This window comes from Povalibacter sp., assembly GCF_036520495.1.
GTDB lineage: Bacteria > Pseudomonadota > Gammaproteobacteria > Steroidobacterales > Steroidobacteraceae > Steroidobacter.
In genome coordinates, this window is record NZ_DATDJO010000024.1 from 1 (window position 1) to 56,806 (window position 56,806).

A 56,806-nucleotide genomic window follows, 5' to 3' on the forward strand; every position below is an offset into this window, starting at 1 on the left:
TCTATCGTTGCTGGCAGACCCGGATGCCTTACGATGAATCGACCTACCTCATCGCGCTGCAACGCCGCGGCTCACCGTTGCTCAAACAGCTTGGAGCAACCCAGTGAATACTTGACGGAACAGCTCAGGGCGTGAAGCGGAAGTTCAAGGTCGCTGCTGGGACGACTCCTCTGCAGGGCCGCTGTCGCTCAGTTCGTAGAGCGATGGACGGACAGTCGTAGCTGCGTCACGATTATGTGACCTTGGGTGGTCGTTGAGGCGCGAACTCAGGTGCGAGCTAGAAGTCGTCGCAGGTATGATCCGACCGATTGCAGAGAACTCACGGGAGAGGAACGAACATCGCATTGGAAAGGACGTGTCGCACGGACGCTCCTCCGCAGCCCAATTGGATGGCTGAAAGTCCCCTCGGGTAACATAGGGGAAGCCGTGCGGTTGCCAATGTCGAGCCACGCTGCCCAAGTATCATTTGGCGAATCAAAACAAAGGTCGGGAGCCCAGGGGATGGAACAAGAATATCTAATGAAGTTTCTTGAAATTGGAGCCATCGATCTCAAAGGCGATGACACTAAGCTCAACAAGCTTCGGTCTACGGCCAACGACCTATCAGCCGCTCTACGCGAGGCGCCCTCAAAGACCGCCAGTTTCACAATGGTGGCGGCCGACCCCAACATCCCAGCTGCGGACCCTACGGTAGATGAGGCAATGACCTTCCTCCGCAAGCAATGGGAGACTGTTGCAAACGCCTTTAGTGGGCGTCCCGTGGGCATCTTGCGGGCCATCCTTCTGGACGCGATCGTGCAGGCTGCCCGTTCGGATGATGCAATCGCCGTAGCCTTCGTCAACACGGCACGCAATGCCCTGGCCCACGCCGAAACTTCCGACGAAGCCGAGATTTGGCGCGAAGCTGTAAGTGAAATAGAGACGAAGGTCGATGCGCGTGCTGAGGCAGAGTGGGCCACTCCTGAGATGATTACGGTCGACCCGTTGCAGTACACACCACCAGCCCCAGTGTCTACGGCCTCCAAGGCACCCACTGTTGATCGGAGTGCGCTCCAGGCAATAGTCCATTCCGCTGCTGGGCCTTGGGGACCCAACAACCCTAATCGTTATCAGCCCCACGGCAATCCCCAGGCGTGGTCGCAAGACTTTGCCGACAAGATGAGCGTCGCTATCGCAGACACGTTGGATGGGATGGCCAAGAAGCTTGCGCCAGCTCCCATCGACCTCTCCGGTCCACTGTCTACGCTTGCGAAGGCCGTCACCGCTCACGTCGACCGCGCACTAGCCAGCTTCAGCGGCGCGACGGCAGGTCTGGAGCGCCGTACGAACCTGCTCTGGTGGAAGGAGGCGCTGTATTCCCCGAGTGCTCATGCGAGTTATCTTGACCTGCCGCCATTCGAAGCGTCTGCTTTGATGGCGCTCGATCTTCACGAACAGGTGCCAACCTACTCACCTGCGAGCGTGTCGGCCTTCCTTCGAGAGGCCATCCGCTGTCTTCCACCTGGAGAAGGTGAGCAAGACGAGGGCGAGCGTGACGTCGCTAGCCTTGTGCGCGACGCTAGGACAGCCGCGGTCATGCAACCTTTCCGTGTGCTGGCGGCTCGATACGCGCCTGTCCCAGTTGGTCGAGGTCCGCTGCTGTCATTGATTGGGCACCCGCAGAATTTAGGCGCAGTCGAGGCGACAACGCTGCGTGCCCTCGGCGGCGTTGAGGTGTCCACCAAAATGACGCCATCCGACTGGGGGACACATCTCTTCCGTGAGCTGCAGAGCGCACGCGCCACCATCGAAGCACCAACCAAGCGGGCCAAGAAAAAGTAAGGTGCCCATGGACAGATGCCCCCAACCCAACTGTTTCGCTGACGACAACACTACCTGCACGCTGGGCCACATCCGGCTCGATATGTGCCCTGAGTGGAAGCGCGTCAGCAAGGGCGAGGTAACCGCATCTTCTGACTCCGACCAGATGCTGCTCCCATGGGGCGGCTTAGCGATGGGGGAGTCTGACCTCAACTTCGTCAGCGGCAAAGTCAAGCCCATCACCGTCGGTATCGTCGGCCCGGAAAGCGCAGGTAAGACAACCATCCTGGGTGCGCTCTACCTGCTGCTGGGTCGAGGGGCACTAACTACTGGCGCCAATTTCTTCAGTAACTCATACACGTTGGCAGGTTGGGAGGCAGTGGCGACCTGTATGCGCTGGAAGCCGGGCCAGCCTCCAAGTTTTCCGCCGCACACTCCCAGCGGAGCGGCTCGAGCACCAGGCATGCTCCACCTTGGCTTTCGCCGTGAGGATGGGTCGCTACGCAACCTTCTCTTTGCCGATGCGCCCGGAGAATGGTTTCAGAAGTGGGCGATCAACGAGCAGGCGCTTGATGCGGAAGGGGCACGTTGGATTGCACGGCATGCGGACGTCACGCTACTGATTGCTGACCGTCAAGCCCTTGCAGGACCAAAGATGGGGGCCGCTCGAAACGACTTTCAGCTGCTAGCTCAGCGCGCGATGGCTGAGAGTCGCGGACGGCGCCTAGCACTGGTCTGGACGAAGGGGGATGTAGATGTAGCCCCAACCATTGAGGCACAGATTAGAAAGGCGGTGGCGTCAGTTTTATCAAGCACCCCGGAGTTCACAGTCAGCGTATATCCCCGTGGCACGGTCGATGCCGCAGAAGGCTTTCGCGAGCTATTTGGCTGGGTTCTTGGCACCAAGCGTGTGGGGGTGGATTTGCCCATGACAAAAGCGTTTAGGCACGATCCGCTCTTTCGATTCGGTAGGAGATAGTTGGTGGCCGCGCAACACACCATCTTGTTAGTCGGTGAATCGAACGTCGGGAAGACTCACTATGGGGCCCAGTTGCTAAAGCGGCTCATGGTCAAAGAGTGTGCGCTCAAGATGTCTGGAGCTCCGACGAACCTGGACGCGTTCACTAAAGCTCTAAGTTGCCTGACTGAGGGAAGGTCGACTGACCATACACCGGCCACCACCTACCTGGAGAGTGTCTGGCCCATTACGGATGAAGCTAGCCGCAATGCCGAACTGGTTTGGCCGGACTATGGAGGCGAACAGGTCCGCAACCTCGTGATCCAGCGCCGGATTCCCACCGCTTGGCGCGAGCGCGTGCTCGAAGCCACTGACTGGGTCTTGCTCATAAGACTGCATTCGCTTCGATCTGAAGATGACCTGTTCTCGCGTCCCCTGCAATCGTTCGCTGCAGCTGAATCTCAGGCAGAGGCAGCCGCATACGAGCCGTCAGATCAAGCAAGGACAGTCGAGCTCCTTCAAATGCTGCTATATCTGGCGCAGCTCCATCTGGACTGGCCCCTTCGCAAGCCAAGCTTGACCATCTTGCTGAGCTGCTGGGATGAGCTCGAAACGACGGAGCTGCCAGCTGACCTCCTGGCATCTAGGCTGCCGATGCTGTGGGCATTCGTGCGCAGCAATTGGATCTCGCCCACTGTCATTGGGTTGTCCGCCCTTGAACGCGCGCTCAGCAAGACGGATGCGGATCAGGAGTATGTAACTCGTGGCCCCGAAGAGTTCGGCTACGTGGTGCTGCCCAACGGGGTAAAAAGCACCGACATTACCCTGCCGATCCAACGCTTGATGGCCGACGGGAGCCCGAGCTGAGCCCATGCGAGTCGAGCAGGCCGTCTACGGCGAGGTCCCAGGGCGCGGCCACGGACTCAGAGTATCGAGTCAGAATGCGACCATAGCCGCTGCTATCGCATCAAAACTCGACTTGCCAGATGCGGTGCCGCCAGGTGTGCAGGCTTGGTCGCCGTTCGTTCGCGGCTTTCCCATCGAGGACCACTACGTTCTCGCTCGCACATTTCTGGATCCGAGCGCGTCGCGCGGAGGCATGGTACTTACTCACGCGCTAATCATGGGCTTGGACGATATGTGCGATGTTGGCAGCTTGGCCGCGTTGTTTGGGTCACTAGCACCCTCGGTCACAGACTGCCCGGGTTCGCTGGCAACGCTGGAGCTTGACATCGGCGACAGCATCCACGCGCCTGCCCCTGACCTAGTCGGTACGGCCAACGCCCTATTCGCCCAAGGGCGAATGCCTGTTGTCCGACTGGGAGTCGAGGGATTTGAGCGCCTCGTCGATTCACTGTGGAGGAATCTCTGGCCGGCCTTGAGGCGAACTTTCGCGTTTCGGTTGAGCTTCGGTCCGAACGACATCGTAGAGCAGCCCATACCGGCGCTTGTATGCACGCCCGAGCAGCTCCAAGCGCGCTGGACGAAGTACCGCATAGTGAAGCCGGACGATCACACCCCAGATTCGGAGTCTGTGGGGTTTCTCTGCGGCCAGCGCGACGTGCAACCAATCCTGACTTTCGCTAAGGATCTAGGTCTTGCAGTTCATACGCTCAAGGAACTGGACAGGATTGAACGGTTGCACACCCTTCTCTGTGTCGGCAAAAGCTTCGATGATTTACTAGCTGCCATGCGCTTGGCAGACAGCCTCTCAAGTCAGCCGATGCTCGGCGCGAGTATCAAAGACAAGCTGATCAGTCAGTTCACAGCCCTGATTCCGGTTGTAGGCTGCAAGCAATTACTCGCGATGAGGAATCTGGCGCTCTCTGGTTTTGCCAGCACACGGTCGCTGTGGTCGGCAGTTGAGCTCCTGGTCAGCAACCTCAGCTTTGAGGCAGCAGACGATAGTGAGTTGATGAATATTGTCGCGGCGTCAGTTGATGAGGATCTCGCATTGGCTCCGTGGCGCGCTGCGGTTACGGCCGGCATATGCACCGCCGCTAGTCGAGACAGGGCAAACCTTTCCCAAGCAATCTGGAGATGGGCAGAGCGCAGCCAAGTTGCGTTCGCCGCAGCCATTGGCCTTCTACCGCCTGAAGCGGCAGTTGAGCAGCGACTGGCGCTGGAAGTGCCCCGAAAGCTTCACGCTACCGCTCCCGCAGACTTACTCCCGTCGCTGCTGAACAAGCGCTGGCTGACTGCATACGGCGCCGTATTGGCGGCAACGCTGCCTCCCCTCGATGCCGCAGGTCAGCAGCTCAAGGTGGATAAGGATCAAAGTCACCGCGCCGGTTTGCGATCGGCCCTTCGCTACGCGAGTCCTGCCGAGACGTTGGGATGCGCACTCGCGCATAAGGATCTGCGCTTGGTCGGAGGGTGCGCGGATCTGGCCGTCGCCCATCCCGATATCCTGTCTAACATCCGGTGCGACGACGTCATCGAGCAAAAGGTGTGGGGTGTAGCGATTGGCAAGAGCTTGTCCCTATGGAACGCACCAGACAACGCCATCGGTGCACGAGACACCGTGCTAGCTCAACTCGCCGAGGGGCGGCCCGTCGACACTGGCCTAGTCGAGGCGCTGGCGCAGACACCCTTGGCAGACCTCAGCGCCTCCCCAGAGCGGCCGCGGTTGTGGTCGCTTCTGCCCAGTTCGCAGCTTGACCACTACCTGCAGGCAACAGCGGTCGGGTGGCTAAGTGTCGCTGCGAAAGGTGGGGTGGTGACTCCCCCAGAAGCCGCACTTGAGCGCGCAATCATATCGAGTTCGAGCTTGCAGTCCGTGCTTGAACGATCATCGGTGCCGGTTGGTGCGCGTCTAGCAGTCATCAGTGCTCTCCCGTCGTTCCTCGAAGCGCCGTTTATCGCATGGCTGAAGAACCTCTTAAGCAGCGTCCACGTGCTTTCTCACGTGGATTCTGAACAACTAGGAACGCTTGTGGCGTCTCGACGTTGGGAGCGCGCGGCCAAACATCTTTCGGAATGGCTTGCCGACCATCGTTCAGATCTCATGCCGGGGTTGCGCAGGTGTGCCGACTTGCTTGGCTTCTATGTCCGTTGGAAGCTTGGAATCTCGAAACCAAGCGCTGGAGAGAAATGGAGCGCGTTCGAGAATGAGGTTCGTGAACTCTATCCGAGCGGTCCGGACGGCGGCGAACTCTGGTCGCGCGCCGGTGGCAAGAATTCCGACCTACCCGGATCGTTTCACAATGGGGCAGCACGTTGGCACACAGCATTGAATTCAATCCGTCATGGCGGTCGTCCGACCATGCCTGAACTCATTGCTGTGATGCGCCGAGACTTCCCTGGGAACGAGAACCTGCGCCTATATGCCAGCGACACTGACATCGTCGGCTGGCGTTGAGGTCCCCACTATCTATTTTTGTAAACATGAACCCAACTGGCTACCCACAAGGCCACGCTCTCCTTATCGGCGTGGCGAACTATCAGCACGTCTCTACTCTACCCGGTGCGATCCTGAACGACGTCAACGATGTCGCGGCAACGCTCTCGTCGCCAAAGTACTGTGCGTATGATCCAGCCAACGTAGTCACTCTCCTAGACGCGAACGCCACACGGGAAGCTGTGTTGAAGGGTCTAGATGAACTGGCCGCCCGAGCGGGTCTTGATGATACGGCCTGCGTGTTCTTCTCCGGCCACGGTGGCGTCGTGGGCAACCCAGGTAACGAGGGCAGCGTGCTGGTGACCGTGGATACCAACCTCGCTGACATTGAGAAAACATCCATTAGCTCGGATGAGCTTGCTACAGCACTTGCGCAGATTAAGGTGAAGCGACTGCTCGTCTTCATCGATGCCTGTCATGCTGGGGGTGCGGCAATCTCGAAGAGACTGACCGATGGAAAAGGCCACGAGCTTAAGTCTGGCTATAGCAGTAACACCTTCGCGAAGCTGGCAGTCGGGAGTGGACGTGCGCTGATGGCATCGTGCCGTGCTGACGAGGAGTCAGCCGTACTTACGGGCGAAAGGAATAGCGTTTTCACGACTGCACTGCTGGCGGGTTTGCGCGGAGCCGCCGACAAGAGCGCCAGCGGCTTCATCAAGGTCTTTGACCTGTTTAACTACGTCTCAGAAGAGGTACCTAAGCTGAACCCAAACGACCAGCATCCAATTTTTAAGGCTGACAACCTTGAAGTGAATTTTGCTGTCGCGCTGAGTCATGGAGGGAAGAAGTCACCGTACAGTCCCGGGACCGCGCCGAAGGCGGACGAGAAGGATTCTTGGTCTGTGTTAGAGGAGGTTCTGGTCGAGATCTACCCATCCGGACCGCGGGACCAGGAGGTGTGGAGCCGCGCCGGTGGTGACCTATCCCGTCTCCCGTTTCATCCCACTGGTCAGGCTGCTTGGCATGCAGCGATTCGCACGCTGAAACAGGGTGGCGGAGGCAGGGGTATTAGCTTCGGGAGCTTGGTTAGGACGGCGAAGGAAGATTTTTCGAACCATCCACAGTTGGCGATGTTGCACGCGCCTTGAGCGCGGCCGTTGGGCATGTCGACTGACGCTAGAGGATCTGGCATAGCCTGAAGCAGTCATTCGCGGCGGTCCGGTTTGCGACTGCTTCTGGCCGAAAGCGGCCGCGATCAGTCCCGACATCCGCTCACCCCCCCCATTCGCCGCCCTACTCACCTCCACCGCCTTCGTAAACGCCTTCACCCCCATCGCCTCAAATACCTCGCTCGGGTAGTAAGCAACGTCGCCCTTGATGACTAGCGCCACCTTGCGGATGTCGGAGATGTTCTGCGTGGGCTCGCCGTCGACGAGGATCAGGTCCGAGCGCCGTCCGGGTGTGATGGCGCCGCGGTCGTCGAGCACGCGTGAATAACGCGCGCCATTCCAGGTGGCGATCTGCAGGGCCTGCGCCGGCGTGAGACCGGCCTCGACGTACAACTCCAGCTCCCGCTGCAGCGTGAATCCGGGGATGTCGTCGGTGCCGGCGACCAGCGGCACGCCGGCGCGATACATGCGGCCGGTGAAGTCGATCATGGCGGCGTATGACTTTTCGTAGCGCGCCAGTGTCTTGTCATCCGGAATTTTCATCTGTGCGGCCAGGAAGCCGCGCCGCACGCTCGGTGGCACATGGTCCGCGACCGCCGCGAACTCCTGCGACATGACGCCGTCGACCTGGCGGATGAAATTGAATGTGGCGAGCGTCGGGTCGACGACGATCTTGCGCTCCACCAGCAGGTCGATGAACTGCTTCACTTCGGGCGATTCGAAATCCATGCTGCCGACCTTCTCGGCCGGCAGATGGAACCGCTCCAGCGTGCGCGTGTCGGTCTTGTCGGTCACCAGGAAGTTCAACAGCACCTGGTTGATGTGCTGGATCTCATCGTAGCCGTCGATCACCACGTCGCGTGCGCGCAGAAAGGCCGGCACGTGGCCGCTGACGCGCATGCCTTTCGTGTGCGCGTACTCGGTGGTGGCGGGCAGGATCTCCTTGGGGAACGAGTTGTAGATCTTGATCTGCGGGAAGCCGTTCTCGTGGTACCAGTCCACGGCCTGCTTCGCATCGTCCAGGGTCTTGATCACGAAGCCCATGCGCGAGGCATTGGGACTCTCGCCTTCGATGAATCCGGCGGCGGTGATGCGCGGCATGAGCAGCGTGCCCGCCTGCTCCTGCTTCATCAGTTCAACCAGCGTGTCCTTGTCATTGCCCATGTCGCGCACGGACGTAATGCCGGTGCCGATGTGCAACCCGCCATCCCAGGGGCTGGCGTGCACGTGCATGTCGAACAGGCCTGGCAACAGCACGCGGTTGGCAGCATCGATAGTACGACCTGCCTGACGCGTCGACGTCCCGGCGGGGCTCACCTCGATGACACGTCCAGCCTCGATGAAAACGTCGCTGGGCGTGCCCAGCACAGCCTTTTCGCTGTCGAACACGCAGGCGTTGCGGATCAGCGTGCTTCCGGGCAACGCATGCGAGAGCCGCTTGTTGAAGTCCACCAGCAGCTCTTTCTCGGCGGCGATCTGCCGCTGCTCCATCTCCGCGCCGCTGCCCTGCCAGCCTTCTTCGATGATCTGAATGAAGCCCGGATAGATGAATGCAAACAGCCGCGGCGAATCACCGCTGGTGGCCCACACCGAGGTGGGCGTGAAGCCGACGCCGGTGAGCGCCAGCAATTGCACGGTCTGCCTCTGCGCGCCGCGAGTCACTTCCATCTCGATCAGTTTGCGCGAGGTCAGGGTGCCGCTGGGGATCAACGGCAGCCTGCCGTCCGGACGTTTCGCGAGGGCAGACAGAGCCACCGAGAAGTTGTCGGGGCTGCCACCCAGGGGCGAATACATCGCGGTGCCCGTCACCGGTTGCTCACCCTTGTCGGAGGTCGACTTCCAGCGCGCGTTGTCGCCGCTGTGCGTGAAGGACTCATCCACGAGCGAGCCGAACGTGGACACACCTTTGACCTTGTAAGTCCTGTACGTGCCATCCGGCGCCAGTGTGTATTCCTCTTTCAGCTCCGGACCACGCCCGTTGTCCTTGAAGAAGTACTCGACCTTGTACCTGTCACCGCTGCGGGTCGTGACGAGGTGACCGGCTTTGTCCTTGCCGCTGTTGACCAGTGCGATGTAGCGGGTGCTGTCCTGTGCATGCGCAACGCCGAAAAAGGCGAGCGCAAAGGCTGCCGCGAGAATGTGCTTCATGGGTTTGCGGACCTCGAAGGAATCAGGCGATGACGCGATAGTACGCATCACTCCTGGTCTTCGATACCGGCCCACTTGAGTGCGTCGACCCGCTCTCCAAAGGAAAGGTACTGAACGATCCTGCCATTGCGAAACACGAAACCATCGGCAAATCGTCCACCCACCCAATCGGTCGAATCTTTCAGGCGGACCCGCGCATGGAGGTACACGACCACCTTGTCTCCATTCTCCAGATACTTCTCTGGCTGGCACGTCCCCTCGGCCCAGGTCGCACGTCCTTTCGCGACGTGCTCTCGCACTTCCGTGATACCGCGATAGGTGCCGGCTGTTGGAAAGTCCTCGGGCTCGATGCGCACAATCTGCGGATCAAAATAGTCTGTGATGGCCTGCATGTCATTGCGATTGACTGCAGCAAAGAATCCTTCGAGCGCTGCAGTTTCGTTGCTCATCGGCCTCACTCCGGTTTCCAGAATATTTGCAGTGCCAGCATCAGCGCGTCTCGCGTCAGATCTTTCTGGCCAGCGCCTCCAGTTGCCGCGCAGTCTGCGTCCAGCCGGGCTCGAAGCCCATCTCCTTGTGCTGCTTCAGCGTCTCTTCATTCCAGTGACGGGCGACCGCGCGATATCTCGTCTTGCCATTGCCAAGATCCTCGAACGTGACTTCCGCGATCATGAACGGGCCCGACGGTTTGAAGTCCGGCGTCACCGCATCGGTAGTGACGATCTTCCTGTTCGGTACGACCTCGAGATAGATGCCGCTGTTCGGATATTCGTGTCCGTCCGGCGAAGCCATGACGAAGCTCATGCGGCCGCCGGCGCGCGGATCGATGTCGACGCTCTTGATGGTCCACGGCTCGGGAGCGAACCACTTCTGCAGCAGCTTCGGGTCGGTGTAGCAGCGGAAGAGCTTTTCTGCGGGTGCGTCGAGAGTGAGATCGATGGCGAGTTCGTGGGTCATTACCGTTTCCTTTGTCTGCGTGACTTGATGCTGTGACCATTGACAGCACCTGACACAATGACGCCGGACACCGGTCCATTCCGACATCACTGCATATCGATATCGGAGTAGTTGCAGATGCCCTGGACCAGAGCGACCTAACGTGCTGTCCTGCAGCGCTTGGAAGTCGCATTCCGGAATCATCTGGCGCACGGGCAGGTACGACTGCCGGCCTGTCCGCGCGGCCCCGGATTGTGAAGAGCCTGCGTCCGCCTGCTATCCTGAGCGCCCCGTTCCCGATTTACTTTCCACATGCTCTTCGGCATCGACAGACTCCTCGCAGAGGCTGCATTACGCGAACCGCTCAAGGGCCGGCGTATCGCGCTGCTGGCGCATCCGGCCTCGGTCACGCACGACCTGACCCATTCGATCGACGCGCTCGCAGCAGTGAAAGACCTGCAGCTGACGGCCGCCTTCGGGCCGCAACACGGCCTGCGCGGCGACAAGCAGGACAACATGATGGAGTCACCGGACTTCACCGACCCGGTGCATGGCATTCCCGTCTTCAGTCTCTATGGCGAGGTGCGCAAGCCGACACCGGCCATGATGAGCACCTTCGATGTGCTGCTGGTCGATCTGCAGGACCTCGGCTGTCGCATCTATACGTTCATCACGACCCTGCGCTACGTACTCGAAGCAGCGGCCGAGCATCACAAGTCCGTGTGGATCCTGGATCGACCCAATCCGGTCGGCCGGCCAATCGAGGGACTGACGCTGCGCGCGGGGTGGGAAAGCTTCGTCGGCGCAGGTCCCATGCCGATGCGGCACGGGCTTACGCTCGGCGAACTGGCGCAATGGTTCGTCACCACCCTGAAGCTACAGGTCGACTACAAGGTCATCACGATGCGCGAATGGCAGCCTGCGCTCGCGCCGGGTTACGGCTGGCCGCTGGGACAACGCACCTGGATCAACCCGAGCCCGAACGCGCCGAATCTGTGGATGGCCCGGTGCTACGCGGGCACGGTGATGCTGGAAGGCGCGACGTTGTCGGAGGGGCGCGGCACGACCCGGCCGCTCGAGCTCTTCGGTGCACCGGATCTCGATATCGCCGCGCTCGTGAAAGAGATGCAACGCCTCGCACCGCAATGGCTGCAAGGCTGCAAACTGCGACCGTGTTGGTTCGAGCCCACGTTCCACAAGCATGTCGGCAAACTCTGTGCGGGTCTGCAGATCCACGTCGAAGACGCGGATTACTCACACGAACAGTTCAAGCCCTGGCGCCTGCAATCCCTCGCGTTCAAGGCCCTGCGCAACCTGCGTCCCGACTACCCGCTGTGGCGCGATTTTCCCTACGAGTACGAAACGCGACTGGCCATCGACGTGATCAACGGCAGCCCGCTGCTGCGTGAATGGGTCGATGACCGCAGCGCAACGCCGGCCGATCTGGATTCACTCGCCATCAAGGACGAACAGGCCTGGCGCGAAGAGCGCGCGGGATACCTCCTCTACGATTGATTCGAACTCCCAGGTCTCGAGCGGCGACGTACTGGACTTCAGGACGATCACCGGGCGACACGGCGACGGCGCATGATGGTCGAGCGTCATTGACCAGGTCGTTGATCCTGATCGAGCCGATCGCGATCACGACAGGGCACGTGGTCGACCATGGACTACTCCAGCGGCGAACTGATCTTTTACTTTCTGGTTGCCTCCGCACTGTCCGTGCTTGGCGCGTGGCTGCTGGCATGGCGCTTTCGCGCCGCGATGCGCTTACTGATGAGCCGCGCCGTTCCCGCACGGACCACGGCTCGCCCTGAGCCGCCTCCATTCACGCCGCAGCCTGCGCCGATCGACGTGAGCGCAGCAGACAATCGTCGGGCCGGATGGCGTCTGGCGACATTGCTGATCGGACTGTCGATTCTGATCGCGATCAGCAGCGCGGCGTTACAGCTCGCTCTCATGCGGGAAAACCTCCTCACGCCGGCGCGCACGTTGACGCTGGCGTTCGTCTTTCTCTGGCCGGTGATTCCGGCCCTGGCGCAGATGTGGCGCTGGTCACGTCTGCGCACGATCGGCGTGCTGATGTTGTGGTGCCTGGTTGCGTTCGCGGTGATCCTCTGGCGCCAGGTCGAACCACAGCCAGGCCAGGCAATGGTTTTCCTCGCCTCCGAAATCGGCCCGACGATCTTGTTGGTCGCGTTGCTGTGCATGGGTAACGTCACGCGCGCCATCGCACCGTTGATCCTGCTGCCGCTGTTCATACTGGTCTGGGCGCTGTTCGCCGGTGTCGACGCCCTCGAACTGTTCATCACCGAATATTCGTCGCGGCTGTCGGCGTGGGCTTCGCTGTTCGATTCATTGAGCAGCACCCTGCTGCAGTTATTGCTCGTGGTGGTCTTCCTCGCCGTGCCTTGTCTGCTGGTGTGGTGGCCCGTGAAATGGTTGTCGCGCCGGCTTGCCGCCGCCTATACCCGCCAGTGGCTGTCCGAACTGATGATCCTGTTCGCCGCGCTGTGGGGAATTGCGCTGTTTGCCAGGATGCTCGGGTGGGTGACGACCCTGGGCTTCGGCGCTGTCGTGATGCTGGCGCCGCTGCTGTGGATTCCCGTCGTGATGCTGCTCCTGCGTCGCCTGCGACGCTCCGGTGGGCGAGCGCCGACGCTGCTGGTGTTGCGGGTGTTTCAGCGCGATCGGGCGATGCGCGCGCTGTTCGACAACGTGATCGAACACTGGCGCCTCTCCGGCAACACCGTGCTGATCGCCGGCACCGACCTGCTCGATCGCACACTCGATGCCGACGATATTTTCACCTTCCTCGATGGCCGGCTGGCCGAACGCTTCATCTCGAGCGTCGAGCAGATTCCCGCCCGCCTCGCTCAGTTCGAGCTCGAGCCCGACGCCGAAGGCCGCTACCGGATCAACGAGTGTTACTGCCACGACACCACCTGGCGCGAAACCCTCGCCGCGCTGCTCGAACGCAGCGACGTGGTGCTCATGGATCTGCGCAGCTTCCAGCGCCGCAACGAAGGCTGCAGCTTCGAACTCGGTGAACTGGCCCGTGCGCCGGGACTGTCGCGGGTGGTTCTGCTGACCGATGCGCAGACCGATCTGTCGGCGGCGCAGCAAACAGTCGCTGCGGCGCCGGCCGGCCGCTTCGTCTGGCTCGATGCAACACACATGAATCGGGAGCGACGTCGCGAGGTGTTGAACGCGCTGTTCGGGACCACCGGCGCGCGGCCGGCTATTCCGCTGGCACCGGCGAATGTCGACTGCGCAGCGGCAGCTCGGGAATGAAGGCCATGATCAGCACGCCGAGCACCACGATCCATAGCGCGCGGCTGAACATGTCGGTGATCGACAGTGAGAATGCTTCCTTCGTGCCGTCGCGGATCTGCGCTACCAGCGTGGTCGAGTACGCCGCAACGGCCGTCCTGACCGTTGCGAGCGCCTGGCGGATGGCAGCATCCACCTGCGCATCCTCCTGCGCCAGGATCGACGCACGAAACAACGGAATCACGCCCTGCATCGCATCCGCACTGCCCAGCGCGCGCTCCGGCAGGTTCGCCAGATGCGTCTTCAGCGACGCTGGCAGATCGTCATCGGCCAGCAACGCATCGCGACCCGCCTTGCCGTCGAGTAGACGCGCTGCCACGTGATCGGCCTGACTCTCGAGCCGCTCGTGCACGCGCGCACGGATGCCGCCATCGCGCAGCGCCCCCTTGAGCGATTCGGGTAACTGCGGATCGCCGAGCACCTCGTCCACCGCTGCCGAGTCGCCTGTATAAGCGCGCTCGATGACGAGATAGCGCTCCTGCAGCGCCCGATCCACGCTTGCCCGTATGCGTGCCTCGTCCATCGCCTGGCTCTGTGCCTGGCTCAGATCGACATCGTGCATGGCCGTACCCGGCATCAGCGGCAGATGCCGGGGCAATTCGTCGTGCAGGCTGTGGCTCAGGAACGTGCCGAAGATGGCGACGCCGACGGTCGCACCGATCTGCCGACTGAACTGACTCATGCTCGAGGCGACGCCGAGTTCGGTCATCGGCACCGCGTTCTGGATGACCAGGCTGAAAAGGTTCTGCGTCGGTCCGAGCCCGATGCCGGTGATGGCAAGACGCCACGCTAGGTCGCCCGAGGTGGTGTGGGGGCCGATCTGCGTCAGCAGGATCACACCGACGATGAGCACGAGACCGCCACCGATCATGAAAGGCTTGTAGCGGCCGGTCCGCGACACCAGCCGGCCGGACAGCGTGCTGCTGACGATCATGCCCGCCATCATCGGCAGCATGGCGACGCCGCTCTGCGTGGCGCTGATGCCCTGCACGACCTGCATGTACAGCGGCATGAACAGGACGACGCCGAGAAACGCCATGCTGACGACGAACGCGGCCAGCGTGGCGATGCTGAACGTACGCAGCTTGAAGAGATGCAGCGGCACGATCGCATCCTGGGTGCGCGACTCGACCCACAGAAAAATCGCAAGCGACACGGCGGCCGCAACGAACAGGCCGACGATGTGCGGCGAATCCCAAGGATAGGAGGTGCCACCGAGCGTCAGCGCCAGCAGCAGCGGCGTCACCGTCATGACGATCAGCGCGGCGCCGACATAGTCCACCCGCCCACCGCCACCGTGCTTCAGGCTGGGCATGCGATACAGGACCATGAACATCGCCAGCCCGCCGAGCGGCAGGTTGATGTAGAACACCCAGCGCCAGCCGGCCACTACGTGATTCAGCAGCGTGACGGTGCCATGGTCGGTGAAAAAGCCGCCGATGAACGGCCCGATGATGGTGGCGAGACCGAACACCGAACCGAAGACGCCGAACAGCTTGCCGCGCTCACGCGGCGGATACAGGTCCGCGATGATGGCGAAGGTCATCGACATGAGCGCGCCGCCGCCGAGACCCTGGATGGCGCGGAAAATCACCAGCTGCATCATGCCGCCGCCGAGCACCGGCACATCGCCGAACTCGCCACTCAATCCGCACAGCGCCGATCCGGCCAGGAACAGCACGATGCCGACGATCAGGATCGGTTTGCGACCGTACAGATCGCTGAGCTTGCCGTAGATGGGCACGGCCACCGTCGAGGTGAGCAGATACGACGTGGTCACCCACGCGTACATGCTCATGCCCTGCAGGTCCTCGATGATGCGCGGCATGGCCGTGGACACGATCGTCTGGTCGAGCGCACTGAGCAGCAGCACGACCGCCAACGCCCAGAGAATCAGGCGCCGTTCGGCAGGAGTCACCTCAACATCGGTCAAACAGCATCCCTCACGCCCCTCGGGCGCAGCAGCACGATTTCGCAGGATTACGCGTCTGCAATGCCTGGTATCGGAATGGGAGCATCGCAGCGCGCCGCAAAGATATCCGAATGTCCGGCGCAGGCGAAGCAGGCGACGCCCTTACCAGGGATCTCATGAGAGGAAAAAAGGCCGGTACACAAAGGAGCACAAAGGACACCAAACGAAGAATTCAGAGAGATGGTCTTCTTTTTTGTGCTCCTTTGTGTACCCGGCTCCTCCTTGTGCACCTGCGGCATTGCAACCGAATCCCGGGCTGCCGCATCCAACCCGGCAGACCCGAAAGGAAGGCCCCGAACGCCCCACCGCACAGCGCGGACGGCCTGTCGCAGGCGGCACAACCCCGGGCCGGAGCCGCAGTCAAATCGCCACCTGTCAGACTGGCCGAGGGGAAACCGCCGTGCGCCTCATCGCCGCCTCCATTCGCAATCCGATAGCGGTCGGTGTTGCGGTACTCCTCGTCTGCCTGTTCGGCGCCCTGAGTCTCAAGGAGCTGCCGCTGCAGCTCTTTCCGGATATCGAGCGTCCGACGATCTCGATCTTCACCAACTGGCGCGGCGCGTCGCCGGAGGAAGTCGAGGCGGAACTGCTGGAGCCGCAGGAGCAGGTGCTGCAGGGAATGCAGGGCGTCGAGGAGATCAACGGCAACGCGGGCGCCGGCGGCAGCCAGGTGTTCCTGACATTCGCGATCGGCACGGACATGAAGGCGGCGCTGGTCGATGTCATCGGCCGCATGAGCCGGCTGCCGCCGCTGCCGCGCGATGTCGACCGTCCGATCGTGCAACTGGGCGGCGCCGAGGGCGATTCGAATCAGCAGCTCTCGTACTTCTTCGTGCAGCTGCTGCCTGGCACCGAAGGACCGATCGAGCGTTATCGCCGCCTGATCGAAGACGTGGTCAAACCGCGCATCGAGGCAGTTCCCGGTGTCGCCAGCCTCGAGGTACAAGGCGGACCGCCCGATGACGTGCGTATCACGATCGATCTGGCCCGCGCGGCCGCACAGGGTGTGGGCATCAACGAGATCGCGCGGCAGGCGGCCAGCGCGACGAACGTCTCGGCCGGTCAGCTCGACGTCGGCCGCAAGCAGTATTCGCTGCGCTACACCGGACGCTATGACGCCGAAGAACTCGGACAGCTCGTGCTCGCGTGGCGCGATGGCCAGCCCGTACGCATGGCCGATGTGGCCACTGTCGAACTGCGTCCGCCGGAGCGGCAGTTCTTCTCGTATCAGAACGGCAATCCGTCCATCGGCCTGCGCATCATCCGTGCGTCGGGCGCGAACGTGCTCGGCACCCTCGAAGAAGTAAAGAAGGTCGTCGCCGAGTTGCGCGAGGGTCCGCTCAAGGCGCGCGGCCTCGGCATCGAACAGTCTTTCGACGCATCGGTATTCATCCGTCGCGCCGTCAACCTGCTCATCGAGAACCTGGTCGTCGGAGCGCTGCTCGCGCTCGTCTGTGTGTGGTGGTTCATGCGGGACAAGCGCGCCACGGTACTGATCGCGACGACGATCCCGGTGTGCCTGCTCGCGACCTTCTGTGCGCTGCACCTGGCAGGACGCAGCATCAATGTGATCTCGCTGGCGGGCCTCGCCTTCGCCGTCGGCATGGTCGTCGAAGGCGCCATCGTGGTCTGCGGCAACATCATCCGGCTGAAGGAATCGGGTATGCCGATCGATCAGGCCGCGCACGACGGCACGGCGCAGGTCGTGCCCGCGCTGTTCGCATCGACCACGACGACGATTGCCGTCTTCCTGCCGGTGCTGTTCCTCAAGGATGTCGAGGGACAGATCTTCGCGGATCTCGCGCTCACCATCTCGATTGCGGTCGCTTTCTCGATTCTGGTGGCGGTCACGGTCGTGCCGGCGGCGGCGGGACGCTTTCTCGGCAGTCACGGACAGAACTCCGGTTACGGCGCGGGGTGGCCACGACTCACGGACTGGGTGGTCGAAAAGACACGCACCCGCACGCAGCAACTCATGTGGGCAGGGGCGCTGCTCGTTGCTCCATTGCTGCTGTCGTGGCTGATGCTGCCGAAGCTCGATTACCTGCCGCCGGTGAAGCGCGCGGCGATCGACGCATACTTCAGCTTCCCGCCCGGCATGAGCCCCGAAACCGTCGATCGCGAGATGGCGGGCACGATCATCGAGCGCATGCGTCCCTACATGAATGGCGAGAAAGAGCCGAAACTCAAGAATTACTACGTCCTGTTATGGCCCGGCGGCGGCACGCTCGGCGCACGCGTGGTCGACGACAGCCGCATCGGCGAACTCGAGCGCATCGTGCGCGACGAGATCATCGTCGGTTTCCCCGATACGCGCGTCTTTGCCAACGAGGGCGAACTGTTCGGCGGCGTCGGCGGGTCGGCCCGCTCCGTGGCCATTCATCTGCAAAGCAGCGATTCGGCCGCGCTGTACGCAGCCGCCGATTCCGGTCGCAAGCAACTCGAACAGGCATTCACCGGTGCGAACGTGCAGTCGTTCCCGAACACCGACGTACAGACGCTCGAACTGCGTGCCCGACCCAATGACCGGCGTATTGCCGAAGTCGGCTGGGACCGTGCATCGCTCGGCACCATCGTGCGCACACTGGGCGATGGCGCCTGGCTGGGCGAATACTTCGACGGTCAATCGCGGTTGCCGATCATCCTGCGCGCGAATGTCGGCGAAACGCCCGAAGACCTTGCGCAGGCACCGCTCATCACACCCTCGGGAGAGATCGTTTCGCTCGGCGAACTCGTGCACCTGGAAACAGCGCTGGCGCCGGAACAGATTCGTCGCATCGATCACAATCGTACGGTGACGCTGACCATCGATCCGCCACCCACCCTGTCGCTGGAAGACATGCTGGCGAAGATCGATTCCGAGATCGTGCCGTCGCTGCGCGCATCGCTGCCACCGGATGCGAACATCCGCCTCGCGGGGAGCGCCGATCGACTCGAGAAAACCATCTCGACGATGGGCACGAACTTTCTGCTGGCCCTGCTGGTGCTGCTGCTGCTGATGGCCGCGATGTTCCAGTCACTGCGTGATGCGGCGATCGTCGTGCTGACCGTACCGCTCGCGCTGGCCGGTGGCGTGGCCGGCATTCGCGCACTGGGTCTGGTTGCTTTTCAGCCCCTGGACCTGCTCACCATGATCGGTTTCATCATGATGATCGGCATCATCGTGAATCATTCGATCCTGCTGATCGACCGCACCCGCGATGCGCTGAATCACGGTCACGATCTGGAGACAGCACTGCGCATGTCGCTGAATCAGCGTCTTCGGGCCATGGTGGCAAGCACTCTGACCGGCGCGCTGGGCGCCCTGCCCATGGTCGTGAACCCTGGACCTGCGAGCACCATCTATCGCGGACTTGCTGCAGTGAACGTCGCCGGTGTGATCGTCAGCATGGTGTTCTCGATCGTGCTGCTGCCGAGCCTGCTCAGGCTGTTTTACGAACGCCGTGAAGTTGCGGCAGCGGCTGTGGTTCAGCACGCATAGCTCAAAGAGAAAGACATTTCACACGGAGAACACGGAGATGACAGGAGTCGGAGACATGAGAACTATCGCCTTGACTTGTTGTTTTCTGCTTTCACTCCGTGATCTCCGAGATCTCCGTGTGAAACTCTTCATTCCCCTCCTGGCGCTCGCCGCGAGTGCCAACGCCCAGGCGCCTGAAGAAGCCGCGGTTGTCGTCGAAGTCGCGAAGGCGAACGTGGCGCGCGTAGCACCGCGGCGTTGGGTGCCAGGGGGTGTCGTAAGCCGGGACGATGCGAAGCTGGCAACCAGCGCAGCAGGTCGGCTGGAGTACGTGGCCGAGGTCGGCACACGAGTGCGGGCCGGCGAACGAATCGCCAAGCTGGAAGACGAGGCTCTGCGCCTGCAGGTGGAAGACACCAAATCGGACGTGGCGCGGATCGAGGCGCAGCGATCGATGTCGGAGCGACAACTGCGGCGCCTCGAGAGCCTCGCCAACAGCTCGATCTCACAGACGCAGCTCGACGAAGTGCGTTCACAACTCGCCGTGCTCACGGCACAACTGCAACAGGCGCAGGTGCGACAGCGCGCTGCGCAGCATGGCCTCGAGCAGACCGAAGTGCGCGCCCCCTTTCCTGGCATCGTGACGGAGCGGCTTGCCCAACGCGGTGAGTACGTGATGACGGGAGCATCGATCGTCCATCTCGTCGACACCGTGCGTCTCGAAGTGCGCGCGCAGGGCCCGCTCTCTCTGGCCGGGCTGGTGAAACCCAACATGGAGCTGCCGGTGCGCATCGCCGGCAAGCAGTTTCCAGCCAGCGTCCGCACCGTCGTTCCCGTCGGCGAGGATCGTTCGCGTCAATTCGAACTGCGGCTCACGCTCGCCAACAGTTCGCTCAGTGTCGGCACGCCGATCGAAATCGGACTGCCGGAGCGCGAAGCGACCGATGCGCTGGTGGTGCCGCGCGACGCCATCGCCGAACGACAGGACGGCAAGTACCTGATGCGAGTGCGGGCCAATGGTACCGCCGAACGCGTGTCGGTCGCCTCGGTCGCGAGCGACGGCGAGTTCGTGATGATCCGCGGCAATATCGAGGCGGGCGACACCGTCGTGGTCCGCGGTGTCGAACGGCTGCAGGACGGACAGCGCGTCACGATTCTCACGCGCGAGGCCGCGGTCACCACCAAGGCAGGCGCCGGTCAGTCGTTGGCCCGCTGAGAAACAGCCGCAAGGACCGAGACTGCAAGGGAATCCCACGGGACATAAAAAAGGCTGATTGTCCGGATCCGACATCCTCTTCTCTGTGCAGTTTCTTGCGGCTCTGATACTCCTGCTGTTGTCACATCCACGGCACAGCGATTAGAGTCCGTCTGAACTCCACCCGTGGAAACCAGATGCGAACCCCTCTCATCCTGGCGCGATTCGTCGCGCCGCTGCTCGCAACGCTCATTGCCTACGCGCCTATGAACACCCAAGCCGCTACGCTCGGCAGCGTCGAACGCCTCGACCCTGCCATCAGTGCGATCGTCCCGTCTGCGTGGACCATCGAAAGGCTCGCCGAAGGGTTCACCTGGTCGGAGGGGCCCGTGTGGATCGACTCGGGCAATTACCTGCTGTTCACCGATGTGCCGGGCAACACGATGTATCGCTGGTCGCAGAACGAAGGACTCAGCGTGTTCCTCAAGCCGTCCGGTTACACGGGAACGCAGACGGGTATTTTTCGGGAGCCCGGGGCCAACGGTCTGTTTCCCGACCGCCAGGGTTCGATTCTCATGGCGGATCACGGCAATCGCCAGGTGGCGCGGTTCGACCTCGCGACCAAGACCAAGACGCCGCTGGCGACTCACTTCGAAGGTAAGCGCTTCAACAGCCCGAACGATGTCACGCGCCGCAGCGACGGCGTGATTTTTTTCACCGATCCGCCCTATGGTCTCGAAGGACTCAACGAATCGAAGCACAAAGAGCTGCCGTTCAACGGCGTCTATCGCATCGACATCGACGGCACGGTGCACCTGCTCGATCGCGACATGACTTTCCCGAATGGACTCGCACTCTCGCCCGACGAGCGCACGCTCTACGTGGCCAACTCGGATCCGCAGCGGCCGATCTGGATGGCGTTCGCCTTGAATGAGCGTGGCGAAGTGATCGGCAAGCGTGTCTTCGCGGACTCGAGCGATCTCATGGGCGCAGATGTGCCCGGACTGCCCGATGGCATGCGCGTCACACCGAACGGAACGGTGTTTGCGACTGCACCGGGTGGCGTGCTCATCATGGACAGCAACGGCAAGCGACTGGGCAGGATTCGCACCGGCAGTGCGATCGCCAACTGCGCATTCGGCGATGATGGTCGTACGCTCTACATGACCTCGCACAATTTTCTTGCGCGGATCCGCCTCGACATCCAGGGAAACCGCTGAAGCAGGCGCCGGCGTCGAGGCCGGCCTCCAGCCGCCAATGACTACGCGAACCGCGACACCTGCCTGTCCCGACCCGATCGTCCATCCGCCGTCGAAGACGTATCTGAACAAGAATTAACGACCAGAGATCTCCCGGGGATACCCAGGGTCCGGAACGGAACCTCGCGGGTACCCGTCGAGTCTTTCCTTCCGTGTTTTTAACGGTATACAACCGACCGCGCCCCACAATTGCGGGTCTCGCCCGATTGTGATTCGCCCGCCGATCCGCTTAGCTTGTGTCCCCGTGCCGCGAACGCTCGCGGTTGACACTTCCGCCGTTGCCTAACTCCAGGAATTTCGCGAATGTCTGTCATGAGTACCCGCAAGTTTCCGTCGCCTGTCTGGCTTCTGCTCGCTGTTTCAGCCCTAAACCCGGTGATCGCCATGAATGCTTCCGCTGCCACGACCGCCAGCGTCACGCCACAGAGCGACAATCCGCTGCTGAGCAAGAGCACGCTTGCGTATGAGCTGCCGGCCTTCGACCGGATCCGCAATGAACATTTCCGGCCGGCCATCGAAGCGGGCATGGCGGAACACAAGCGCGAGATCGAGGCCATCGCCAGCAACGCGGCGGCGCCGACCTTCGACAACACCATCGTGGCCATGGAACGCTCGGGCGAGCTGCTGACGCGCGCCAGCAATGTGTTCTACAACCTGACGTCGTCCCACACGAACCCGGATCTCGAATCATTGCGCACAGATCTCGCACCGAAACTGTCCGCGCATTCGGATTCGATCTATCTCAACACCGCGCTGTTTGCCCGGGTCGATGAACTGTATCGGCAGCGCGCATCCCTGAAACTGGATCCGGAATCACTGCGACTGCTGGAGCGCTACCGCACGCTGTTCGTGCGCGCCGGCGCGCAACTGTCTGATGCCGACAAGGCGAAGCTGCGCCAGATGAACGAACAACTGTCGACGCTCACCACCCAGTTCAGCCAGACCGTGCTGAAGGGAGTGAATGCGGCGGCCGTGACCTTCGACAACGTCAGCGATCTCGAGGGCCTGTCACCGCAGCAGATCGCGACGGCCGCGGAAGCCGCGCGCGCCCGCAAGCAGGAAGGCAAGTGGACCATCGCCCTGCTGAACACCACCGGCCAGCCGCCGCTGGCGCAGATGAAGAATCGCGCCGCACGCGAACGACTCTATCGCGCATCGCTCGCTCGCGGCTGGGGCGGCGAATTCGACACGACAGCAATGATCGCAAAGATTGCCGCCCTGCGCGCCGAGCGCGCCGCACTGCTGGGCTATCCGACGCATGCCGCGTATGTCACTGAAGATGAAACGGCGCTGACGCCGCAGGCAGTCGGCAAGATGCTGGCGCAGCTCGCGCCTCCCGCCGTAGCGAATGCACGCAACGAAGCCGCCGACATGCAGGCGCTGATCGACGCCCAGGCAAAGGCCAATGGCACTGCGCCATTCGAGCTCGCGCCGTGGGATTGGGATTTCTACGCCGAGCAGGTGCGCGCCGCAAAGTTCTCCTACGATGAATCACAGGTGCGTCCGTACTTCGAAATGAATCGCGTCCTGGTCGATGGCGTGCTGTTCGCCGCGCAGGAGCTGTACGGCCTGAAGTTCAAGGAGCGCAAGGATCTGCCCGTCTACCAGGAGGACGTGCGCGTGTTCGAACTCTGGAACGCCGATGGCTCGCCGCTCGGCCTGTTCCTGGTGGACTGGTACGCACGCGACAACAAGCGGGGCGGCGCATGGATGAACAGCTTCGTCGAGCAGTCGCGCCTGTTCGGCACGAAACCGGTCGTCGTGAACAATCTCAACATTCCCAAGCCGCCGCAGGGCCAGCCGACACTGCTCACGTTCGATGAAGTGACCACCGCCTTCCACGAATTCGGCCATGCGCTGCACGGGCTGTTCTCGGATGTGCAGTATCCGCAGTTCTCGGGCACGAGCGTGCCGCGCGACTTCGTCGAGTTCCCATCGCAGTACAACGAGATGTGGGCCACCGAGCCACGCGTCCTGGCGAATTACGCCAAGCACTACCAGACCGGCGTGCCGATGCCTCAGGCACTGATGGACAAGGTGCTGGCTGCCGGCAAGTTCAATCAGGGCTTCGCCACGACGGAGTACCTCGCCGCAACGATGCTCGATCAGGCCTGGCATCAGCTGCCGGCCGGCAAGACACCGTCCGCAGACCAGGCCGCCGCGTTCGAGGCCGCGTCTCTCAAGGCCGCGGGCGTCGACCTTGCTGCCGTGCCGCCGCGCTATCGGTCGACCTACTTCTCGCACATTTTTTCGAGTCCGATCGGTTACTCCGCGGGCTACTACGCCTACATCTGGAGCGACGTCCTGGCACGCGATACGCAGCACTGGTTCAAGACCAATGGCGGACTGACACGTGCGAATGGCGACCGCCTGCGACAGAAAATCCTGTCGCAAGGGTTCAGCGTGGATTCGCTCACCATCTTCCGCGACTTCTACGGCAAGGATCCGGACATCGGCCCGCTGCTCGAATCGCGGGGACTGGTGGTCGGGGAGTAGGAAAGGCTATGGGCGGTAGGCTGTAGCCAGAATGAAGAAGGCCAGATCCTCCTTCCTGACCTACAGCCTGCAGCCTGCGGCCTGCAGCCTTCTTTTTCTCACCCTCTGCGCCTGCGCGCCGTTGCCGCATCGCGAGGCGCGGGCGGCGCATTCGAGCATCGGCTGCATGCAGGCCGCCCTGCGCGAGCGCCTGCCGGCGAACCTTCCCGACACGCACAGCCATTGCATTGCGGCCGGACTCATCGCGCGATACTGCAGTGTGACCGAGGCGACGCTCGCGAGCGTCGGCAAGGAAGCACGCGACCTGTTGGGTTCCGGCGACGCCGACTGGCGCGACCTCACGGCCGATCGTCGCGGTATTCGCTGTGCCCGCAACGTGATTACAGATGAAGCCCTGCAGGCGTGCTGCCTGCAGACGCCAGGACAGCCGAAACGGTAGACTCGCCAACCGGCTTGAGACCCGCGACCGTAAGAAGCGAGCCGTGTCCCTCCACAACCCAAGGATTTCTTATGCGTCATTCCCTGCTGGCCGCCGCAGTGACCCTGGTTCTCGCCGGCTGCTCCTCCTCCAATGCACCGGTCGCCACCACTGAGCCGAAGACCGAAGAAGACAAGGCGCTGTACGCGCTTGGCTCGGCGCTGGGTCGCAACATTGCTTCGTTCGATCTCACCGAGGTGGAACTGGAGCAGGTGAAAGCCGGCCTGTCCGACACGGCACTGCACAAAGAGCCGAAGCTCGATGCCCAGGCCTACTTCCCGCAGATCCAGGAACTGCAGAACAAGCGCGTTGCTGCAGCGTCCGAGATCGAAAAGAAAGCCGGCGAAGAGTTCCTGGCCAAGGCCGCAGCCGAGCCCGGCGCGAAGAAGACCGAGTCGGGCCTGGTGTACACGCCGATCACCGAAGGCACGGGCGCAGCGCCTGCGGCCACCGATGTCGTGAAGGTTCACTATCACGGCACGCTGCCGGACGGCAAAGTGTTCGACAGCTCGGTCGAGCGCAAGGAGCCGGCGACGTTCCCGCTGAACGGCGTCATTCCCTGCTGGACCGAGGGCGTGCAACTCATGAAGGTCGGCGGCAAAGGCAAGCTGGTGTGTCCGTCGAATCTCGCCTATGGCGATCGCGGTGCACCGCCGGACATCAAGCCGGGCGCCACGCTCGTGTTCGAAGTCGAGCTGCTCGGCATCGAAACGCCGGCAGCGGCGAAATAATCAACGGAGCCGCGCCATGACCGGTTCTTCACTGCGCCAGCGATTCCTGCTGGCGCTCGCGACCGGCGCACTTCTGTGCGCCGGTTCGCTGCAGGCCGCGCCCGTGGAAGGGCGCGATTTCACGAAACTCGCGACGCCGCAAACGCCACAAACGCAGGACAGGATCGAGGTCATCGAATTCTTCTCCTGGGGCTGCCCGCATTGCGATCGCTTTCACCCGCTGATCACTCCATGGGCCGCAAAGCTGCCGGCGAACGTGAAGTTCATACGCGTACCGGTATCCATGGGCCATCAGCAGTGGGGACAGCTGGTGCGTACGTATTACGCGCTGGAGGCCACGGGCGATCTGGAGCGTCTCGACTCTGCAGTATTCGATGCGCTCCACCGGCAGGGATTGCGCCTGTTCGATGAACCCAGCATTACGGCGTGGGTGGCGAGCCAGGGCGTCAACGCCGGGAAGTTCTACACAGCCTTCAACTCGCCCGAGGTGTCCATGCGTGCGCAGCAGGCGGAGCAGCTGTCGCGCGACTACCAGGTACAGGGCATCCCGAAGATCACCGTCGCAGGCAAGTACGAAGTGCATGCCAACGACTTCAATCAGATGCTCGTGAATGCAACGCAGGTGATCCAGCTGGTGATGACGGAAGAAAATTGATCGCTGCGAAGGGCCGTGACCGCAAGGGAATCTACGGGGCATAAAAAGAACAGCTCGGACGAAGATCGATTCGCCCCGTGCGATCCCTCACGGGGACTTCCGCGCTGAGTATTCTCCGAACATCTGAATTCCTCGCGTGTCCGGCTGAGACCGGAGGGAACCCCACGGGGAAGCCCAATGGCACTAACTCGAGAAGCTGGAGCAGAGTTCACACGGAGAACACGGAGGCTCAGAACGGAAAAAGAAGAACTTCTCCCTGCGTGATCTCCGTGATCTCCGTGATCTCCGTGTGAAATCTTGCGTGCTTTGCTGCTGCTTCGCCCAGCACCTCAGCCCCGCGCGATATTGACCCCGCCGTCGACCACCAGCGTCGCTCCGACCACATAGTCGCCGGCCCGCGAAGCGAGATAGATGGCCGCACCCGCCATGTCCTCATCCGTTCCGATCCGGCGAGCGGGAATGCGACCGGCCACATATTCACTCTGATCGCGCGCGGTTGTGTTCATGTCCGTCGCGAAGGCGCCGGGGGAAATGGCGGACACGACGATGTGGTCGTCGATCAGTCGTAGCGCCATGCGGCGCGTCAGGTGAATGAGCCCCGCTTTACTGGCCGCATACGAGTACGTCTCCTGCGCATTGACCGACATGCCGTCGATCGAAGCGATATTGATCACCTTGGCTGGACGCTGCACCGACGCAGCGGCACGCAAGGCCGGCGCCAGGGATTGAGTCAGGAAAAACGGCGTCTTGAGATTGAGATCCATCACCTTGTCCCAGCCCTTCTCGGGAAAGGCATCGAACTCGGCCAGCCACGCGGCGCCTGCATTGTTCACCAGGATATCGAGCGTCGATTCGTGCCGCGCGTATGCCTGCACCAGTGCCTGGATGCCTTCCGGCGTCGAGGCATCGCCGGGCAGGGCGATACAAGCACCGCCGCCTGCCGAAAGTTCTTTCGCTGTCTGTTCGCAGGCGGCAGCCTTGCGCGAGGAGATGTACACGCGGGCGCCCTGATCGATGAATCCCTTCGCGATCATGCGACCGATGCCGCGCGATCCACCCGTGACGAGCGCGGTGCGTCCGCGCAATGAGAAAAGATCCGTCGACATACATCCCTCCTTCTGACGTTCGTGACCCATGCACAATGCCACTTACCTGGGATTCTCGAATTTCAGGAGAAGGATTTCCACGGGGAGCACGGTGTGACACGGGGCAAGAGAAGGCTCAAGAATACGATTCTTCCACCCCGCGTATCCCCGTGTTCCCCCGTGTTCCCCCGTGTTCCCCGTGGAAATCTTCGAACCTTCTAAGTAAGTGCCATTGGATCTATGCAGCGAGTGGCTCAGCCTGCGGCGGCAGCCGCCGTCGGAATTGAATCTGCAACAGGATCCAGCTCATCACCGACTGGAGAATCACCGTGGTCAGCGACAGATACCAGAGGTGCTCGATCCGGAACCACGGCTGGCGTGACATCCAGATCGCCGGCAGGACGAAGGTGAGCACACGCGAACCGGTACTGAGCAAGGCCGGACGGGTATCACCGAGCCCCTGAAACATGCTCGAGCAGGTGAAGATCACGCCCTGCGACACGAAGTACCACGACGTGATGGTCAGGAAGGTCGCGGCGATGGTCCGCACTTCGGGATCTTCGGTGAATCCCTGCACCAGCAGCGCCGGACTCCAGTGAATCAGTACCGTCAGCGTGATCATGATGGCCGTGCTGATCAGGATGGTCTTGCGAAACGTCTCGCGCACGCGCTCCGGCCGGCGGGCGCCGAAGTTCTGCCCGGCGATAGGCCCTGCAGCGAAGGCGACTGCCATTGCAGGCAGGAAGATCGATTGCATGACCCGCGAACCGATGCCGAATCCCGCCTGCGCGGCCGCACCGAAATCGCTGATGCACCAGTAGATGACGCCCATGAACAGGAACAGGAGCAGGAACTCGCCGCCAGTGGGCAACCCGATTGCCAGCACGCGCTTCCATGCATCCATGCGCGGCCGCCATTGCTCGGGCTGGAAGCCAACGTATTTTTCCAGCCGCACGAAATAGAGGCTGAGCAGAACCACGGCGCCGAAGATCGCAATCGTGCTCGCGAGCCCCGCGCCCGCAACGCCCATTGGATAACCCGTGCCCCAGCCGACGATGAGTATTGGCGCCAGGATGATGTTCAGAACCACGGTGATGACCTGCGCAATCATCGTGGGCTTCACGATGCCAGTGCCGCGCAACGCCGAACTCATGGCGACCATCGCGAACTGCATGGCCATGCCCGGCAGGAACCAGTACAGGTAGGTCGTGCCCGCCGCCACGGTGGCCTCGTCCGCAGCAACTGTAGTGATGTAAGGACGTGTCAACGCGTAGCCGCCGATCAACGTGATGAGAGCGCACAGTGCCGACAGCACGATCGACTGATTGAAAAAGAGATTCGCCTCGGCCTGATCCTTGCGGCCGACCGCGTGCGAAATCAGAGTCACCGTGCCGACGCCCAGCACCTGGGTGAGTCCGATGACGATGAACATGATGTTACCGGCAGCGCCGACGCCGGCAATCGCTGCATCGCCCAGGCGTGCAACGAAGTAGAGATCCACCAGGTAGTAGAGCGTCTGGAAGATCATGCCGAAGGCGATCGGCAATGCCATGGCGACGATGTGTCGGGAAATCGGCCCTTGCGTCAGGTCTTTCACTCATCACCGCCGAATTGCAGGCACGGGAAATCCGCTGTCACCACGATGGCTGGCACAGCAGGTCGGTCGAGCAGGATTGCAGGGCCCGGCCCCGCTCACGCATGACAGCACCTGCCCCGCCCCGCAGTCAATGTCGCGGATGCGGTGGCCGGAAGATGGATTCCGTCGAGCGCGGGAACGACGAGGCAACAACAACCGTTGTCATTTTTGCGAAGGCGGGGACCCATCTGAAGAGATCGATCCCCGCCTACGCCGGTGGATTCCCGTTGGTCACGGGGATGACGACACGTTGTCAGCGCCCTGGCGCTGACCGTGTCGTCACTTGATCTCGTAGACCAGGTTCACGGTGGTGAGCGTGTCGGTCTTCTTGAAGCCTGCGGGCGGATCGGAGTTGTGGCGCACGGAGTAGCCGACGGCGAGCGCCAGTATCTCGGTCATCTTCACCTGCAGCGCCAGGTCATTCTGATAGAACGTGTTGTCCGCGCCAGCTTCGACGATGAACTTGTCGATCACCGAGGTGCTCTCGGTAAGCTGGTGTTCGAAGTCGAGCGTGCCGCGAAACACGATGTCATCTTCGCGTGCGCCTTCCTCGATCAGCACGCCGGCGTCATCGAAGGCATCACGGGTTTCAAAGACCTTGTAACCGACACCGGCCGTGCCGATGAACTGGGTACGTTCGGTGTCGATGAACTTGCGGCCCAGACCGGTCGACAGGGTTGCCTGGTAGTCGAAGCCGCTGAAGCGGTCGTCTTCATACCGTGCTGCGCCGAACCAGAATGTCTTGGGACTGAAGTTGTAGTCGGACTGCGTGAGCGCCTCCCAGCGTTGCGCCGTCGTGCCGATATCGTCGGACGCATACAGCGCGTTCAGACCAAAAGCGTTCTTCCATTTGTCCTTTTCGTGGGCCATGGCGACTTTGACGTTGGCGGTCTCCGTCTCGGTATTGCCGCTGGAAATCACCAGACCAGCCTCCCCCGTGCCCGTCCATTCCGCATAGGCAGGTGTCACCGCCCCCAACGCCAGAACCGGCAGCAGCAGTTTCAGATGCATGAATCCTCCTCACTCTCATCGTCTTCGACAGAAACCAAAGCTTCACTTACATAACGGCACCATTGCAGCGGACGCTGCGTGGATGCTACGCCGCAGCGGCAGCAATGCCGCCACTGATCGCGCAACCATTATCCGGTAACATGCGTTCGTCTGTTGATTCCAGATATTCATAGCCGAGCCAACCGCCGGAACTCCCGGTATCCGTCAAGCCAAGAGAACATGTACCGGGCCGCTACTGCACTTGTGATCGTTGCTGCGCTGAGTTTCGCCGTCGTCGCCGCGACGCGACAGGAGCCCGTCGACAAAGTAGTCGACAGCTATCCGTTCGCGCGCGACACGGTGATACAGCTCGCAAAACGCCGGGCCGGCGAGTCGCATTCACCCGGCCGCATCGACGCCACTTCGCCGCTGCGCCAGATCAGCTACGACCAGTACCGCGACATCCGCAATAACCCGGATGCGGCGATCTGGCGCAATGATCAGGTGCCCGTGCGCCTGGAATTGCTGCCCGCGGGTTTTCTTTTTCAGACGCCTGTGAAGGTGTCGATCGTCGAAGGCGGTGTGGCCCGCGACCTGCGCCCCGGGCCCGACACCTACCTGCTGGGACCGTCCGTGCAAAAAGCGCTCGCGGGCCTGACCCTGCCGTTGTCCGGATTCCGCCTGCGTGGCCACATCAATTCGCGCTCAGTCTGGGATGAATTCCTCGTGTTCCAGGGCGCCTCCTACTTCCGCGCCATCAGCAAGAATAATGTCTACGGTTTGTCGGCGCGCGGACTGGCGCTGAAGACTGCGAGCGCAACGGGTGAGGAATTCCCTCAATTCACCCATTTCTGGATCGAGCGTCCTTCGGCCAACGCCGCGGGCGTGGTGGTGCACGCGTTGCTCGAGAGCGCATCGGTCACCGGTGCCTACCGGTTCGCCATCGTGCCGGGCACCGAAACCATCATGGATGTGAACGTGACCCTGTTCCCGCGAGTGGCCCTCGACAGTGTTGGCATCGCGCCGCTGACGTCCATGTTCTTTTTCGACGAACTCACCCGGTCGCGCGTCGATGACTTCCGCGACGAGGTGCACGACTCGGACGGCCTGCAGATCGTCACCGACACGGGCGAGCAGTTGTGGCGGCCGCTCGCCAATCCGACGCAATTGCAAGTGTCCAGCTTCACGGCAACTGCGCCGCGTGGATTCGGCCTGGTGCAGCGCTCGCGACGCTACACGGATTACCAGGACCTCGAAGCCAGCTACGAACGGCGGCCGAGCGCCTGGATCGAGCCGATCGGCGCCTGGGGCCCCGGTGCGGTGACGCTGATCGAAATTCCGACCGATTCCGAAACCAATGACAACATCATTGCGTACTGGCGGCCACGCGATGTCATTCCTGCCGGCAAGCCATGGCAGATCTCCTACAGGCTGCGCTGGAATGATCGTCCGCGCATCATGCCTGCACTGAGCCGCGCCTCGGTGAGCCGCTCCGGACCGAGCCCGGATGGCAAGCGTCGTCTGTTCGCCATCGATTTCATCGGCGGCGTCAGCAGCATCCAGGATCTGAAGCTGGAAGCCGGCACCTCGGCGGGTAAGATCAGCAACGTGAACCTGCAACCCAATCCTTCCACTCGCGGAGTACGCGCCACGTTCGAACTGGCGCCCGGCGATGCCACCATTGCCGAGTTGCGCGTGCGCCTGCTTCGCGGCAATCGCCCCGCTTCCGAGACCTGGTTGTATCGATGGACGGGCACCTGACACCGCCATCACAACCGAGCGGTGGCACTGCGAAGTTCCTGTCCCCGTCCGGCGCGATGCCAGTCGAAGCACCGTTGGAAATGCCGGTGCAGGACCGCCATCGCGCACCCCCTTCGCATCCGCTGGAGACCAGCCCTGTCACCTGGCTGGCGCGACTGATCGCCGCCGCCGCGACACTCGGCATCTTCGGCTATGGCCTGCTCGAGATGCTCGCCATCGTCGGCTTCGGCAACATGACGAGCCTGCAGGCGGCGATGATCGTGTTCTTCGCCATCACCTTGCTGTGGATCGCCTTCTCCGCAGGCTCCGCCCTGTGTGGATTGCTGACGCCGCGCGCGCGCTTCGCGACGGTTCCCGCCGACGGCAGCCGCACGGCGCTGGTCATGCCGGTCTATAACGAGGATCCGCTGCGCACCACAGCGGCGCTGCAGGCAATGGCCGAAGCACTCGGCGCTGTCGACGCCGCAAAACATTTCGAGATCGTCATCGTCTCGGACTCCACGAACGCGGATGCCTGGATCGCCGAGACACTGGCGGCCGAGCGCCTGCGCAGCGCTCTCGCGACGATCATGCCGGTGCGCTATCGCCGTCGCTGGCACAACATCGGTCGCAAGGTCGGCAATATCGAAGACTTCGTGAAGCGCTGGGGCGGGCATTACGACTACATGATCGTGCTCGACGCCGACAGTCTCATGAGCCCCGACACGTTGCTGGCGCTGGTCGAACGCATGCACGCCGATCCGCAGCTCGGCATTCTGCAAACGGTTCCCGCACTCATCGGCCAGGTGAGTTTTTTCGCGCGTCTGCAGCAGTTCGCCAGCCGTCTGTACGGTGGCGTCATCGCGCGCGGCATGGCGAGCTGGTCCGGCAACGAAGGCAATTACTGGGGTCACAACGCGATCATCCGCGTGCGCGCCTTCGCCGAGGCCTGTGGGCTGCCGCAGCTTCCGGGCCGCAAGCCGTTCGGTGGTTTCGTGCTGTCGCACGATTTCATCGAAGCCGCCTACATTCGCCGCGCCGGCTGGAAAGTGCAGATGGCTGCGGATCTGCAAGGCTCCTGGGAAGAAGGCCCGCCCTCGCTCACGGACATCGCGGTTCGCGATCGACGCTGGGCACAGGGCAATCTGCAGCATCTGAAACTGATCGGCACCCGCGGCCTCAAGTGGACGAATCGCCTGCACCTCGGCGTCGGCATCATGAGCTACCTCGCCTCGCCGCTGTGGCTGATGCTGATCCTGATCGGCTTCGCACTGACCCTGCAGGCCACGCTGATCCGCCCCGAATATTTCAGCAAGACATTCCAGTTGTTCCCCGACTGGCCGGTGTTCGACGCCCGCCGCATGATGATGCTGTTCCTGTTCAGCATGCTGGTGCTGCTGACGCCGAAGATGATCGGCCTGTTGCGCGGCTGGCTGTTCCCGAGCATCCGGCGCAAGTGCGGTGGTTTTCTCGGCGTGCCGATCAGCGCTGTCGTCGAACTGATGCTGTCCGCTCTCTACGCCCCCGTCATGATGCTGATCCAGACCGAACACGTCTTCAGCATCCTCACCGGCCGCGATTCGGAATGGATCGCGCAGCGTCGCCAGGCCGAGGTCATGTCGTGGCGCGAATCGACGCACTATCACTGGAAGCACACCATCATCGGCATCGTGCTGGGCGTCATCGCCTACCTGCTGTCCCCGACTCTGCTGGCCTGGCTGTCGCCCACCGTCGCGGGGCTGGTGCTGGCGATCCCGCTGTCGAAGGCCAGCGGCAGCGTCCGGCTCGGTCAGTGGTTCTCACGCGTGGGCCTGTTCCGCATTCCGGAGGAGCACGAAACCCCATGGATCCTGCGTCGCCGCGATGAAATCATGCACGCGGCCGAGCCGTTACCGGCTGAAGGCCTGCGCTATCTCGCACGTCATCCCGTCGAGCGCGCCGCGCATATCACCAACAACCTTGCACGCCCGCATGAAACGCGCGGTCATCCGAACGCCCATCGACTGACGGCTGCGGCAAAAGTGATGCAGGCGCAAAGCCTGCGTGAGGCACTGGGCTGGCTGAGCGCGCCCGAACGCATCGAAGTGGCTGCCGATCGCGAACTGCTGGAGCAGCTGGGGCAGTTGCCGCAGGTCGAAGCAGTCGGATAAGCGGGGCGAGTTGATAGTTGAAAGTGGAAAGTGGATAGCTGAAAGAGCTGGTTGTCTCTCCTTCTGAACTATCAATTGTCAACTATCCACTATCAACTCAGAACATCAGCCGGATCTGCGCACTCGATTGATTCTGCCCATAGCTGCGGAATTCGCGGTTCGAATCGCGATCATTCCAGCGATACGCAAGGCCGAGACTGATGAAGTCGCGGGGTGTCCATTCGATGCCGGCCTGGACGTATTGCACCGTGTCCTCACGACCGGTGTCGATCGGGGGCAGGAACAGCGTGTTGCCCACGTAGTCCTGTTTTTCGTACGAGAACTTGGCCGAGAGCTCGATCATGGTGGTCGGCTTCCAGACCGGCGCGATGCTCACGCCCTCACCGACGAAGTAGTCGGACTCCGCATCCACGTACGCACGCAGCTTGTGCCAGGCCTCGAGTTCGAACGACAGCTTCGTGCGTGGCTCCCAGTACATGCCGACGGTCCAGACTTCGCCTGAATAGTCGGTCGACGCGGGGTTGTCGTAGTCGCGATCGAGATAGCCGAGGCTGGCGGTGAACGTCGTCTTCACCGACAGCACGTAGCGTCCGCGCAGGGTGGGAATGGTTTCCTCGTAGCCCCGCGGGGCGCCGGCGAGCGCCTCGGCCTCGGGGAATTCCGCGTTGGTCATCAGGTATTCGGCAGCGAGACTCGAACCGGCCGGCGTGGTGTATTCCACTCCGCCGCGCCCGGTGGTGCTTTCGAAGTTCTCGGTCTGTCGCAATCGGGCGCTGTGATCCGTATCTGCGGCAGCAGCACCGGCAAAGATACGCCAGCGCGATAACATCCCATAACGCAGCTCACCACCGTACGTGGCCGCCTCGACCACGTCCTGTTCGAAGAAACGATAGTTCTCGAGATTGGCCTGCGAACGATCGTACTTGGCGAACAGCCTGCCGGACCAGTCGCTCGCGACCTGCCAGTCCCACAGAACGTCGGCACTGCCACCGGTGTAATCGAGATCGTCATTGTTCCTGTAACGCACGTCGTCGATGCGCACGTCCGCATGGAACACCTGACGCGACGCGTCGAGCCGCACCCGCAAACCGGCGGAAGCACGATTGATCTGATCTTCGACACTGCGCGGTGGCCCAAGGAGCGGATCGAACACCGCTTCGCGCCCGTCGGGCAACCGGAACAGATTGTCGTCGTACGTATAACGATCGGATAGGATGAATTTCACGGGCTGGGACGCCGTTGGCGCCTCGGCCGCGGCCGCCACACCGCACACGCACATCACGGGCAGGCACGCCACGCGGCGCGTGAACTTACGTCTTCGAATACTGTTTGCGGTTTTCTTCATAGGAGGCTCCTTCGCCTCGTGCGTGCACGACGGTTCCATCGGACGCCGTCGCGCCGTCGCGGTACAGCTCCAACGTCCGGTCAGCGGTTGAGTTCCAGTCGAACGCCGACAGATCGACCTCGGAATCAGACGGGAGTGATTCCGCTGCACACACTTCCTGCAGATGCTCCGTGGTGAGCGGCCCGTCGTAGAGACGCAGCCACTGCGAGCCGACAAGCTCCTGGATTTCCGGCAATGCACCAAGGCGTGGAGCGAGCACGACGCGGTTGAAAGACAGTCCCAGCAGCACGCTGCCCGAATTCAGAATGCTGTCGAACGGCAGCACTATGGCGTCCGCTGCGCCAAAGTAGGTGGGCACCTCCGCGTCCGCCACGAACTGCGGGCGCAGAGTGATGCGCTCGTCGCCGTCGCAGAGCGACGACAGCTCATCGGCAGTGATGCCGTGGCCCGGTAGTCCGGCAATGACCAGGTGCACCGCCTGCTCTGGCATCCGGCGAAACATCTCGATCAGTCGCGGCACGTTCTTGTAGCGGCGCACGTTGCCGAAGAACAGCAATGTCACCGGGTCCGGCTGCAATCCGAGCTGTCTGCGCGCGTCGGCTCGCGACGGTGCGACCGGATACTCATGGCGATAGTGGCCATGCGGCACTACTGCGGTCGGCTTTCTCACCAGCACCGGATAGCGCTGACGTGCGGATTCCAGTCCATGATGTGTCAACGCAATGACGTGCGTGCAGGCGCGCGGAAACCAGCGCGGGAACAGCCATCGCGACAGCGGATGACATTGATCGTGCGCGCTGAGGTTATGCACCATCCACACGATGCGCGTGCCACGCAGTCGCAGCAGGCCGATCAACGCGGAAAATCGCAGGTGCTTGACGAGCGAGCCCCACCAGCTGGCGCTGACGAGATGGGAATCGGGCCAATGCACGTGCAGTACGTCATAGCGACGACGCAGTGCGCGACCGTAGGAGAAATCATCGACCGTCACGCCAGCGCATTCCAGGCAGGTGGCGAAACGCCGGACGAACGGATTGCCCGGGTCCTGCTTCGGGAACATCAGCACGCGCAAGGCGACGGGTGCATTCACAATGTGGATGACGCACGCGGCGCCTGTGGACAGCCGGCCTCGACAGGCGGAGCCGCTTGCGTGCGAATGGCCGTCTCCCAGACTTTCAGATAATCGCCGAATACCCGATCGACACTGAAGTCCGCACTGCGTGCGACACAGGCGCTGAAGAAATCCGCACCGCGCCAGCCCGCATCGAGCTGCTGCTGCAGCAGACCCGCAAGGTAGCTGCTGTCGGCGGGTGGATAGATGAAACCCGTCCGGCCTTCATCGACGATCTCCGGCATGCCGCCGACATTGGCGACGATGGACGGCACACCGTGCGCATACGCTTCGTAGATGACGCGGCCCAGCGGCTCTTCCCAGACCGAAGGCACGACCAGCAGATCGATGCGTTCGAGAAATTCAGCGGGCCGTACGAATCCCAGAAACTCAACGTTCGACTGCGGATAAGCGCGACGCAGTCCGTCGACGTAAGCCTCATCGCCCGTACCACCCAGCAACACGGTCACCTTCGAGGGCGGCAACCGCTTGACGGCATCGAGAAGCACTTCGATGCCCTTGGTGTTCTCCATGCGGCCGAGATAGCCGACGACGATCGGGCTGCCCGACGGCTTGTTGCTGCGCGGGGTCGGCACCACGCACGCGTTGTTGGCGCCGTGAATGATGACCTTGTGCCGCACCTCGCTGAAGAGACCGGTGTCCTCCAGGCGCGTGAGCATGCGACGGCTCAGGCTGATGACGGCGGCAGGCAGATTGGAATACATGCGGCGCGGCGTCGCATAAACGCGGCACATACCGCACTGACGTGCGCAGTTCCGCGTACCGGACACCATCGTGCATTTCGGACAGCCGAGGTAGTAGTCATGCAGCATCTGCACCAGCGGAATGTCCAGTCGCCGTACCGTGCGCCACAGCGACACGGAGAAGCCCTGCAGATTGCCGGTCTGCACGACGTCCGGACGTTCCTGCTGCAGGATCCGGCGCACACGACGCGCCATGACCGGATTGTAGGCATCGATGAAGTGCCACGACATGCGTTCGAGCCGGCTGCGCCCGGCCTCGGATTGTTTCCAGAACAGATTTGCGAGCGGCACGTAGTACGTCCGCACGCCATTGACCTCGCCCTGTCGCGCGACGCCATCGGGCGCGAGACTGATCACCACCGCTTCGTGTCCGTGCGCTACCAGGCTCTCTGCCAGTATCCGTACGGTGCGCTCTGCGCCACCCTTTTCATTGGGCGCATAGAGCGTCGATACGAACAGTACCTTCATGCACGCAGCTCGATGTAGCAGTACCACGCGAAGCGTCGCAATCCAGGCACGCGACACAGCGCGCGATCGATTGCCCACACCGCGCGTGTCAGCAGTCGATCGGATTTGACATTCGAGGTGACCAGGCCGAGCAGCGGCGACACCAGGCCGAAGTACACGACCTTCGACGACGCGAAGCCACGCGCCATCTGCCGCAGATCACGCGCCAGCAGCGGGTGTTCGTCCGGCGTGCGCATCTCGGGCGTCTTGTTACGCACCCAGTTGAGCACCGGGTTGTGGCCGAGCGGCTCGGCGAAGATCGCGGTTCCGCCCTTGCGCAGCACGCGATGCAGCTCCTGCATGGATTTCTCGATGTCGAGATGATGGACGATGCCAGCGCCGATGACCACATCGACGCTATCGTCGGCGAGACGCATGTCCTCGGCGTTGTCCACGGAAAACTTCACGTTCTGCAGCGCACGCTGACCTGCAATATGTTGTGCCTGGGCGATTGCCACGTCGGAAATATCGATACCGATGACCTGCTTCGCCACCTGAGCCAGGTCGAACGCCATGATTTCGGCGCCGCAGCCATACTCGAGCACGCAGCGCCCATGGCTGGCCTCGGTGACACGCTGACGGAATCCCTCGAAGCCGTAGGCGATGGCATCGTAGAAACGTCGGGTACGGGATTCCCGCGACGCGTTGTTTTCGACAAAGCGCTGGTTGTGGAAATCGCGCTCGCGCTCGATTCGTTGTGCTGCGTCCATCATGGCCTCATTTAATAGTAGTGGAGGCACTGAGACGCTTCAGTGCCTGGGCGGAAACATCATCCGCGCTGGCTCGCTGCTGGCGGTGACTCTGGGTAATGGCGCGGTGCAGCTGTGCGCCACGATCCTGCCAGCGGAACAGGGAACGCGCCAGCTCGAACGCCCGTTCCTGGCGGCTGTTCAGCACCTCGAACTGGTCGATGTCGGCAACGATGTCCGCGGTGAGCGCGTCCAGATTGTCGCGCAGCAACATTTGCTCTCTCAGCGCGGCCGGCAGTCCTGCCGCTGCGCCGGCCAGGGTGGCGATCGGCACGCGCGTGAACAGATAGTCGAGAAACTTCAGTTTGAAACCACCACCGATCACCTCGGGAACGATAGCCATGCGCACCCGTGCCAGATAGTCGGCGGGATCGTCGACGAATCCATGGAACGTCGTGGCACGCGCAGTCGCTGCCAGTTCTGCACGCAGCTTGTCCGGCACACCGCCGATGACATCGAGCTGGATATCGTTCTGCGCAAACACGGCGTCGGCGGCCGTGACGAAGCGCCGCAGATTCTCCTGCTTCATCACCCAATGGAAGGAGCCGACGATTGCCACGCGGCGCGGCGTCGCCGCATCGATGCGGCGCGGCGCGGCCACCGTACCGGAATAACCCGGCGTCAGCGTAATGGCATGCGGGGCGTCGCGGCCGACCGTGAGCGCCGCGCGATCCTCGTCGGTAATCGTCGTCAACAGGTCGACATTGCGCACGACGCGCCTTTCCAGAGCGCGAACCTTGATCGAGTTCTGCCAGACCACCAGCCGCCGCGGCAACGAACCACTGGATTCGGCAGCCAGATCGCGCCACACCGCGCCTTCATGGTTGTGCGAGACATGCACCAGCACCGGCGGCGGTTGTGTACTGAAGCGCTGCGCAAGACAGCGGTCGAGCGCCCAGCCCGCGGCGTAGGTATCGAGCACGATGGCGTCCCAGGGTTCGCGCAACTGTTCTTCGAGCAGCCGGCGATATCCCGGGCTCGCATCGACCGCAGCGCCATTCGGCAGGCGCGAAAACAGGGCAAGCCATTCGCTGCGGCGTTCGCCCGGCACCGGCACCCACTCGACGTGTCGTGCCTCCTCCGGCAGCGCATCGGTTGTGCCGAAGCCGAGGAACCGGACGCTGGCGCCCGCCGCGGCGAGCGACTCGGCCAGCTTGGCCGAATACACCTTGGCGCCGGCATCGGCGGGATACGGCATGTAACGTGCGATCCAGAGGATTCGCAGCCCGTGCGCACTTTTCATCGACTCAGGTTGCACGTACGGGTCCTCCGAGTTCAGCGCGCCGACGAAACCAGTCGCGCATCGCTGCCGCGAACCGCACTTCGAACAGACGCCACGAAATCCACGAGACCGGCAGCGCCACGAGCAGCGAGCTGATGGCGAATACCGCCAGCCCCACGCCGCTGCCGACCTCCGGCACTACATAGGCCTGCACGATGCGCTTGAACAGCGCCATGACCAGCGTGTGCCACAGATAGAAGCTGTAGCTGATGTTGCCGAGAAACTGGAAGACGCTCCCGCACAGGAATTGCGTCTGCCGGCTCGCATTCAGAGTGACGCTGGCGAACAGATGCAGCGAGGCGACGAATGCGAGCAGCAGCGCAACGATCCTGCCGTCGAGAATGAAATCGAAGATGGTGTCGTTCAGATGGGCCAGGAATGCGCCGGTCGCCGCCCAGGCCAGCAGAAAGACGAACAAGCTGAGCACCGGAAATTTCAGCCATTGCATGCGCTGCGCGAACCAGTCGCGGTAGTAGAAGACGATGATGCCGGTGAGAAAGAACAGCGCGCGCGGAAACAGCATGATGAAGAGCGCGCCGAGTGTGAACCACACGGCCATCAGGGCATAACGCGGCTGGCTGCGGCGGTACAGCAGCAGACCCACGGCGGCAGTGATGTAGAACACCCACTCGTAGCTCAGGCTCCACGAGACCTGATGGATCATCGGGAAGCGTACGATCGGCGGCAGCAGGAACAGATTACCGAGAAAGAGTGCCGCCGCGCTGCCGGCGCTGCGATCCTCGAGCGGTGGAATCTGCCACAGCACGCACATGGCAGTGACAGCGCACAGCGCCGGCACCCACGCGGAGAAGATCCGGCTCACGCGGTCCTGGAGGAACGCCGCGATGCTGCGATGACGCAGCAGGCTTCCCAGGATCACGAAGCCGCTGATCATGAAGAACATCTCGACGCCGTAAGTCAGCGAATGCCACAACGCGCCCAGCAGGTCCGCACCCGGCGAACCCGACGGCCACAGGATGATGCCGGCGCTGCCGACGTGGAACACGAACACTAGCACCGCGCACAGGCCGCGATAGCCGTTCAGCGCGGCATTGAAATCCTTCTTTTTTTCCGTGGGCGCGTGCACGTGAATCACGCGTTTTTCGCGCTCGCAGCTGATGCACCGTGCGCCGCGCTGCCGCCGAAGTGACGCAGGTACGCCGCACTGGCTTCAGGCTGACGCCCGCCCGCGAGCCGGGTGTCGAAGTCCTTGGCCCAGTACTCCCAGTAGTTGTGATAGGCGACCGGGTTATCGCTGATCCACGCCGCCATGCGATCGATGAAATACGGATCGTCCGCCGGGCCGCCCCACTTCTTGTGAACGCCCGTGCCCCACTCCGGCATCGAAATAGGCTTGCCGTGTGCGTGCGCGAAATCCCGCTGCCACTTGAGCCCATGCTGCATCTCCATGCGCGCAGCCCAGCGGCCTTCGGGCGAATTGTCCTTGCCGATGGGCATGTTGTAGAAATCCAGTCCGACGATGTCGACGTAGTCGTCGCCCGGATACGCTTTGTCCGCCACGAAGCCGCTGGCGGCGGCAGCGGGACACCAGTCGTACTGGAACGACGCACCGGGCGTCTTGCGCATCGTTTCCACGATGCGTCGCCAGTAAGCGATCCAGGACTGCGGATCCTTGCTGGCATCCCAGGTATACCAGTTCGCGTTGAATTCCCAGCCGATGCGGATGACTGATTCGCCAAAACCCCATTTCACCAGCTGTGTGGCGTAGCGGCTGAAGAGGTCGTCGAATTTGCCTGCGGCTCCGTCCGACAGCTTCGCGGAATGATCCGGCGGCAGCATCGGCAGCGAGTACACGACGGTCTTCTGACCCGCCGTGTTCCAGCACTTGATACCCCAGGTTCCTGCCGCTTTCAGCACGTCCCAGGACACGAACTCCAGTGTCTGATCCACATCGCGCTGCAGCCAGCGCTGGTACTCCGGCAAGCGCTCGGTGCCGGTGCACCCGGCGCCGAGGTATACGCCCAGCCGCGCGGGCGAGGCTGAGCCGAGCAGCTGCGGCGCCCGCGGTTCGGATGCGACAAGATTACGTAGCGCGGGCAGGCTTCCCGCCGCTACCAGGGATGCGATCAGTGTGCGTCGTTTCATTTGGCACCTCCTCGGATGGAATTTGCTGGCGTCCATGTTTGAAAGCGTTCGCCACGCAGCGAACGCAGGACCCCGAGGCCAGCACCTGACAGCGCAAGCAGAAGATCCATGATCTGGACGAACGGTTTGATCGACCAGAAATGCCCCAGGCAACCGCCTACGACGGCAGCCGCGACCAGTGCGAGCGCGAGCAGCGGATATCCCGCCGCGACCAGCGCCGCCAGGAACGCCAGCGCGGCAATCGCGAGAAAGAAGATGCTCAGCCAGCGCAGCAGCTTGTGGGACACATACTTGTACCGTGTCAGCCAGTCGGTGCGACGCAGACGCGGCCACAACAGCCGGTGCACATTGAACGCCTGACAGGCGATGCGCACCTTGCGACTGAATTCCTCGGAACTCTTGGCGACGGATTCCTCGTAGGCCCGCGCATCCCGCGCCTGGATCACCCGATGCCCGTCGATCAGCGTCATCAGCGATACGTACATGTCGTCGATGATGTGGTCCGGCGGCACGTGCCGCAGTTCGCGACGGATGGCGAAAATCGATCCGTCGGCGCCCATCATCGAGCCCGTCTGCGATTCGAGGCGCTTCAACGCCTCTTCGAAGCGCCAGTACAACGAGCCCGACGCCGCAGTGACCGAGGCACCGCTGTTGACGTAGTTGAGATTGCCGCAGACGCAGCCGATGCGCGGATCCATGAAATGACGGCGCAGATCGTCCAGGCAGTCGAGATCGAGCATGACGTTGGCGTCGGTGAACACCAGCACATCGGCATCGGCGCGCGATGAGAGCAGGTTCATCCCGTAGGTCTTGCCGTGACGCTCTTCGCTGACGTGCAGGGAAATCCGATCGGCATACGGCCTGAGGATCTCGGCGGTACGGTCGCTCGAGGCATCGACATAGACGAGGATCTGCAATTCCGGTTCGCGCTCGCGCAGGCTCAGCAGATTCTGCATCTTCTGCCCGATCACGCGCTCTTCGTTGTAAGCACACATGCAGATCGCGAAGCTGACCGGTCGGGGCGCAGCGGCCGCGCTCTTCGAACGGCCCACGCCCAGTGCGCGCAACAGCAGCAACGACATCGGATACGTGGTGAACGGATGCAGCGCCAGCAGCAGAAACACAGCACCGATGATCACGAGCGTCAGTGTCATACGGGTCTCCTGACCATCGCCGCGTCGACATCGGACCGCGGTTTGCCTTCTCTGGGGAAGCGACGCGGCCCGCGCCATGGCTTCGCGTTGATCCAGTCCATGATCGGTGCGAACAGGCACAGTCCCACCACGATGACCACGCCGGCGGCAAGCATCGATAATGGATCGAATGCCTGGCTGCGCGAGAGAATCGCGGACATCACGTAGACCAGGATGGTGCTCATGCAGAAGCACTCCAGCGAGCGCCGGCCTACGTTGCTCACGGCACGCATCACGAGCGATGCCTGCGCTGCGGCACTGCGCGGCACGATCTCCATGACGAAAACCACCGATATCAGGAAGTGGAGCAGCTGCAGCACGCCGAGATTGGGCTTGTCGTAGCCCGGCACGTCGAGCTGCCCGACGAACGGCAGCGACCAGCCGCTGCGATCGAGTGCCTTGACGACAAGCGCCAGCAGCAGCAGCGAGCCGCTCACGATCACCAGTAACTCGCGCGAGAACCGTGCGCGTAGCTGCCGGAAAATCCCATGCATGCCGCCCAGGAGGCCCAGGACGAAGACGAACTGCCAGCCCAGGGGATTGAGATCCCCGGTACCGCTCAGCAGCGGTGCAAATTCATGCCTGGCATTCACCTGCACGGCCAACCAGAGCACAAAGGAAATTGCGACCACCAGCCACGCGCTGCGCCGGGCCAGCAGGATCACTACCGGCACCAGCAGCAACAGGACGATGTAGAGACTCAGGATCTCGAAATACAGCGGCTCGAAGCGCAGTCCCAGGAATGCTGCAATCCCCTCCGCCGCTTCGGGTCCCATGAGCACACTCAGGCGTGAGGCTTCATTGACTGCCGCGCTGGCGAGCAGTGGCGTACGCAGCAACAGCAGTACGGCGCACAGCGTCAACAGGTTCACCACGTAGATGTACCAGGAGCGTTGCGCCGCGCGCGCCCACGCCATGCCCACCCCATGCGTCTGCAGGGTCTTCAGGTAGACGATGCCTGCGAGGTAGCCGGAAAAGAACACGAAGAATTCCGCGGCGCCCGACCAGCCGATGCGAATCCAGGTGAGGAAGGGGTTGATGAACTCGTCGCCCGCCAGTTTCTGGCAGAGGAACTCGAGATGATCGAGGCCGATCATCAGGATGCCGGCGCCGCGGACGAAGTCGATGGCCGGATCGCGCGGCGGCGACGCTGTGGCGCGGGGTTGCTCAACGCCCATGAGCCACCTCCTCGCCACCCGCGCGCTGCCGCGGACGTGCCTGCGTCAGTCCCGGCAACGCCGGCCATAGCAGCAGGGACGTCGCCACGCCGGTCACTGAGGGCGAATACGCGCCGTTCATGAAGTACGCAACCAGCACACCAACGCGCAGTGCCAGCGGTGCCCGTGAGCTCAGGAAGCAGTAGAACAGAAAGACGAAGTACAGCACCCCGCCGACGACCCCGAACTCGAAGAAGATCTTGGCGTGCGCCATTTCGCCGGCGCGATAACTCTCGGCAGCGGAAAAGAACGTTCCGGCGCCGTAACCGAACAGGGCGCGCGCCGGATCCGACCAGATCTTGTCCGCGAACAGGTTCATCCAGCCAACGAAACGGATGAACGCGCTCGATCCGCCGGAGCCAAATTCGCCGGCGCGACCCATGGTCACATTCAGATTGAGCGGCTCGACGAGCAATGCGAGCACGACCAGCAACACCAGACCCCGCAGGAGCAGGTCCCAGCGCTGATACAGGACGACCAGCAACGGCAAGGTGACGGCCAGGATCAGCAGTCCCGTGCCCGAGTAAGACACCACGATGCCAGCCACGTAAGCGATCATACGCAGCGTCCGGTTCTGATAGACGAGCTCAGCCGTGAGGCCGAGCGCGCATAGCTGGCAGAACACGGATGGCTCGAGCATGACGAAGCCCGTCGACTTGAAGATCTTCGCGCCGTAGTACAGCGGCGTGATGTTGTTGTAGCCGCGAGTGCGCATCGCCTCCGGTACATACGTCTCGATCGGGAATGCCAGCGCCTGACCGCCGATGAATTGCAGGCCAAACTGGACCACGCCTGCGACGGCAATGAACGCGCTGAGATTGCAGAAAAACCTGAGAGCATCTTCCTGCGTCACCGTCCCGGGTTTGGCACAGGGCACATACGCGAAACCCAGCGCGGCCATCATGGCAAACGACGGCAGCGAAAACCGTTCACCGCGCCAGATCTGGATCAGCGCCAGCACCGACAGCATCAGCAGGAACAACGCCAGACGCATCGGCACTGGCTGCAGTCGCCCGGTGGCGAGGCCCAGCATCACGACCAGGATCACCATGGGAAACAGCAGACCGATGCCCAGAACTGCCATGCCCGGCACGGTGAACTTGGCGAATAACGTCGCCATGACCAGCGGCGTGAACACGAGCAGCCGCGTCTGCCAGACCACCTGGGCAGACTGCATCCCGGCGCTCGGCGCCGCGACGAATTGCGCCCGAAGCGTTTGCGTCACCGCCATCACTGCTCGCTATGAACAGGATGAGCGGCCGACACGGTGGTGGTTACACATCCGCAGCCTCCTCATCCTATTCATTGACGATGGCGCCGAGCAGGGTCGCTCCGGACGGCTGCAGCCTTTCCTGAACCGCGTTCACGTCGTTCATACGGGTGCGATGTCGGCGGGTCACCAGCACATAACCGCCGGCGCGCGAAGCGATCATCTGCGCATCGGCGTATTCGAGAATCGGGGGCGCGTCGACGATCACCACGTCGTAGATCTCGCTGGCGAGCTCCAGCAGGTACTGCATTGCGCGGCTGCTCAGCAACTCGTGCGGATTCGGCGGGATCGGGCCCGCGCACAACACCGCAAGGCCATTGAGCTGCGCAATGGAGACGATGGACTTCTCGACGCTGGAGCGCCCGAGCAGCACATCGGCGAGACCGGTCTCCGCCGACATGCCGAACAACTGATGCTGCGCGGGATTGCGGAAGTTTGCATCGAGCAGCAGGGTGCGTTCGCCGAGCTGCGCGAAGCTCACGGCAAGATTTGCCGCCAGGGTGCTGCACCCGGTGCCCGTACGCGCAGCGCCAACCGCCAGCACCTTCCTGCCCTTGTCGAACCAGCGCAGCATGAGCTGGCTGCGGAGCATTCTGAAAGCCTCCGCGGCGGGACCAAACGGCTGATAGGCCGAGATGAGCATCGGGTGCAACCCGGATTCGCCGCGACGGATATAGGGATAGCTGAACTGCCGTGACAGTGCCTGCTGGATGTCCTCGGCCGTGACCAACCCCAGACTGCGGGCAGCTTCGCCGAAGCGCAGCCCACGCTTGCGCTGGTGCGCCAGCACACGCTTGATGTCGTGCTCGGTCAACCGCGCCGACTGCGCAAGCAACTCACCGATCGGCTGGTGCGACCGATTCGAGTCACCGACTGGGTTGATCGCCATAAGTGTGTTCCTTTGACCTCAGATGATGACCAACGTGGTCGCGGCGCTCAGGCCGATCCGCCTTCCAGCAAAGTCCCCTGTCCACGCACGAGCGGAATGCGTGCTGGCTTGAAGCTCGCCCGCAATCGCGGCACTTCGCCGAGCACCTCGATTCCGGCGACACGCACCAGTTCGTCGCCGTCGCGCACGCGCCGGTCGATCATCTCGAGCATCAACGCCAGCGCTGCGCCGAGCAGCCCGCCGAAGATCAGCGACAAGGCGGTGGTGGTCACGAACGCCATGCCGGCCGGCGATGACGGCGGGAGCGCGGTGTCGAGCACGGCCACGCTCGTTTCATTGAGCTGGCTTTCCAGACGCAACTGACTTGACCGCTGCAGCGCCGCGTCATAGGCAGCCTGCGCTGTCTGCACTTCCCTATCCTGCACGGAGAGTTCATCGCGTTGGCGGGAGAGCTCGAGAATGTGCTGCTTCTGCTGATCGTAGGCGCGCTGCAGATCGGAGAGCTCGCGCTGGGAGATCTGTGCCGTCTGTTCGATGGCGCCGCGCACGCGGGACACCTCGGCCCCGATCTTCTGGCGTATCGCCTCGATCTCGGCGCTCGTCGCGATGTATTGCGGATGATTGCGTCCGTAGCGTTCGCTGAGCTCGGCCAGACGCGTCTCGGCGCGGATCTGATCGCCCTTGAGCGCTTGCAGCAGGCCGTTGCCCATGACTTCAGGCACTTCGGACAGACGATCGGCGCTCATCGCCTGCACTGCCTGGCGCACGCGCGCGCCGGTCTCCTGCGACTTGCGCTGCGCATCGAGCAACTGACGGGACAGGTCCTCCAGTCGCCCGTTCTCGACGTCCATGCGCTCGCTGGTCGCGACGATGCCATGCTCCCGCTGATATTCGGACAGCTTCTGACGCCGGTCTTCGACGACACCACGCAAGCGGGTGAGCTGTTCGTCGAACCACACGCTCTGACGCTTGGCCGGGTCGAGGCGCAGGTTGAGACTCATCTGCATGTACGCTTCGGCAAATGCATTGGCCACGTCGGCGGCCAGCTTCGGGTCTTCATCCTCGACGCGGATGCGAACGACGCTGCTTTCCGCGACCGGCTTGGCCGTCAGCTTGCGCAGCAGTTCGTTGGCCCAGCCCTCGCGTGTGCGCATGGGCAGATCCGCAGCTTCAGCGGCAGCTTCGTCAGTGGGCAGCTTCAACATGTCGGTGACCTGCAGCGCGACCGCGCGGCTGGCGATGACATCCATCTGGGTGGCGAGAACAGCGGACGTCGACGGCATGTTCGGCGCTGCGCCCGTGAGCGGATCGGCGGCGCGCGCATTGATCACCACCGACGTCGTGGCCACGTAGAGCTTCGGCATGACCAGCCAGGCCAGCCAGGCGATCAGTACGACACCGATCACGGTGAAGATGAGGAACTGGCGTCGCGCCCAGAGAATCGTCAGCAGTTGTGTGAAACTCATGACCGCCTCTTAGAACAGACTTTCTTTGATGAAGAGGATGTCGTCGGGCTGCAGCAGGTCCGTGCCCTTGACCGAATGCTCCTTCTCCTTTCCGTCGGTCCCGCGGCGTTTGACGATCGCACGCCGCTCCGTGCCTCGCGCAGTCAGGCCGCCGCTGGCAGAAATGGCGCGCGAGACCGTCATGTTGCGTTCCAGTTTGTACTGCCCGGGCTTCTGCACCTGTCCGTAGACATAGAACTCGTCGGCCTTCGGCACGTAGATACGGTCGCCGCCGGACACGGTGAGGTTCTGGCTCGGGTCGCCATCGAACAATTTCCGGAGATCGATCTCGGCCTGCGTGCCGTCGACGCGAGTCAGGGTGGCGCGATCCGCCGCTGACAGGGCCTGGACGCCGCCCGCTTCGGCAAGCAGCCCGAGAACATTCGCGGCACCGCGTTGCGGATACTGGCCGGGCTTGGTGACGTGCCCCAGCACCGAAATCTTCTGGCTCAGGAATTCGGTGATGAGGACGGCGATCTGTGGCTGCCGCAGAAAGCCGCCATCGACATAGCGCGTCACGAGCAGCTTTTCGATCTCGCTCGTCGACAGGCCCGCCACTTCGACCGCACCGATCAATGGACAGGTGATGCCTCCTGTTTCCGCTACGCGCACTTCGGTCGACATATCCGGCGCGCCGTAGACGGTGATCTTCACCAGGTCGCCGGGGCCTACTTTGTAGTCGGCGTTGCCATTGGCAAATGCACCGCTTGCAAAGAGCGCCAGCAGCAGCCCTGCCCATAACGAGAATCCGCCAGATGCATTGCGTGCGCGATTGACGCCATTGTCAGTACGCATGTCGGTCATTCCAGAGAATGGAAGTCGTTTTCAGCATGATGATGAGATCGAGGCCCAGCGACCAATGCCGCAGGTACTCGAGGTCATAGGTGATGCGCATCGTCATCGAATGCAGATCGTCGCCGCCGCGATAGCCATTGACCTGCGCCCAACCCGTGATGCCCGGCTTGACCTTGTGGCGAACCATGTACCCGGGAATCTGTTTGCGATACTGCTCGTTGACGGCCACCGCATGTGGACGCGGCCCGACGATGCTCATATCGCCCGACAGCACATTGAACAGCTGCGGCAGTTCGTCCAGCGATGTCTTGCGGATGAACGCGCCGACCCGCGTGACGCGCGAATCGTTGCGGCCAACCTGCGTGTAGCTGGTGACGCCGTCTTCGACGACGCTCAGCGAGCGGAACTTGTAGACGATGATTTCCTTCCCATCGAGGCCGTAACGACGCTGCCGATAGATCACAGGACCGGGCGAGCTGAGCTTGACGGCGATCGCGACGGCCAGGAGCACCGGGGATATCAGCAGCAGCGCGGTGCCCGAAATGAGCACGTCGCTGACCCGTTTGGCGAGTCCGCGGACACCGTAGTGCGGAGATTCACAGACAGCTATGACAGGAATGCCATCGACCAGATCGAAGCGCGGCTGCACCAGTTCGAAAACTTTCAGATCGGGCACGAAGTAGATGGATGCAGTCGAATCGCGCAGGGAGCTGAGCAGTTCGAGGATGCGCGGCTGCGGCGACATCGGCAGCGTTATGTAGACGATGTCGATATTGTTGCGGGTCACATAGCCGGCGACGTCCTCCAGATCGCCGAGCATGCGATCGACGCATTCCGACGGCAGACGCGGCACGGAGCGATCCTCGAAGTAGCCGGCCACACTCATCTGCAGCGCCGGCCGCCCGGCCAGGTTCTGTTCGAGCTGCAGGCCGACGGCGCTGGCACCGATGATCACCGCGCGGCGCGTCGGCCGCGTGACGGAGCTGCGCAAGAGGTATTTCTGCGCCGCCAGCTCACCGATCCACAGCGCTATGGGAGTGACGATGGCCCACGACGTCAGCACAGGTCCGCTGAAATACATGCCGAGCGTCGAGAGCCGCAGCAGCAGGTACATGAACACCATCAGCATGCCCCAGCGCAGCGTGATGTCGAGTAGCGAACGCAGCGCCATGATGCTGGCCGGCGTGATCCGCAGCGGTACGACATCGAGCAGATCTGCCACACCAAGGAAAGCAATCACGGCCACCAGCAGGTACGGGCCGACCAACGGCTTGTCCCACCAGAACAGACAGGCGACCAGCGTCACGATCGGGATGATCGGATACAGCAGCGACTTGAGCGCGAAGACCGAGACCGGTTCGCTGGCACTGACATCGCCCGCCCGGTCGCGCCACGGGCGCGTGCCAATGTCCGGCATCGGCGGGCGTTCTGAATAGCCGGTGGAGCTCATGCGTCCCTACAGGAGAAAGTCAGAGACTGAATGGCTGCTGGCGTAGAAGCCGGTGCTTGCGGAAGAGCTGATAGGCGACGAGCATCGCGCCGACCATGATCAGCGCCAGCAGATCCTTGGTAGAACGAGCGGGACCCTGCCCAGCATCGAGCGTCGCAGCCCGCGCCTGCGGTGTAGGGGAAAGACCTGCAAATTGCCGTTCTTCCGCACGCGATGCGATGCCCATGGAGGCCTGAGGTGCAACCGTTCGAATTTGTACCGATCCAGCGTCAGCTATCGCAGCAACAGGGACGACGTGAGCCACGTGAGCCAATGGAGCGGACTGTGCATTGGCAGCCGACTGACTGATCAGCGCGATGAGTATCATCAGGCCGGTTTCAAACTTTCTTGTACGCATAGAGGCTCCGTATTGATTCACCCAACACCGCTCGACCCCAGGTCGCTGCGCGTGTGCAAGCCCCCTTCTGGTAATCCATCGCGTGTTCTGATTCTTCTCAAGCAAGTCTCGTTCCCATCGGGTGATGTGCGTCGCATGCAGGCGACCAAAACAGGAAAACACCCCCGTTTGTAGTTTTTGCACCGACATATCGCGCCCTTCCCATCCGCGCGGCGATCCGTCCAATCTAAAGAGCAAACCGCCCAATCTTCCATCTGCACCGACCGCACCACACTGCGCGCTTCACCGTGCATCGAATGACCGATGAAAGCGAACAGTCGCTTTCAAGTGACAGACGATGGATGGAAATGCGAGACACAGAACGATCGTGTCGCGCTCAAAAGCGACGACGCCGCGCATTTGTTCCAGGGTGAAAAAAATTCACGGGCACGCATAGCCGTGACTACCGTTGTGCGGTGACGACTCCGTGACAAGCGAGCTCGAGACTCGCGGTGAACGCCTCCAAAACGAACATTCTTCCCCGTCGCTGCTGTCTATTGATGCACAGCGATGACTCCAGGTCGCGACATTCGCTTTGATCAGAACCGGTAAGTGAGCTGCGCACTCACGATATCCACCGCAGATTCCTGCTGCCCCAGCAGCAAGCCATTGAGCGCCGTGTTGCCATCGTTCTGGTTGATGGGCGTATCGCTGCTGAACAGATGCGCATAGCCGAAGTCGATCAACCACGCGACGGACGGCACCCAGTGCGCGCCCAGCGCCACCCACTTGCGATCTGTGTCCGGTAACCGGGCCGTGCGCGTCGCGTCCGGTACCTGAGTTTCGTCGAAGGCCACGCCGCCGCGCAGCTTCCAGGTGTCATTGAGCTTCCAGGTCATACCTATGGCGTAGCGCCACGTGTCTTCCCATAGCTCCGGCGTGCTGGACAATAGCACGCCGTTGTCGCGCACGACGTCGAGAAACTGCACGCTGCTCCAACCGGTCCATGCGACATCGATCATCAGCTCCGCGCGCTCGCCGATCGCCTGATAGAAGGAGGCTGTAGCGATATCCGGCAGCTCGATATCGACAGTGGCGCCGCTGTCGGCGAGCGGACCACCGGGTGCCGACGCGCCAGCGACGATGGCTGCGCCGGTCGGGTCCGTCGGCGTCGGCGGCGAGAAGTTGATGGTGCCCTCGAGCTGGTAGTTGATCGATGAGCGATACGCCAGACCCAGACGAGTGCGAGGGGTGAATTCGATCAGCACACCTGCATTGAAGCCCCATTCTGCATCATCGCCACGCACGACCAGGCCGCCCTGCAATCCGGCATTGAGCGGTACCAGCGCGGGCGACACGGAACCTATGACGGCCGTGTAGTTCACCTGATTGGTCAGCTCCGCCAGCATGCGCTGGTAATTCAGACCGAAGCCCAGCGATACGTGCTCATTCAGGCGAAACGCGAGCGACGGATTGAAGTTGTACGTCTGGATTTCGGACCTCGACGCCTGGAAACGGCCGATCCAGTCGTCGTCGTACTCCAGCGTCAGACCAAAGGGCACATTGAACCCAAAACCCGCCGCCACGTTCTCATTGAACGGCACAGCGACGTACAGCGCCGGAATGCCATGGAGGCCACCGGCATCGCCACCTTCCCCGCCCAGCGCCTGTCCCAGCGCGGGCAGCGAGCCCTGATTGTTGAACTTCGAGCTCACGTCGATGCCGCTCGCCACGACACTCATCTGCGCGCGGTCAAGGCGCATCATGCCGGCCGGGTTGTAGAACAGCGTAGTCGCATCGTCGGCCACCGCCGCGGTTCCGGAAAACGCCGTCCCGAGCCGGCTGGCACTCTGCTCGAGCAAGGCGAACCCGGAGGCGAATGAGTGGCCGCCTGCAATCATCAAAGCAGTGCCCACAGCGACACGAAACGAAGGCGTCTTGATCATCAGATCACTCCTCGGAACCGAATGACATCCGCTATTACGTCAGCGTAAGCGGCCATGTAATTCGCAATGTCCGAGGGCACACAGTTGTTCTGTGCTATTTGCCGATTTCTGATTACAACTGAAACAGTGCAGAGGTGCGATCGAGCCGTGACATCAGGGGGCGTTTACGCACTCGTCACGCCATTCACCGCATCCAGGCATAGAGACGCAACGGCTCCGTCTCGGCCTCAGCGGCAGGTTTGCGCAGAACCCAGAAGTTATAGGACGCGAGCTGGGGAATGCCGAGTGTGAATGTGAGCGCGTCATACATATAAGAGAGCGCGAACAGCGGTATGAAGAATTCGCAGTAGGCACTGCTGTTGTAGCCAGGCAGGTGGTACAGCTCCTCGAAACCAACAGCGGTGAACATCCTGCGAAAGGCAGCGTAGTCCGTGCGGTCATAGTGAGCGCGAAAGCCCAGTACCTTCGCCCGCTCGCCCATGGTCTTGTCGAGCACGCGACCACTGATGCGCGTGGGCAGCAGGCGATTGGCCATGACGAAGGGCGCGTAGCGACTGGGAAACTGCGCCACGAGGCAGCCGCCCGGCCGCAGGATCCGCAGCGCATCCTCGAGGAACTTCTGGTTATCCGGAAAGTGCTCGATCCCGGAATGCACCATGAACAGGTCGGCCGAATCGTCAGGCAGTGGGATGCCGGCCGAGACGTCGCACTCGATTTTCTCGTCCAGCGCATCGTTCGGCGCCATTGCGGCGGCGTTGATATCGAGTCCGATCAGGTGGATGCCATACCAGCGCTTGTAGTGACGCGGGAAATGCCAGTGCTTGCCTGCACCGACGTCGACGACGGTGCGGACGTCGGGACGCGACAGCAGCAATGCACCGATCTTGCGAAAGGCGCCGAAGACATTGGCTTCGTCGATGTGCCGTGGCGTGATTGCCTGGGACAGGCGGCGATTGGCCGCAAAGAACCTCTCCAGCACGGCTCCTCCCCTTCGTCTGTCCGTCGATTGAGATGTACGGTATCGCACTACCCGGGCAAGGTCACTCGCCCGCCCTTCGCGACCTCACCTCAGAGGGTCATTCAAGAGAATCGCGCACCTGCGCCGCGATTTCATAGGAATGCACGCGCGCGGCATGCGAGTACATGTTGCAGGTGATGATGAGTTCGTCGGGCCGGGTCCGCGCGAGGAAGGCTTTGATGCTCTCGCGAACCGTCTGTGCCGATCCGATGGCCGAGCACGAGAGCACATCATTCAGAACCGCGCGCTCGTGCGGAGCCAGTTGCTCCAGGTAACCCTCGACCGGCGGTTGCAGCTGCATTGGACGACCCGTGCGCAGGGCAACGAACGCCTGCTGCATTGAACTTGCGAGCAGCCGACCCTCCTCATCCGTGTCCGCCGCGAATACATTGAAACCGAGCATGACGTATGGCCGCTGCAGCTGCACCGAGGGCCGGAAGCCGTCGCGATAGATCTGGATCGCCTGCATCATCTGCGCCGGCGCAAAGTGTGAGGCGAACGCGAACGGCAGCCCGAAGGCCGCGGCGACCTGCGCACCAAACAGACTCGAACCGAGAATCCACACCGGAACGTTCAGACCCGCGCCGGGCACGGCGCGTACTGCCTGGTTCGGCTGCGGCGGCTGGAAGTAGCCCATGAGCTCGATGACGTCCTGCGGAAATTCATCGGCATCGGATGACAGATTGCGTCGCAACGCACGTGCCGCCAGCTGATCCGAGCCCGGCGCGCGTCCCAGGCCAAGATCGATACGTCCGGGGTACAGCGATTCCAACGTGCCGAACTGTTCCGCAATGACCAGTGGCGAGTGGTTCGGCAGCATGATGCCGCCGGCGCCCACGCGAATCGTCGAGGTCCCGCCCGCCACATGGCCGATGATCACCGACGTGGCGGCGCTCGCGATGCCCGGCATGTTGTGATGTTCCGCGAGCCAGTAGCGGAGGTAACCCCAGCGCTCCGCATGTTGTGCGAGATCCAGCGTGTTGCGAAACGACTCAGCGGCTGTGGAGCCCGCGGTCACCGGCGACAGATCGAGAACGGAAAAGGGGATCATGGGAGAAGTTGCCAGTTGCTGGTCGATAATCGACAGGTGAGACGAACATGCAGGCGTAGCCGCGACACTTCAAGCACGTACTCGCTACTTTTTGCGGCGTATCATGGCAAGCGGACGATAGCGCTTCTGTATACATCCGCAGCCATCGACTATCCCCTATCCACCATCCACCATCCACCATCCACCATCCACCATCCACTTCTGCAACATGGCCGTCAGCGCTTTCGACCTGTTCAAGATCGGGATCGGTCCTTCGAGTTCACACACCGTCGGACCGATGCGCGCTGCGCGCCTGTTCGCCGAACGATTGGCGCATGAAGGCCTGACTGAGCGCGTCATGCGTTTCACAGCGGAGCTGTATGGATCGCTCGGTGCAACGGGCAAGGGCCATGGCAGCGACAAGGCCGTGTTGCTCGGTCTGTCGGGCCATCAGCCTGATACCGTCGATGTGAATGCGGTGCCTCAGTACCTCGACGAGGTCCGTCAGACCGGCACACTGAAGTTACTGAATCGTCATGCAGTCGCCTTCGACGAGAAGCGCGACCTGATTTTCAACCGGCGCGAAACGTTGCCTTTGCACCCGAACGGCATGCGGTTCGTCGCATACGCGGCCGACGGCAGCGAGCTTCTGAACAAAATCTATTACTCCGTCGGCGGCGGCTTCGTCGTCAGCGCCGAAGTCGCTGCCAATGGCGAACTGCAGAAGCGCATTGCACCCGACACGACCATCCTGCCGTATCCGTTCCACACGGGCGACGAATTGCTGGCGCTGTGCGAACACGAGCAGGTCTCGATCGCCGGGATCATGCGGCGCAACGAACGCCATTGGCGCAGTGACGCCGAGATCGACGCCGGGCTCCTGCGCATCTGGCAGGCAATGCAGGACTGTGTGCGCCGCGGCTGCAGTACTCCGGGCACGCTACCAGGCGGCTACAAAGTGAAGCGGCGCGCACACGACCTGCATCGCCAGCTCACCGCGAATCCGGAAGCGGCGCTGCGCGATCAGTTGGTCGTGCTCGACTGGGTGAATCTGTACGCCCTGGCCGTCAACGAAGAAAACGCGGCTGGCGGCCGTGTCGTCACCGCTCCCACCAATGGCGCCGCCGGTATCATTCCCGCCGTCCTGCACTACTACGCACGCTTCATCGCGGGCGCGACCGATCGCGGCGTCGTGGACTTCCTGCTGACCGCCGCAGCGATCGGCATTCTCTATAAAGAAAACGCATCGATCTCCGGCGCCGAAGTCGGCTGCCAGGGCGAAGTCGGCGTTGCATGTTCGATGGCGGCAGGTGCGTTGTGCGCCGTACTCGGCGGCACGCCGCGGCAGGCCGAGAATGCGGCGGAGATCGGCATGGAACATCACCTGGGATTGACCTGCGATCCCGTCGGCGGACTCGTGCAGATCCCCTGCATCGAGCGCAATGCGATTGCGTCCGTGAAGGCCATCAACGCCGCACGCATGGCATTGCGCGGTGACGGCACGCACTACGTCTCGCTCGACAAGGTGATCAAGACGATGCGCGAAACCGGCGCCGACATGAAAACGAAGTACAAAGAAACATCACGTGGCGGATTGGCCGTGAATGTGATCGAGTGCTGAAGGCAATTCGCAATTAACAATTCACAATGAACAACGCCTGGAGCACTGAGTCGGGACTTCTCAGTGCTGAGATCCTCAATTGTTCATTGTTGATTGCTTCCGGTCTCGATTGGCAGCACCCAGTTGTCCCAGTCCGCGTCAATCGTTCCGCCGAAGCTCGCATAAAAGCGCTTGGCACCTTCATTCGACGGCAATACCTGCCATCGCAACAAGCGGACACCGGCCTGACGGCCATGGTCGAGTACGGCTCTGAAGAGTTTGTGACCCACGCCTTCACCACGCTGATCCGCCGCGACGAAGAATTCCTTCAGCACCAGCGTCGGGCGCAAATCGAATGTGAAGGGAATGAAGTACGTGAGCGCGTAGCCGCAGAGGTTTTCATTGGCATCCGCGGCCACGAACACATGGAACTGCGGGTCACGCTCGCGATTGAAACCGCGCTCCAGCAGATCGGCCTCGGTCACGGCGAAGCGATCACGATAGCCTTCGAACTCTGCGAGTCCATGCATTAGCCGCAGCAACTGCGGAATGTCATGGACGAAAGCGGGGCGGACGATCATGGGCGAAAGACTCGCTGCGTTCCCGCCCAGACCGGACCGATCAGGCTGTAATAGAACATCTGCTGCGGTTCAGTCATTCCGTAGATCTGCACGTCCCGCAACAGGCCCGAAACTCACAACCGCCGGGGATACCACCACTTGGGCATTGCCATACTCGTCGATGAACGCAGTCGCCGTCATGACTTCGCCCGAGGCCGTCTCGGTCGCACTGCCTTGCCCGTATCCCGTCACGGCGGATGGCATCAAGGGACCGGCGCCGATCACAGGGCGGTCGGCGTCGCCACCATCGTCACTATCGCCACCAGAACAGCCTGCCAACAGGACGACCGCTGCAGCCAGCCACGACGGCAGCGTATTGAACTTATTCACGGCTTGCTCCCTGCCCGCTTTATTGGAATGAAGTGCAGGCTAGTTGGCGGCAATCCACCCTGTCAACGAAACGAAATCTGTCCGCGCAGCAGCCGCTACGCCTTTTGCTCGCGCCTCTCCGTTGCCGCTTTGATGAAGGCCTTCACCAACGGCTCCGTCGGCAGCAACCCGG

43 protein-coding genes and 1 pseudogene are annotated in these 56,806 nt (G+C 62.3%); 17 read left to right on the forward strand and 27 right to left on the reverse strand.

All coding sequences use genetic code 11. The annotated features are described in order from the left end of the window. Nucleotides 1-501: 501 nt before the first annotated feature. Genes VIZ63_RS08705 through VIZ63_RS08725 form a run of 5 tightly spaced genes read left to right on the forward strand, consistent with a single transcriptional unit; the run spans nucleotide 502 to nucleotide 7,246 of the window. Nucleotides 502-1,821, forward strand: a complete 1,320-nt coding sequence (locus VIZ63_RS08705; protein ID WP_331609174.1) for a GTPase-associated system all-helical protein GASH — start codon at nucleotides 502-504, stop codon at nucleotides 1,819-1,821. A 7-nt stretch (nucleotides 1,822-1,828) separates the two neighbouring features. Further along, nucleotides 1,829-2,779, forward strand: a complete 951-nt coding sequence (locus tag VIZ63_RS08710) for a TRAFAC clade GTPase domain-containing protein (protein ID WP_331609175.1) — start codon at nucleotides 1,829-1,831, stop codon at nucleotides 2,777-2,779. 3 nt (nucleotides 2,780-2,782) lie between these two features. Then, a complete protein-coding gene (locus VIZ63_RS08715; RefSeq protein WP_331609176.1) occupies nucleotides 2,783-3,625 on the forward strand; it encodes a hypothetical protein in 843 nt (280 codons plus the stop codon). Between the two features lie 4 nt (nucleotides 3,626-3,629). Beyond that, on the forward strand, nucleotides 3,630-6,119 hold the full coding sequence (locus VIZ63_RS08720) for an effector-associated domain EAD1-containing protein (RefSeq protein WP_331609177.1): 2,490 nt from the start codon (nucleotides 3,630-3,632) through the stop codon (nucleotides 6,117-6,119). Between the two features lie 26 nt (nucleotides 6,120-6,145). Continuing rightward, nucleotides 6,146-7,246, forward strand: a complete 1,101-nt coding sequence (locus VIZ63_RS08725) for a caspase family protein (RefSeq protein WP_331609178.1) — start codon at nucleotides 6,146-6,148, stop codon at nucleotides 7,244-7,246. 243 nt (nucleotides 7,247-7,489) lie between these two features. Here the strand turns inward: VIZ63_RS08725 and VIZ63_RS08730 are convergent. The 3 genes and pseudogenes from VIZ63_RS08730 to VIZ63_RS08740 form a co-directional block, all read right to left on the reverse strand. Further along, a pseudogene (locus tag VIZ63_RS08730) lies at nucleotides 7,490-9,463 on the reverse strand (amidohydrolase family protein); the annotation flags it as partial. Further along, entirely contained in the window at nucleotides 9,463-9,864 is a 402-nt protein-coding gene (locus VIZ63_RS08735) for a nuclear transport factor 2 family protein (protein ID WP_331609179.1), read from the reverse strand. The gene VIZ63_RS08735 and the pseudogene VIZ63_RS08730, both read right to left, overlap by 1 nt. A gap of 55 nt (nucleotides 9,865-9,919) precedes the next feature. Further along, the gene (locus tag VIZ63_RS08740; RefSeq protein WP_331609180.1) at nucleotides 9,920-10,372 is read right to left on the reverse strand and encodes an SRPBCC family protein; all 453 of its coding nucleotides are present in this window, start codon (nucleotides 10,370-10,372) and stop codon (nucleotides 9,920-9,922) included. A gap of 291 nt (nucleotides 10,373-10,663) precedes the next feature. Between VIZ63_RS08740 and VIZ63_RS08745 the strand changes: the two genes are divergently transcribed. Both VIZ63_RS08745 and VIZ63_RS08750 read left to right on the forward strand, forming a co-directional pair. Beyond that, on the forward strand, nucleotides 10,664-11,866 hold the full coding sequence (locus VIZ63_RS08745) for a DUF1343 domain-containing protein (RefSeq protein ID WP_331609181.1): 1,203 nt from the start codon (nucleotides 10,664-10,666) through the stop codon (nucleotides 11,864-11,866). A gap of 150 nt (nucleotides 11,867-12,016) precedes the next feature. Continuing rightward, nucleotides 12,017-13,645, forward strand: coding sequence for a hypothetical protein (locus VIZ63_RS08750; protein WP_331609182.1), 1,629 nt, complete (start codon nucleotides 12,017-12,019; stop codon nucleotides 13,643-13,645). On the opposite strand, the gene VIZ63_RS08755 is transcribed toward VIZ63_RS08750, so the two are convergent. Continuing rightward, on the reverse strand, nucleotides 13,593-15,617 hold the full coding sequence (locus VIZ63_RS08755) for an MDR family MFS transporter (RefSeq protein WP_331609183.1): 2,025 nt from the start codon (nucleotides 15,615-15,617) through the stop codon (nucleotides 13,593-13,595). The two genes, VIZ63_RS08750 and VIZ63_RS08755, sit on opposite strands and share 53 nt — an antisense overlap. Before the next feature lie 439 nt (nucleotides 15,618-16,056). On the opposite strand from VIZ63_RS08755, the gene VIZ63_RS08760 reads away from it, so the two are divergent. From VIZ63_RS08760 to VIZ63_RS08790, 7 genes are all read left to right on the forward strand, one after another. Continuing rightward, nucleotides 16,057-19,137, forward strand: coding sequence for an efflux RND transporter permease subunit (locus VIZ63_RS08760; RefSeq protein WP_331609184.1), 3,081 nt, complete (start codon nucleotides 16,057-16,059; stop codon nucleotides 19,135-19,137). A 118-nt stretch (nucleotides 19,138-19,255) separates the two neighbouring features. Then, on the forward strand, nucleotides 19,256-20,332 hold the full coding sequence (locus VIZ63_RS08765) for an efflux RND transporter periplasmic adaptor subunit (protein WP_331609185.1): 1,077 nt from the start codon (nucleotides 19,256-19,258) through the stop codon (nucleotides 20,330-20,332). A gap of 176 nt (nucleotides 20,333-20,508) precedes the next feature. Next, complete coding sequence (locus tag VIZ63_RS08770; RefSeq protein ID WP_331609186.1) at nucleotides 20,509-21,531, forward strand: SMP-30/gluconolactonase/LRE family protein; 1,023 nt, start codon at nucleotides 20,509-20,511, stop codon at nucleotides 21,529-21,531. Nucleotides 21,532-21,954: 423 nt separating this feature from the next. Beyond that, nucleotides 21,955-24,066, forward strand: coding sequence for a M3 family metallopeptidase (locus tag VIZ63_RS08775; protein WP_331609187.1), 2,112 nt, complete (start codon nucleotides 21,955-21,957; stop codon nucleotides 24,064-24,066). A 31-nt stretch (nucleotides 24,067-24,097) separates the two neighbouring features. After that, complete coding sequence (locus tag VIZ63_RS08780) at nucleotides 24,098-24,505, forward strand: hypothetical protein (RefSeq protein ID WP_331609188.1); 408 nt, start codon at nucleotides 24,098-24,100, stop codon at nucleotides 24,503-24,505. Between the two features lie 71 nt (nucleotides 24,506-24,576). Further along, nucleotides 24,577-25,275 carry an FKBP-type peptidyl-prolyl cis-trans isomerase gene (locus VIZ63_RS08785; RefSeq protein WP_331609189.1) on the forward strand — a complete coding sequence of 233 codons (699 nt, stop codon included), beginning with the start codon at nucleotides 24,577-24,579 and terminating at the stop codon, nucleotides 25,273-25,275. A 16-nt stretch (nucleotides 25,276-25,291) separates the two neighbouring features. Further along, entirely contained in the window at nucleotides 25,292-25,930 is a 639-nt protein-coding gene (locus VIZ63_RS08790; RefSeq protein ID WP_331609190.1) for a thiol:disulfide interchange protein DsbA/DsbL, read from the forward strand. 329 nt (nucleotides 25,931-26,259) lie between these two features. Here VIZ63_RS08790 and VIZ63_RS08795 read toward each other — a convergent pair whose 3' ends face one another. From VIZ63_RS08795 to VIZ63_RS08805, 3 genes are all read right to left on the reverse strand, one after another. Continuing rightward, nucleotides 26,260-27,036 carry an SDR family oxidoreductase gene (locus VIZ63_RS08795; protein ID WP_331609191.1) on the reverse strand — a complete coding sequence of 259 codons (777 nt, stop codon included), beginning with the start codon at nucleotides 27,034-27,036 and terminating at the stop codon, nucleotides 26,260-26,262. A 217-nt stretch (nucleotides 27,037-27,253) separates the two neighbouring features. Further along, nucleotides 27,254-28,612: an MATE family efflux transporter gene (locus VIZ63_RS08800; protein ID WP_331609192.1), complete on the reverse strand. Its 1,359-nt coding sequence runs from the start codon at nucleotides 28,610-28,612 to the stop codon at nucleotides 27,254-27,256. A 318-nt stretch (nucleotides 28,613-28,930) separates the two neighbouring features. Next, the gene (locus VIZ63_RS08805; RefSeq protein ID WP_331609193.1) at nucleotides 28,931-29,662 is read right to left on the reverse strand and encodes a DUF481 domain-containing protein; all 732 of its coding nucleotides are present in this window, start codon (nucleotides 29,660-29,662) and stop codon (nucleotides 28,931-28,933) included. A gap of 219 nt (nucleotides 29,663-29,881) precedes the next feature. On the opposite strand from VIZ63_RS08805, the gene VIZ63_RS08810 reads away from it, so the two are divergent. Beyond that, nucleotides 29,882-31,402 (forward strand): glucan biosynthesis protein G, encoded by a 1,521-nt coding sequence (locus tag VIZ63_RS08810; RefSeq protein ID WP_331609194.1) that lies wholly within the window; start codon nucleotides 29,882-29,884, stop codon nucleotides 31,400-31,402. Then, nucleotides 31,387-33,531: a glucans biosynthesis glucosyltransferase MdoH gene (mdoH, locus tag VIZ63_RS08815; RefSeq protein ID WP_331609195.1), complete on the forward strand. Its 2,145-nt coding sequence runs from the start codon at nucleotides 31,387-31,389 to the stop codon at nucleotides 33,529-33,531. Before VIZ63_RS08810 ends, mdoH begins: the two co-directional genes overlap by 16 nt. Before the next feature lie 97 nt (nucleotides 33,532-33,628). On the opposite strand, the gene VIZ63_RS08820 is transcribed toward mdoH, so the two are convergent. From VIZ63_RS08820 to VIZ63_RS08905, 18 genes are all read right to left on the reverse strand, one after another. After that, on the reverse strand, nucleotides 33,629-34,756 hold the full coding sequence (locus VIZ63_RS08820; RefSeq protein ID WP_331609196.1) for an outer membrane beta-barrel protein: 1,128 nt from the start codon (nucleotides 34,754-34,756) through the stop codon (nucleotides 33,629-33,631). 85 nt (nucleotides 34,757-34,841) lie between these two features. Next, nucleotides 34,842-35,966, reverse strand: coding sequence for a glycosyltransferase family 4 protein (locus VIZ63_RS08825; protein ID WP_331609197.1), 1,125 nt, complete (start codon nucleotides 35,964-35,966; stop codon nucleotides 34,842-34,844). Next, complete coding sequence (locus VIZ63_RS08830; protein ID WP_331609198.1) at nucleotides 35,963-37,219, reverse strand: glycosyltransferase family 4 protein; 1,257 nt, start codon at nucleotides 37,217-37,219, stop codon at nucleotides 35,963-35,965. Before VIZ63_RS08830 ends, VIZ63_RS08825 begins: the two co-directional genes overlap by 4 nt. Continuing rightward, the gene (locus VIZ63_RS08835) at nucleotides 37,216-37,971 is read right to left on the reverse strand and encodes a class I SAM-dependent methyltransferase (RefSeq protein ID WP_331609199.1); all 756 of its coding nucleotides are present in this window, start codon (nucleotides 37,969-37,971) and stop codon (nucleotides 37,216-37,218) included. The genes VIZ63_RS08830 and VIZ63_RS08835 overlap by 4 nt, the downstream gene beginning before the upstream one ends. A gap of 4 nt (nucleotides 37,972-37,975) precedes the next feature. After that, entirely contained in the window at nucleotides 37,976-39,250 is a 1,275-nt protein-coding gene (locus VIZ63_RS08840) for a glycosyltransferase (RefSeq protein ID WP_331609200.1), read from the reverse strand. A gap of 4 nt (nucleotides 39,251-39,254) precedes the next feature. After that, nucleotides 39,255-40,385: an acyltransferase gene (locus VIZ63_RS08845; RefSeq protein ID WP_331609201.1), complete on the reverse strand. Its 1,131-nt coding sequence runs from the start codon at nucleotides 40,383-40,385 to the stop codon at nucleotides 39,255-39,257. Further along, nucleotides 40,382-41,395, reverse strand: coding sequence for a glycoside hydrolase family 26 protein (locus VIZ63_RS08850; protein ID WP_331609202.1), 1,014 nt, complete (start codon nucleotides 41,393-41,395; stop codon nucleotides 40,382-40,384). Before VIZ63_RS08850 ends, VIZ63_RS08845 begins: the two co-directional genes overlap by 4 nt. Further along, nucleotides 41,392-42,549, reverse strand: a complete 1,158-nt coding sequence (locus VIZ63_RS08855) for a glycosyltransferase (protein WP_331609203.1) — start codon at nucleotides 42,547-42,549, stop codon at nucleotides 41,392-41,394. The genes VIZ63_RS08850 and VIZ63_RS08855 overlap by 4 nt, the downstream gene beginning before the upstream one ends. After that, complete coding sequence (opgC, locus tag VIZ63_RS08860; protein ID WP_331609204.1) at nucleotides 42,546-43,766, reverse strand: OpgC domain-containing protein; 1,221 nt, start codon at nucleotides 43,764-43,766, stop codon at nucleotides 42,546-42,548. Before opgC ends, VIZ63_RS08855 begins: the two co-directional genes overlap by 4 nt. Next, a complete protein-coding gene (locus VIZ63_RS08865) occupies nucleotides 43,756-45,030 on the reverse strand; it encodes a hypothetical protein (protein ID WP_331609205.1) in 1,275 nt (424 codons plus the stop codon). Before VIZ63_RS08865 ends, opgC begins: the two co-directional genes overlap by 11 nt. A gap of 73 nt (nucleotides 45,031-45,103) precedes the next feature. Next, the gene (gene epsG / locus VIZ63_RS08870) at nucleotides 45,104-45,964 is read right to left on the reverse strand and encodes a chain length determinant protein tyrosine kinase EpsG (RefSeq protein WP_331609206.1); all 861 of its coding nucleotides are present in this window, start codon (nucleotides 45,962-45,964) and stop codon (nucleotides 45,104-45,106) included. 47 nt (nucleotides 45,965-46,011) lie between these two features. Further along, nucleotides 46,012-47,430, reverse strand: coding sequence for a hypothetical protein (locus VIZ63_RS08875; RefSeq protein WP_331609207.1), 1,419 nt, complete (start codon nucleotides 47,428-47,430; stop codon nucleotides 46,012-46,014). A gap of 9 nt (nucleotides 47,431-47,439) precedes the next feature. Then, nucleotides 47,440-48,264, reverse strand: a complete 825-nt coding sequence (locus tag VIZ63_RS08880) for a polysaccharide biosynthesis/export family protein (RefSeq protein WP_331609208.1) — start codon at nucleotides 48,262-48,264, stop codon at nucleotides 47,440-47,442. Next, the gene (locus VIZ63_RS08885; protein WP_331609209.1) at nucleotides 48,254-49,714 is read right to left on the reverse strand and encodes an undecaprenyl-phosphate glucose phosphotransferase; all 1,461 of its coding nucleotides are present in this window, start codon (nucleotides 49,712-49,714) and stop codon (nucleotides 48,254-48,256) included. Before VIZ63_RS08885 ends, VIZ63_RS08880 begins: the two co-directional genes overlap by 11 nt. A 19-nt stretch (nucleotides 49,715-49,733) precedes the next feature. Further along, nucleotides 49,734-50,111: a hypothetical protein gene (locus tag VIZ63_RS08890; RefSeq protein ID WP_331609210.1), complete on the reverse strand. Its 378-nt coding sequence runs from the start codon at nucleotides 50,109-50,111 to the stop codon at nucleotides 49,734-49,736. 578 nt (nucleotides 50,112-50,689) lie between these two features. Next, entirely contained in the window at nucleotides 50,690-52,036 is a 1,347-nt protein-coding gene (locus tag VIZ63_RS08895; protein WP_331609211.1) for an OmpP1/FadL family transporter, read from the reverse strand. Between the two features lie 184 nt (nucleotides 52,037-52,220). Beyond that, nucleotides 52,221-53,015, reverse strand: a complete 795-nt coding sequence (locus tag VIZ63_RS08900) for a class I SAM-dependent methyltransferase (protein WP_331609212.1) — start codon at nucleotides 53,013-53,015, stop codon at nucleotides 52,221-52,223. Between the two features lie 97 nt (nucleotides 53,016-53,112). After that, on the reverse strand, nucleotides 53,113-54,105 hold the full coding sequence (locus VIZ63_RS08905; protein WP_331609213.1) for an LLM class flavin-dependent oxidoreductase: 993 nt from the start codon (nucleotides 54,103-54,105) through the stop codon (nucleotides 53,113-53,115). Between the two features lie 208 nt (nucleotides 54,106-54,313). On the opposite strand from VIZ63_RS08905, the gene VIZ63_RS08910 reads away from it, so the two are divergent. After that, on the forward strand, nucleotides 54,314-55,705 hold the full coding sequence (locus tag VIZ63_RS08910; RefSeq protein WP_331609214.1) for an L-serine ammonia-lyase: 1,392 nt from the start codon (nucleotides 54,314-54,316) through the stop codon (nucleotides 55,703-55,705). Between the two features lie 83 nt (nucleotides 55,706-55,788). Here the strand turns inward: VIZ63_RS08910 and VIZ63_RS08915 are convergent, their stop codons facing one another. Both VIZ63_RS08915 and VIZ63_RS08920 read right to left on the reverse strand, forming a co-directional pair. Next, entirely contained in the window at nucleotides 55,789-56,265 is a 477-nt protein-coding gene (locus VIZ63_RS08915) for a GNAT family N-acetyltransferase (protein ID WP_331609215.1), read from the reverse strand. Nucleotides 56,266-56,334: 69 nt separating this feature from the next. Continuing rightward, the gene (locus VIZ63_RS08920; protein ID WP_331609216.1) at nucleotides 56,335-56,634 is read right to left on the reverse strand and encodes a hypothetical protein; all 300 of its coding nucleotides are present in this window, start codon (nucleotides 56,632-56,634) and stop codon (nucleotides 56,335-56,337) included. Nucleotides 56,635-56,806: the final 172 nt, after the last annotated feature.

What these genes read in the sequence shown, in the direction of transcription:
- VIZ63_RS08705 (WP_331609174.1), top strand. Translation starts at nt 502, where the DNA reads ATGGAACAAGAATATCTAATGAAGTTTCTTGAAATTGGAGCCATCGAT.
- VIZ63_RS08710 (WP_331609175.1), top strand. Translation starts at nt 1,829, where the DNA reads ATGGACAGATGCCCCCAACCCAACTGTTTCGCTGACGACAACACTACC.
- VIZ63_RS08720 (WP_331609177.1), top strand. Translation starts at nt 3,630, where the DNA reads ATGCGAGTCGAGCAGGCCGTCTACGGCGAGGTCCCAGGGCGCGGCCAC.
- VIZ63_RS08725 (WP_331609178.1), top strand. Translation starts at nt 6,146, where the DNA reads ATGAACCCAACTGGCTACCCACAAGGCCACGCTCTCCTTATCGGCGTG.
- VIZ63_RS08735 (WP_331609179.1), bottom strand. Translation starts at nt 9,864, where the DNA reads ATGAGCAACGAAACTGCAGCGCTCGAAGGATTCTTTGCTGCAGTCAAT.
- VIZ63_RS08740 (WP_331609180.1), bottom strand. Translation starts at nt 10,372, where the DNA reads ATGACCCACGAACTCGCCATCGATCTCACTCTCGACGCACCCGCAGAA.
- VIZ63_RS08745 (WP_331609181.1), top strand. Translation starts at nt 10,664, where the DNA reads ATGCTCTTCGGCATCGACAGACTCCTCGCAGAGGCTGCATTACGCGAA.
- VIZ63_RS08750 (WP_331609182.1), top strand. Translation starts at nt 12,017, where the DNA reads ATGGACTACTCCAGCGGCGAACTGATCTTTTACTTTCTGGTTGCCTCC.
- VIZ63_RS08770 (WP_331609186.1), top strand. Translation starts at nt 20,509, where the DNA reads ATGCGAACCCCTCTCATCCTGGCGCGATTCGTCGCGCCGCTGCTCGCA.
- VIZ63_RS08775 (WP_331609187.1), top strand. Translation starts at nt 21,955, where the DNA reads ATGAATGCTTCCGCTGCCACGACCGCCAGCGTCACGCCACAGAGCGAC.
- VIZ63_RS08780 (WP_331609188.1), top strand. Translation starts at nt 24,098, where the DNA reads ATGAAGAAGGCCAGATCCTCCTTCCTGACCTACAGCCTGCAGCCTGCG.
- VIZ63_RS08785 (WP_331609189.1), top strand. Translation starts at nt 24,577, where the DNA reads ATGCGTCATTCCCTGCTGGCCGCCGCAGTGACCCTGGTTCTCGCCGGC.
- VIZ63_RS08790 (WP_331609190.1), top strand. Translation starts at nt 25,292, where the DNA reads ATGACCGGTTCTTCACTGCGCCAGCGATTCCTGCTGGCGCTCGCGACC.
- VIZ63_RS08795 (WP_331609191.1), bottom strand. Translation starts at nt 27,036, where the DNA reads ATGTCGACGGATCTTTTCTCATTGCGCGGACGCACCGCGCTCGTCACG.
- VIZ63_RS08805 (WP_331609193.1), bottom strand. Translation starts at nt 29,662, where the DNA reads ATGCATCTGAAACTGCTGCTGCCGGTTCTGGCGTTGGGGGCGGTGACA.
- VIZ63_RS08810 (WP_331609194.1), top strand. Translation starts at nt 29,882, where the DNA reads ATGTACCGGGCCGCTACTGCACTTGTGATCGTTGCTGCGCTGAGTTTC.
- mdoH (WP_331609195.1), top strand. Translation starts at nt 31,387, where the DNA reads ATGGACGGGCACCTGACACCGCCATCACAACCGAGCGGTGGCACTGCG.
- VIZ63_RS08830 (WP_331609198.1), bottom strand. Translation starts at nt 37,219, where the DNA reads ATGAAGGTACTGTTCGTATCGACGCTCTATGCGCCCAATGAAAAGGGT.
- VIZ63_RS08835 (WP_331609199.1), bottom strand. Translation starts at nt 37,971, where the DNA reads ATGATGGACGCAGCACAACGAATCGAGCGCGAGCGCGATTTCCACAAC.
- VIZ63_RS08840 (WP_331609200.1), bottom strand. Translation starts at nt 39,250, where the DNA reads ATGAAAAGTGCGCACGGGCTGCGAATCCTCTGGATCGCACGTTACATG.
- VIZ63_RS08850 (WP_331609202.1), bottom strand. Translation starts at nt 41,395, where the DNA reads ATGAAACGACGCACACTGATCGCATCCCTGGTAGCGGCGGGAAGCCTG.
- VIZ63_RS08855 (WP_331609203.1), bottom strand. Translation starts at nt 42,549, where the DNA reads ATGACACTGACGCTCGTGATCATCGGTGCTGTGTTTCTGCTGCTGGCG.
- opgC (WP_331609204.1), bottom strand. Translation starts at nt 43,766, where the DNA reads ATGGGCGTTGAGCAACCCCGCGCCACAGCGTCGCCGCCGCGCGATCCG.
- epsG (WP_331609206.1), bottom strand. Translation starts at nt 45,964, where the DNA reads ATGGCGATCAACCCAGTCGGTGACTCGAATCGGTCGCACCAGCCGATC.
- VIZ63_RS08875 (WP_331609207.1), bottom strand. Translation starts at nt 47,430, where the DNA reads ATGAGTTTCACACAACTGCTGACGATTCTCTGGGCGCGACGCCAGTTC.
- VIZ63_RS08880 (WP_331609208.1), bottom strand. Translation starts at nt 48,264, where the DNA reads ATGCGTACTGACAATGGCGTCAATCGCGCACGCAATGCATCTGGCGGA.
- VIZ63_RS08885 (WP_331609209.1), bottom strand. Translation starts at nt 49,714, where the DNA reads ATGAGCTCCACCGGCTATTCAGAACGCCCGCCGATGCCGGACATTGGC.
- VIZ63_RS08890 (WP_331609210.1), bottom strand. Translation starts at nt 50,111, where the DNA reads ATGCGTACAAGAAAGTTTGAAACCGGCCTGATGATACTCATCGCGCTG.
- VIZ63_RS08895 (WP_331609211.1), bottom strand. Translation starts at nt 52,036, where the DNA reads ATGATCAAGACGCCTTCGTTTCGTGTCGCTGTGGGCACTGCTTTGATG.
- VIZ63_RS08905 (WP_331609213.1), bottom strand. Translation starts at nt 54,105, where the DNA reads ATGATCCCCTTTTCCGTTCTCGATCTGTCGCCGGTGACCGCGGGCTCC.
- VIZ63_RS08910 (WP_331609214.1), top strand. Translation starts at nt 54,314, where the DNA reads ATGGCCGTCAGCGCTTTCGACCTGTTCAAGATCGGGATCGGTCCTTCG.
- VIZ63_RS08915 (WP_331609215.1), bottom strand. Translation starts at nt 56,265, where the DNA reads ATGATCGTCCGCCCCGCTTTCGTCCATGACATTCCGCAGTTGCTGCGG.